At 37.5% G+C, this 57,671-nt stretch carries 57 protein-coding genes (2 of these 57 cut by a window edge); 15 read left to right on the forward strand and 42 right to left on the reverse strand.

Annotation, left to right across the window (positions count from 1 at the left end; translation table 11 throughout):
- The 13 genes from JOC86_RS17960 to JOC86_RS18020 form a co-directional block, all read right to left on the reverse strand.
- Positions 1–260, reverse strand: the 5' portion of a protein-coding gene (locus JOC86_RS17960; RefSeq protein WP_205174327.1) for an asparaginase. 784 nt of this gene lie to the left of the window's left edge; 260 of the gene's 1,044 nt are visible here — the first part of the coding sequence; it begins with the start codon at positions 258–260; its stop codon lies beyond the left edge, outside the window.
- 39 nt (positions 261–299) lie between these two features.
- Positions 300–1,454: an ROK family transcriptional regulator gene (locus tag JOC86_RS17965; RefSeq protein ID WP_205174328.1), complete on the reverse strand. Its 1,155-nt coding sequence runs from the start codon at positions 1,452–1,454 to the stop codon at positions 300–302.
- Positions 1,455–1,550: 96 nt separating this feature from the next.
- On the reverse strand, positions 1,551–2,441 hold the full coding sequence (locus JOC86_RS17970) for a sugar phosphate isomerase/epimerase family protein (protein ID WP_205174329.1): 891 nt from the start codon (positions 2,439–2,441) through the stop codon (positions 1,551–1,553).
- Positions 2,438–3,502, reverse strand: a complete 1,065-nt coding sequence (locus JOC86_RS17975; protein ID WP_205174330.1) for a Gfo/Idh/MocA family protein — start codon at positions 3,500–3,502, stop codon at positions 2,438–2,440. Before JOC86_RS17975 ends, JOC86_RS17970 begins: the two co-directional genes overlap by 4 nt.
- A gap of 44 nt (positions 3,503–3,546) precedes the next feature.
- Complete coding sequence (locus tag JOC86_RS17980) at positions 3,547–4,419, reverse strand: sugar phosphate isomerase/epimerase family protein (protein ID WP_205174331.1); 873 nt, start codon at positions 4,417–4,419, stop codon at positions 3,547–3,549.
- A gap of 26 nt (positions 4,420–4,445) precedes the next feature.
- On the reverse strand, positions 4,446–5,420 hold the full coding sequence (locus JOC86_RS17985; RefSeq protein ID WP_205174332.1) for a dipeptide ABC transporter ATP-binding protein: 975 nt from the start codon (positions 5,418–5,420) through the stop codon (positions 4,446–4,448).
- The gene (locus JOC86_RS17990; RefSeq protein WP_205174333.1) at positions 5,413–6,402 is read right to left on the reverse strand and encodes an ABC transporter ATP-binding protein; all 990 of its coding nucleotides are present in this window, start codon (positions 6,400–6,402) and stop codon (positions 5,413–5,415) included. Before JOC86_RS17990 ends, JOC86_RS17985 begins: the two co-directional genes overlap by 8 nt.
- 14 nt (positions 6,403–6,416) lie before the next feature.
- Complete coding sequence (locus JOC86_RS17995) at positions 6,417–7,313, reverse strand: ABC transporter permease subunit (RefSeq protein WP_205174334.1); 897 nt, start codon at positions 7,311–7,313, stop codon at positions 6,417–6,419.
- 15 nt (positions 7,314–7,328) lie between these two features.
- A complete protein-coding gene (gene nikB / locus JOC86_RS18000; protein WP_205174335.1) occupies positions 7,329–8,252 on the reverse strand; it encodes a nickel ABC transporter permease in 924 nt (307 codons plus the stop codon).
- Positions 8,253–8,315: 63 nt separating this feature from the next.
- Complete coding sequence (locus JOC86_RS18005) at positions 8,316–9,884, reverse strand: glutathione ABC transporter substrate-binding protein (RefSeq protein ID WP_205174336.1); 1,569 nt, start codon at positions 9,882–9,884, stop codon at positions 8,316–8,318.
- A gap of 475 nt (positions 9,885–10,359) precedes the next feature.
- A complete protein-coding gene (locus JOC86_RS18010) occupies positions 10,360–11,583 on the reverse strand; it encodes an MFS transporter (RefSeq protein ID WP_205174337.1) in 1,224 nt (407 codons plus the stop codon).
- Positions 11,576–12,985 carry a bifunctional metallophosphatase/5'-nucleotidase gene (locus JOC86_RS18015; protein WP_205174338.1) on the reverse strand — a complete coding sequence of 470 codons (1,410 nt, stop codon included), beginning with the start codon at positions 12,983–12,985 and terminating at the stop codon, positions 11,576–11,578. The genes JOC86_RS18010 and JOC86_RS18015 overlap by 8 nt, the downstream gene beginning before the upstream one ends.
- 86 nt (positions 12,986–13,071) lie before the next feature.
- A complete protein-coding gene (locus JOC86_RS18020) occupies positions 13,072–13,542 on the reverse strand; it encodes a DinB family protein (protein ID WP_205174339.1) in 471 nt (156 codons plus the stop codon).
- Positions 13,543–13,766: 224 nt separating this feature from the next.
- Between JOC86_RS18020 and JOC86_RS18025 the strand changes: the two genes are divergently transcribed.
- Positions 13,767–14,495, forward strand: a complete 729-nt coding sequence (locus JOC86_RS18025; RefSeq protein ID WP_239587692.1) for an endonuclease/exonuclease/phosphatase family protein — start codon at positions 13,767–13,769, stop codon at positions 14,493–14,495.
- 84 nt (positions 14,496–14,579) lie between these two features.
- Here JOC86_RS18025 and JOC86_RS18030 read toward each other — a convergent pair whose 3' ends face one another.
- A complete protein-coding gene (locus JOC86_RS18030) occupies positions 14,580–16,043 on the reverse strand; it encodes an alkaline phosphatase family protein (RefSeq protein ID WP_205174706.1) in 1,464 nt (487 codons plus the stop codon).
- A 211-nt stretch (positions 16,044–16,254) separates the two neighbouring features.
- Between JOC86_RS18030 and JOC86_RS18035 the strand changes: the two genes are divergently transcribed.
- Positions 16,255–17,187 (forward strand): alpha/beta hydrolase, encoded by a 933-nt coding sequence (locus tag JOC86_RS18035; protein WP_205174340.1) that lies wholly within the window; start codon positions 16,255–16,257, stop codon positions 17,185–17,187.
- 43 nt (positions 17,188–17,230) lie between these two features.
- On the opposite strand, the gene JOC86_RS18040 is transcribed toward JOC86_RS18035, so the two are convergent.
- A complete protein-coding gene (locus tag JOC86_RS18040) occupies positions 17,231–18,358 on the reverse strand; it encodes an MGDG synthase family glycosyltransferase (protein WP_205174341.1) in 1,128 nt (375 codons plus the stop codon).
- Positions 18,359–18,486: 128 nt separating this feature from the next.
- On the opposite strand from JOC86_RS18040, the gene JOC86_RS18045 reads away from it, so the two are divergent.
- Positions 18,487–19,338: a metallophosphoesterase gene (locus tag JOC86_RS18045; RefSeq protein ID WP_205174342.1), complete on the forward strand. Its 852-nt coding sequence runs from the start codon at positions 18,487–18,489 to the stop codon at positions 19,336–19,338.
- A 142-nt stretch (positions 19,339–19,480) separates the two neighbouring features.
- On the opposite strand, the gene JOC86_RS18050 is transcribed toward JOC86_RS18045, so the two are convergent.
- Positions 19,481–20,035 (reverse strand): YkoP family protein, encoded by a 555-nt coding sequence (locus JOC86_RS18050; RefSeq protein ID WP_205174343.1) that lies wholly within the window; start codon positions 20,033–20,035, stop codon positions 19,481–19,483.
- A 191-nt stretch (positions 20,036–20,226) separates the two neighbouring features.
- Between JOC86_RS18050 and JOC86_RS18055 the strand changes: the two genes are divergently transcribed.
- From JOC86_RS18055 to JOC86_RS25350, 6 genes are all read left to right on the forward strand, one after another.
- The gene (locus JOC86_RS18055; RefSeq protein ID WP_205174344.1) at positions 20,227–20,853 is read left to right on the forward strand and encodes a TVP38/TMEM64 family protein; all 627 of its coding nucleotides are present in this window, start codon (positions 20,227–20,229) and stop codon (positions 20,851–20,853) included.
- 147 nt (positions 20,854–21,000) lie between these two features.
- Positions 21,001–21,918, forward strand: coding sequence for a proline dehydrogenase family protein (locus JOC86_RS18060; RefSeq protein ID WP_205174345.1), 918 nt, complete (start codon positions 21,001–21,003; stop codon positions 21,916–21,918).
- Between the two features lie 113 nt (positions 21,919–22,031).
- On the forward strand, positions 22,032–23,495 hold the full coding sequence (gene putP, locus JOC86_RS18065; RefSeq protein ID WP_205174346.1) for a sodium/proline symporter PutP: 1,464 nt from the start codon (positions 22,032–22,034) through the stop codon (positions 23,493–23,495).
- Between the two features lie 225 nt (positions 23,496–23,720).
- On the forward strand, positions 23,721–24,950 hold the full coding sequence (locus JOC86_RS18070; protein ID WP_205174347.1) for a PucR family transcriptional regulator: 1,230 nt from the start codon (positions 23,721–23,723) through the stop codon (positions 24,948–24,950).
- A gap of 472 nt (positions 24,951–25,422) precedes the next feature.
- A complete protein-coding gene (locus tag JOC86_RS18075) occupies positions 25,423–26,586 on the forward strand; it encodes a DUF2515 family protein (protein ID WP_205174348.1) in 1,164 nt (387 codons plus the stop codon).
- On the forward strand, positions 26,510–26,968 hold the full coding sequence (locus JOC86_RS25350) for a CBO0543 family protein (RefSeq protein WP_419096122.1): 459 nt from the start codon (positions 26,510–26,512) through the stop codon (positions 26,966–26,968). The genes JOC86_RS18075 and JOC86_RS25350 overlap by 77 nt, the downstream gene beginning before the upstream one ends.
- Before the next feature lie 123 nt (positions 26,969–27,091).
- Here JOC86_RS25350 and JOC86_RS18080 read toward each other — a convergent pair whose 3' ends face one another.
- Positions 27,092–27,637: a dihydrofolate reductase family protein gene (locus JOC86_RS18080; protein WP_205174349.1), complete on the reverse strand. Its 546-nt coding sequence runs from the start codon at positions 27,635–27,637 to the stop codon at positions 27,092–27,094.
- A 441-nt stretch (positions 27,638–28,078) separates the two neighbouring features.
- Here JOC86_RS18080 and JOC86_RS18085 point away from each other — a divergent pair, with 441 nt between their 5' ends.
- The gene (locus JOC86_RS18085; protein WP_205174350.1) at positions 28,079–28,591 is read left to right on the forward strand and encodes a GNAT family N-acetyltransferase; all 513 of its coding nucleotides are present in this window, start codon (positions 28,079–28,081) and stop codon (positions 28,589–28,591) included.
- An 82-nt stretch (positions 28,592–28,673) separates the two neighbouring features.
- On the opposite strand, the gene JOC86_RS18090 is transcribed toward JOC86_RS18085, so the two are convergent.
- The 7 genes from JOC86_RS18090 to JOC86_RS18120 all read right to left on the reverse strand — a co-directional run bounded on the left by JOC86_RS18090 (position 28,674) and on the right by JOC86_RS18120 (position 34,655).
- Entirely contained in the window at positions 28,674–29,306 is a 633-nt protein-coding gene (locus JOC86_RS18090; RefSeq protein WP_205174351.1) for a lysoplasmalogenase, read from the reverse strand.
- A 60-nt stretch (positions 29,307–29,366) separates the two neighbouring features.
- On the reverse strand, positions 29,367–29,840 hold the full coding sequence (locus JOC86_RS18095) for a GNAT family N-acetyltransferase (RefSeq protein ID WP_205174352.1): 474 nt from the start codon (positions 29,838–29,840) through the stop codon (positions 29,367–29,369).
- Between the two features lie 286 nt (positions 29,841–30,126).
- Positions 30,127–30,681, reverse strand: a complete 555-nt coding sequence (locus JOC86_RS18100; RefSeq protein WP_205174353.1) for a 2'-5' RNA ligase family protein — start codon at positions 30,679–30,681, stop codon at positions 30,127–30,129.
- 447 nt (positions 30,682–31,128) lie between these two features.
- Entirely contained in the window at positions 31,129–31,653 is a 525-nt protein-coding gene (locus JOC86_RS18105; protein ID WP_205174707.1) for an SRPBCC family protein, read from the reverse strand.
- A gap of 99 nt (positions 31,654–31,752) precedes the next feature.
- On the reverse strand, positions 31,753–32,082 hold the full coding sequence (locus JOC86_RS18110; RefSeq protein ID WP_205174354.1) for an ArsR/SmtB family transcription factor: 330 nt from the start codon (positions 32,080–32,082) through the stop codon (positions 31,753–31,755).
- Between the two features lie 238 nt (positions 32,083–32,320).
- Positions 32,321–33,298, reverse strand: coding sequence for a M28 family peptidase (locus JOC86_RS18115; RefSeq protein ID WP_205174355.1), 978 nt, complete (start codon positions 33,296–33,298; stop codon positions 32,321–32,323).
- 238 nt (positions 33,299–33,536) lie between these two features.
- Positions 33,537–34,655, reverse strand: coding sequence for a CdaR family transcriptional regulator (locus tag JOC86_RS18120; protein WP_205174356.1), 1,119 nt, complete (start codon positions 34,653–34,655; stop codon positions 33,537–33,539).
- A 171-nt stretch (positions 34,656–34,826) separates the two neighbouring features.
- On the opposite strand from JOC86_RS18120, the gene glcD reads away from it, so the two are divergent.
- Both glcD and JOC86_RS18130 read left to right on the forward strand, forming a co-directional pair.
- The gene (gene glcD / locus JOC86_RS18125; protein WP_205174357.1) at positions 34,827–36,239 is read left to right on the forward strand and encodes a glycolate oxidase subunit GlcD; all 1,413 of its coding nucleotides are present in this window, start codon (positions 34,827–34,829) and stop codon (positions 36,237–36,239) included.
- Entirely contained in the window at positions 36,236–37,573 is a 1,338-nt protein-coding gene (locus JOC86_RS18130) for a (Fe-S)-binding protein (protein WP_205174358.1), read from the forward strand. The genes glcD and JOC86_RS18130 overlap by 4 nt, the downstream gene beginning before the upstream one ends.
- A 338-nt stretch (positions 37,574–37,911) precedes the next feature.
- Here the strand turns inward: JOC86_RS18130 and JOC86_RS18135 are convergent, their stop codons facing one another.
- The 9 genes from JOC86_RS18135 to JOC86_RS18175 all read right to left on the reverse strand — a co-directional run bounded on the left by JOC86_RS18135 (position 37,912) and on the right by JOC86_RS18175 (position 46,210).
- Positions 37,912–39,258 carry a TRAP transporter large permease gene (locus JOC86_RS18135; RefSeq protein WP_205174359.1) on the reverse strand — a complete coding sequence of 449 codons (1,347 nt, stop codon included), beginning with the start codon at positions 39,256–39,258 and terminating at the stop codon, positions 37,912–37,914.
- The gene (locus JOC86_RS18140) at positions 39,255–39,740 is read right to left on the reverse strand and encodes a TRAP transporter small permease (RefSeq protein WP_205174360.1); all 486 of its coding nucleotides are present in this window, start codon (positions 39,738–39,740) and stop codon (positions 39,255–39,257) included. Before JOC86_RS18140 ends, JOC86_RS18135 begins: the two co-directional genes overlap by 4 nt.
- A gap of 17 nt (positions 39,741–39,757) precedes the next feature.
- Positions 39,758–40,774 (reverse strand): DctP family TRAP transporter solute-binding subunit, encoded by a 1,017-nt coding sequence (locus JOC86_RS18145; RefSeq protein ID WP_205174361.1) that lies wholly within the window; start codon positions 40,772–40,774, stop codon positions 39,758–39,760.
- Positions 40,775–40,900: 126 nt separating this feature from the next.
- Positions 40,901–41,212: an OB-fold domain-containing protein gene (locus JOC86_RS18150; protein WP_205174362.1), complete on the reverse strand. Its 312-nt coding sequence runs from the start codon at positions 41,210–41,212 to the stop codon at positions 40,901–40,903.
- A gap of 2 nt (positions 41,213–41,214) precedes the next feature.
- Positions 41,215–42,351: a thiolase domain-containing protein gene (locus JOC86_RS18155; RefSeq protein WP_205174363.1), complete on the reverse strand. Its 1,137-nt coding sequence runs from the start codon at positions 42,349–42,351 to the stop codon at positions 41,215–41,217.
- Positions 42,348–43,829: a class I adenylate-forming enzyme family protein gene (locus JOC86_RS18160; protein WP_205174364.1), complete on the reverse strand. Its 1,482-nt coding sequence runs from the start codon at positions 43,827–43,829 to the stop codon at positions 42,348–42,350. The genes JOC86_RS18155 and JOC86_RS18160 overlap by 4 nt, the downstream gene beginning before the upstream one ends.
- Positions 43,813–44,340, reverse strand: coding sequence for a PPC domain-containing DNA-binding protein (locus tag JOC86_RS18165; RefSeq protein WP_205174365.1), 528 nt, complete (start codon positions 44,338–44,340; stop codon positions 43,813–43,815). The genes JOC86_RS18160 and JOC86_RS18165 overlap by 17 nt, the downstream gene beginning before the upstream one ends.
- Positions 44,333–45,118 carry an SDR family NAD(P)-dependent oxidoreductase gene (locus tag JOC86_RS18170; RefSeq protein WP_205174366.1) on the reverse strand — a complete coding sequence of 262 codons (786 nt, stop codon included), beginning with the start codon at positions 45,116–45,118 and terminating at the stop codon, positions 44,333–44,335. Before JOC86_RS18170 ends, JOC86_RS18165 begins: the two co-directional genes overlap by 8 nt.
- 333 nt (positions 45,119–45,451) lie before the next feature.
- A complete protein-coding gene (locus tag JOC86_RS18175; RefSeq protein ID WP_205174367.1) occupies positions 45,452–46,210 on the reverse strand; it encodes a 3-oxoacyl-ACP reductase FabG in 759 nt (252 codons plus the stop codon).
- Positions 46,211–46,402: 192 nt separating this feature from the next.
- Between JOC86_RS18175 and JOC86_RS18180 the strand changes: the two genes are divergently transcribed.
- The 3 genes from JOC86_RS18180 (at position 46,403) to JOC86_RS18190 (ending at position 49,084) form a co-directional block, all read left to right on the forward strand.
- Positions 46,403–47,818, forward strand: a complete 1,416-nt coding sequence (locus tag JOC86_RS18180) for a sigma 54-interacting transcriptional regulator (RefSeq protein ID WP_205174368.1) — start codon at positions 46,403–46,405, stop codon at positions 47,816–47,818.
- A gap of 46 nt (positions 47,819–47,864) precedes the next feature.
- Positions 47,865–48,503: a CPBP family intramembrane glutamic endopeptidase gene (locus JOC86_RS18185; protein ID WP_205174369.1), complete on the forward strand. Its 639-nt coding sequence runs from the start codon at positions 47,865–47,867 to the stop codon at positions 48,501–48,503.
- A gap of 77 nt (positions 48,504–48,580) precedes the next feature.
- A complete protein-coding gene (locus tag JOC86_RS18190) occupies positions 48,581–49,084 on the forward strand; it encodes a hypothetical protein (protein WP_205174370.1) in 504 nt (167 codons plus the stop codon).
- Positions 49,085–49,238: 154 nt separating this feature from the next.
- On the opposite strand, the gene JOC86_RS18195 is transcribed toward JOC86_RS18190, so the two are convergent.
- From JOC86_RS18195 to JOC86_RS18235, 9 genes are all read right to left on the reverse strand, one after another.
- The gene (locus JOC86_RS18195; RefSeq protein ID WP_205174371.1) at positions 49,239–50,186 is read right to left on the reverse strand and encodes a metal ABC transporter substrate-binding protein; all 948 of its coding nucleotides are present in this window, start codon (positions 50,184–50,186) and stop codon (positions 49,239–49,241) included.
- A gap of 17 nt (positions 50,187–50,203) precedes the next feature.
- A complete protein-coding gene (locus JOC86_RS18200) occupies positions 50,204–51,061 on the reverse strand; it encodes a metal ABC transporter permease (RefSeq protein WP_205174372.1) in 858 nt (285 codons plus the stop codon).
- Complete coding sequence (locus JOC86_RS18205) at positions 51,058–51,807, reverse strand: metal ABC transporter ATP-binding protein (protein ID WP_205174373.1); 750 nt, start codon at positions 51,805–51,807, stop codon at positions 51,058–51,060. The genes JOC86_RS18200 and JOC86_RS18205 overlap by 4 nt, the downstream gene beginning before the upstream one ends.
- Positions 51,808–52,272: 465 nt before the next feature.
- Positions 52,273–52,860, reverse strand: a complete 588-nt coding sequence (locus JOC86_RS18210; protein ID WP_239587694.1) for an NAD(P)-binding protein — start codon at positions 52,858–52,860, stop codon at positions 52,273–52,275.
- A 198-nt stretch (positions 52,861–53,058) separates the two neighbouring features.
- Positions 53,059–54,168: an o-succinylbenzoate synthase gene (menC, locus tag JOC86_RS18215; RefSeq protein ID WP_205174375.1), complete on the reverse strand. Its 1,110-nt coding sequence runs from the start codon at positions 54,166–54,168 to the stop codon at positions 53,059–53,061.
- A complete protein-coding gene (locus JOC86_RS18220) occupies positions 54,158–54,979 on the reverse strand; it encodes a GNAT family N-acetyltransferase (RefSeq protein WP_205174376.1) in 822 nt (273 codons plus the stop codon). The genes menC and JOC86_RS18220 overlap by 11 nt, the downstream gene beginning before the upstream one ends.
- Before the next feature lie 20 nt (positions 54,980–54,999).
- Positions 55,000–56,127: an amidohydrolase gene (locus tag JOC86_RS18225; protein WP_205174377.1), complete on the reverse strand. Its 1,128-nt coding sequence runs from the start codon at positions 56,125–56,127 to the stop codon at positions 55,000–55,002.
- Positions 56,128–56,145: 18 nt separating this feature from the next.
- The gene (locus tag JOC86_RS18230; RefSeq protein ID WP_205174378.1) at positions 56,146–57,525 is read right to left on the reverse strand and encodes a YjiH family protein; all 1,380 of its coding nucleotides are present in this window, start codon (positions 57,523–57,525) and stop codon (positions 56,146–56,148) included.
- Positions 57,526–57,563: 38 nt separating this feature from the next.
- On the reverse strand, positions 57,564–57,671 hold the final stretch of the coding sequence (locus JOC86_RS18235; RefSeq protein WP_205174379.1) for a MurR/RpiR family transcriptional regulator. It continues 750 nt past the right edge of the window; the window shows 108 of its 858 coding nt (coding positions 751–858); its start codon lies off the right edge, out of view — the gene reads right to left on this strand; its stop codon occupies positions 57,564–57,566.

The raw sequence follows: 57,671 nt of genomic DNA on the forward strand, positions 1-57,671 counted from the left end.
ATATGATAAGTTTCCCCACGGTGGGAAGCCGTAAATAAAGCGGCTTCTTCTTCATTCAGTTGATATTTTTCAATGATATCCGAAAGGAAAACAGGCAATGCTTGAAAAGGTTTAGCTGCAGAACGATAATAGGTTTGATGATGACTGTTCCCTATTTGATAGACTGTATGAAGTTGATCATTTACTCCACAGATGACGCCGGAATGAATGTTTTCTAGTAATCCAGCCCTAGTTTCCTCTATTAACGTTTTGTATGTCACTCTCTTATTTCCCCCTTTTATTCAATTGTCAAATCATGATTAATCTAAATCAAGTAAGGCATTTTGAGCTTGTATAGCTCCTCCAAGCACTACCCCTTGATTATTTAATTGTGAATAGACCATTCTCACCGTTTCCTTTACTGGTTCCCAAGTGTAAATTTCGAATTTCGTTTCGATCACTTCTTTGATTTCTGGTAATTTCTCAAATAAATTTCCACTTAAAATAATAACTTCTGGGTTGTAAAGGCAAAGTATGTTGCTAATAGCGAGAGCAAGATAGGTTGTTGTTCGATCTAAAATGTTGATGGCCCATTGTTCCCTATTACGAAAGGCTTCATATACATCATCTATAGAAGTGAGATCTTTCACTTTTCTACTGTCAGCAAGAATGGCCCCTTCAGAAATGTATGTAGCTAAACAGCCAATTTTACCGCAATTACAAACGTTCCCAGTCGGATCAATGACTGTGTGCCCGATCTCCCCTGCGTTATTCGACTCTCCTCTGTATATTTCACCATTTAAGATAATAGCCGAACCAATCCCAGTACCAACGCCTACTAGTACAGCATTCTTTACACCTTTTGCTCTTCCTATGAAGTATTCTGAGATGATTTTCATTTTAAGCTCATTATCAACAACGACATCAAATGTGGTTAATCTTTTTAAATCTTCAGCTAAAGGTTTTTCTTTCCAAGAGAGTTGATCTGATAGTTTGACAACACCATTTTTATAATCAATGTACCCTGGTAACCCTACAGCCATTCCAATAATTTTTTCATTTGAAATTCTATTATGTTCAATCATATCCCGGATATGATTCGTTATCTTACTTAATGTTTCTTCATAGTTCTCAGAATGATTTCTTTGAATTTCTATTAGATCGATGATATCCCCAACATAATTTACGATTGCCATTTTTATGTTCGATTTATCAATATCAATTCCAATAGTAAATAGAACATCCTTTTCTACATCAACTAAAACGGCCTTCCTTCCCACACCAGAAGTGACCAGCTCAGTTTCTCTTACAAATCCTTGTTCATGTAAATCATGGACAATTCTGCTGATTGATGTAGGGCTCATCCCTGTAATCTTTGCAATCTCTGTTCTCGAAATGGGTCCCCGACCTTTAATCAAGTCGAGGACTAGATTTTTATTTTGTTTTTTCATAAGGAGTTGATCTTGTTTTTCCATCGATAAACCTTCTTTTCTATTTAATTATGTTCATCTGTGATGGTATGATGATTCTCAAGAATGTTTCAGGAAAATCAACCACTACTGTTTAAACACTTACTTATAATATTGAATAAACTTGATGGCATCTGCAATATCTTTTACAGGATTATCTTGCACTTCCCTTTCAATTGTTAAATATCCTTCATATTCGATTTCTTGAAGAGCAGCAAAATATCTAGAAAAATGTACTTTGCCCTTTCCAAGTGGTAATTCTCTAAAAAATTCTCCCGAAGCAACTAAGTTGGCAAGTTCGTCGTGACCTGCCCCCCCTCCATACCCTAAGAAGCCATATACATCACGTGGATCAACAGGCTTGAGCTGTATTCCATCCTTGACATGAGTGTGAACAATATAATCCTTTAGAAGCTTTACTCCTTCTATAGGATCATCACCGGTTACCATAACCATATTCGCTGGATCAAAGTTGACTGAAACCCCATTCGTGCTTAGACTATCCAAAAATAACTTTAATCTTTTAGAGGTTTCCGGTCCTGTTTCAATGGCGAAAAAAGCATTGATACTCTTAGCATAAACTCCAAGTGCCTCACAAGCATCCTGCATGGCAGCATATATTTTGCTTTCTTTTTGCTCGGGAATCATTCCGATATGGGTTGTAACAATATTTGTCCCTAGTTCTAGGGCAAGGTCCAATATCCGTTTGGACTTCTCAATTTTCTTAGGATTTTCTATTGCATCCTGAAACCCAAATCCGCCTAAATCCCCACATAGTGCAGAAATCTCTAAACCCAGCGAGTCAATATAGCCTTTCAATTCTTTACGAGCAATGGATGATAAATTTTCAGGAGCCATTTCTCCTTCAACAGCATAGATTTGAACACCGTCAGCCCCCATTTCTTTAGCCTTCTTCAACCCTTCACGAAGTGGTAATCGCAGGCTATCGACAATCACACCGATTTTATTTGATAATTGATTGGCTGAGCTCATGACAAAAAGGTCACCTCACGTTTCTCCTCTGAGGCTTTATATATACCTGTTAGAATTTTCATCATTTCCACACCGTCTTCCACTGGAGCCATGATTGGTTTCTCGAATAAACAGCTTGAAACAAATGAATCAATTTCATTTTGAAAAGCATTGGCAAAATCAAATGAAACATGATCAATTTGAGGATGGATATTTAATATAGTATCGTTTTCCTCGGAAATCATAATCAGCTCTGGCTCTAATTCGGCCCCGCCTTTTGTTCCATGTAGCTTCACCTGTAATTCGTCTTTTTGGGTATGGAGTGTAAACGATACATCCACGAATAAGGAAGCACCATTTTCAAAAGTAATTAAAGCATTGGCTAAATCTTCTACACTATTTTTCTCTTTGTCATAGTCAGCTGCTTTATAAAAGCTTAAGTTTTCTATATTTGCTCTGTTCCCAAGATGATGATAAGTGTTGGCAGAAATGGATTTTACTCTTGGACGTCCCATTAAATACCAGCATACATCAATGACATGTACTCCCAGATCAATTAACGGTCCCCCACCAGATCTTTCTTTATCCGCAAACCATCCACCAGGGTTCCCTAATCGTCTCAGGCAAGAAGCTTTTGCATAATAAATTTCACCTAGTTTCCCCTTATCAATAAACGATTTCAACACTTTTGTGTTGGTACCAAACCTTCGAACGAATCCAACTTGTAACTTTTTATTTGATTTACCAACTGCTTCCTCAATCCTTAAAGCTTCTTCTACATTTTTGGACAATGGCTTTTCAACTAATACATGCTTTCCACTATTAAGAGCTTTAATCGTGATATCAGCATGAGTGTTATTCCAGGTACAAACGCTTATAGCATCCACTTTATCATCATTAAATACTTCTTCTAACGAATGATAGATTTTTTCAACCCCGTGTTCATTCGCTTTTTCTAATGCTCTTTCTCTAGAATAATCATAGACGCCATATACTATTGAATTGGAATTATTCTGATATGATTGAAAATGCATATCCGAAATAGATCCTGTACCAATGATGCAGACATTCAACTTTTTCATGTTTTCATCCCTTTCACAAAAGAATTCTTATCCCTATTAAAATGTTAAATTTCATTCCATAAACGTCTTACATTATCCATACCAATTTTAGAACCTATTTTACAATCTTCCATTCCTTCAAACTCAACAGTAAGAAATCCATCGTATCCAGCATTTTTAACTAATTTAATGACTTCACGAATGTTTATGTCTCCATGACCAACAATAGCACCGCGCAAGTAATTCTCGTTGACAGTTCGAAACCAAACTCCATCTCCTGGATTTTCATAATACGGACGGATATAGAAGTCTTTAAAATGAACAGTCGCAGCATAACCGATGTTTTTCTTCACACCAACAAGTGGATCTTCATCTGCACAAAGGAAATTGCCAATATCAAGGGTCGTTTTAAAATTTTCGCGGTTAACAGCATGAATCACCCTTTGAACACGATCGCTTGATTGGACATTAAATCCATGATTTTCAATCGTTGTCGTAATTCCGAACTTCGCTGCATAGTCAGCAATCCGTTGACTACCTTCTACTATTTTTGAAAAATGCTTATCAAAATAATGAATCGACATTTCTTCTGGTTTTAACATAAACGCTGTAACATCATGACGCATAATCTTAATCCCTAATCGATTCACAATATCAACATGACGCTTAAGTCGGCTTACTTCTTCGTCAAATAACTCTTGAGTATCTTGAACAAAATTTGCTGGGAGTGAATAAGCGGATAATTCAATTTCAGTTTCATTCGCTTTTTTTCTTATATCGTCAGCTAATTCAATATTATCAACTACCGAATAACCGTAGGGTACTATCTCCATATGTTCTCCACCATTATCGGAAATCCATTGGATTACATCCAAAATCGTCATAGTCCCCGCTTTTAATTCGTTCAATAAACTGTATGAACTTAGTCCTACCTTCATTTTAAACACCTCGTTTTTTTATCATTCTATGAGTCTAGTAAATGGCAAGCAGCAATGTGGCCTTCTACCCTTCCTTTTATAGAGGAAGGTTCTATCGTTTTACAAATATCCATTCTGGCAGGGCATCTGGTATGAAAACGGCATCCAGCAGGAGGGTTAACCGGACTTGGAAGGTCCCCCTGTAAAATAATCCGATCCCTTCTTAACTTTGGATCAGGTATCGGTACGGATGACAGCAATGCTTGTGTATAAGGATGCTGCGGGTTTGAAAAGATTGCCTCCTTAGGCCCCGATTCTACAATCGTCCCTAAATACATTACTCCAATATCATCACTAATATGTTCCACAACACTTAAATCATGGGAAATAAAGAGATAGGTTAAATGAAATTCTTTTTGTAAATCTTTTAACAGGTTTAATATTTGAGACTGTATCGATACATCCAATGCTGAAACGGGCTCATCTGCAATAATTAACTCTGGCTTCATTATGAGTGCTCGAGCAATACCAATTCTCTGTCGTTGCCCCCCACTAAATTCATGGGCATAACGATCTGCCTGATATTCATTTAGACCGACGATTTCTAGCATTTCAGAAACTAGCTTATATCTCTCAGCTTTTGATAGATTCGTATGAATCTCAAGCGGCTCCGAAATGATATCTCTCACTTTCATTCTCGGGTTTAGTGATGCATAGGGATCTTGAAAGATCATTTGAACTTTTTTTCTCATTGCTTTTAATTGGTTTTCTTTCTTTTGCGAGATTTCCATACCGCCAAACCAGATTTCCCCTTCATTTGGTCTAAGAAGACGAGAAATAAGTCGCCCGGTTGTTGATTTTCCGCATCCGCTTTCTCCAACCAGACTAAATGTTTTTCCTTTTCTAATCGCAAACGAGACATTATGAACAGCCTTTAACGATCTTTTTCTTTCAAAAATTCCAGCTGATAAATCAAATGATTTTTTTAATCCGTTCACTTGTAAAAGGTTTTGACTAGACACTCATTTCCCCCCTCTCTTCATGAAAAAGCCAGCAACTGCATGATCTATTATTTTCAAATGAAACCGTATCCGGCTCTTCCTCAAAACAAATCGGCATTGCCTCTTTACATCTAGGCGCAAATTTACACCCCATCGGCATATTTGAGGGATCAGGAACATTTCCACTAATAGAATCAAGCTTCTCCCTTTTTTCACCTATTTTCGGTACAGATCCTATTAACCCCTTTGTATAGGGATGTTTTGGATCCTCAAATAAATCGATAACGGAAGCTTCTTCCACCACTCTCCCGGCGTACATCACCACAACCCGGTCACACATTTCTGCGACAACTCCCAAGTCATGAGTGATTAACAAAACGGACATCTTCTCCTCCTCTTGAAGCTTCTTCATCAAGGATAAAATCTGTGCTTGGATCGTTACATCCAGAGCCGTAGTTGGTTCATCCGCTATTAATAGCTTAGGATTACAAGACATCGCCATTGCAATCATTACCCTTTGTCTCATTCCACCTGAAAGCTGATGCGGAAATTCATTCAGTATTTCTTCCGCACGAGGAATTCCCACTTTTTCTAAAATCGAAATAGCGTGAGATTTTGCCTCTTTTTTCTTTAAGCTTAAATGCAGACGGATCGGCTCCATCATTTGCTCTCCAATTTTCATGACGGGATTTAATGACGTCATTGGTTCCTGAAAAATCATTGCCATTTGTTTACCACGAATTTTTCTCATACTTTCTTCAGAAAGGGTCGTTAAATCCTCACCATTAAAGTAAATCGATCCCCCGCTAATTTTTCCACTTGTTCCCCTGAACAACCTCATAATCGAAAGAGAGGTAATGCTTTTACCACATCCGGATTCACCAACGAGACCTAGTACTTCCCCTTTATTTAATTGAAAGTCGATTCCGTGTAAAATTTTGATTGGTTGATCATCCTTCTTAAATTCCGTTTGAAGTTGATTGACTTGCAATAAGTTTTCCATATCCCTCAAACTCCTTATTCATTCTTCGTTTTAGGATCTAACACATCCCGCAAACCATCCCCTACAAGGTTAAAGGCAAGAACCGTCAAAAAAATGGCAATCCCAGGCATGATGACTACATGTGAGGAGGTGCCTAAATAATCCCGCCCCATACTTAGCATTGCTCCCCAATCAGGGGTTTCAGGGCTGGCTCCTAATCCAAGAAAGCTCAAGCTGGAGGCTGCCAAAATGGCTGTACCAATTCTCATCGTAAAGAAAACGATTAAACTACTAAGTGTGGATGGCAGTATATGCTTAATGATAATTTTATGATGAGGTGCCCCCATTGATTTAGCCGCTTCCACAAACACTACCTCTTTTGCTTCTAAGCTTGAGCTTCTAACGAGTCTGGCAAATGATGGTATACTAAAGACAGAAACGGCGATAATAACATTGTTTAATCCTGGTCCTAAAATAGCGACAATCGCAATGGCTAATAATAAGTCTGGAAAAGCAAACATCACATCACTTGATCTCATAATAATGCGATCTAACCAACCACCAAAGTAACCACTAATTAATCCTAAAAAGGTGCCAATAACAGCGCCTAACAGAACAGATAAGAAACTAACGCTTAGTGAAATTCTAGTTCCTACAAGTAATCGGCTGAAAATGTCCCTTCCATATGCATCCGTCCCTGCCCAATGCTCTTGATTTGGCTTTACTAGTGTAGAATTATAATCTGGTTTATAGGGATCATAAGGTGCAATAGCAGGACCGATGAACGCTATTATGATAAGTAGGACGATGAAGATGCCTGCCCAAAAAGCCGTCTTTTGCTTTTTCCAATTTTTTATGAATTCTCTTATTGGAGAATACTTCTTTTCTTTCATAACGGCACGATACGAATTGACTTCCTTTGTTACTTCCATTTGGTTTTCCCTCCCCTATGTCACATAGCGAATTTTTGGGTTAAGAATGCTGTATAATACATCAACAAGTAAATTAACGATGATAAACTCAAAAGAAAAGAGCAGTAACTCAGCTTGAATTACTGGATAGTCACGGAATGCAATGGAATCAATGAGCAGCCTCCCCATGCCAGGAAAGCTAAATACCGTTTCTACTACTACGGAACCCCCTAATAAAAAGCCGAATTGTAAACCTGCGATTGTAACAACAGGTATTAATGAATTTCGGAGGGCATGTTTTGTAATAACAATTCGTTCCTTTAATCCTTTTGCACGACCCGTTCGAACAAAATCTGCTCTTAATGTTTCGAGTAATGAAGATCTCGTAAACCTCGTTAGCATTGACATGATTCCTGCACCCAATGTAATAGAAGGCAGGATATAACTTTGCCACCCTTCTGAACCGCCTGTAGGGAACCAACCTAGCTGCACGGAAAAGATTTGAATTAAAATAAGTCCTAACCAAAATCCAGGCAAGGAGATTCCTGAGACAGCCGTTACCATCCCAATGTAATCTGGCCACTTATTTTTGAAAACAGCGGAGATCGTTCCAATCAATAGACCGATGATCACTGCCCACCCCATGCTTAATAGCGTTAAATAGATAGATGGTAAAAATCGGTCCACAAACATGTCAGATACAGGTAATCCCGTTTTTAATGAAGTTCCTAAGTCCCCTGTTAATAAATTACCCATATACGTAAAGTACTGCTCCCAAATAGGTAAATCTAATCCAAGTTTTGACCGGATTTTACTCACTTCCTCGAGTGTTGCATCTTTTCCTGCCACCAATCTTGCAGGATCACCTGGAATAAGGTGAGTAAAGAGGAAAACTACTATCGATACAATAATCAGAATCGGAATCATCTCAAGGATTCTCTTCATTATGTATTGAAGCATTAGAACACTCCTTTCTGAAAGAAAAGAAGCTTCGGATAACCTCCACTTCTTTTCTATTTATCTTTATTTAAAGTTTGCATCACGGACCATGATATCCCCACTTGGTGCTATTTCTACACCTTCAACATTTGATCTAAACCCAGCTACAATTTCGTCTACACCTAAGAAGATCCAAGGAGCCTCCTTATAAACGGTCGATTGTATGTCACCATAAATTTCTTTTTGCTTATTTTCATCCGAAGTAGCATTCGCATCAGTAAACAATTGATCAACCACATCATTTTTGTAATAAGCCGTATTTGCTCCATTAGGAGGGAAGGATTCACTACTGAATAATGGCTTGGTCGCATTTGTAATGTCTGAAGGATAGGCCGACCAGCTTACATACCACATTTGCACTTTTGCTTCTTCTGGAGTTTGAGGACCATAAATTTCTTCCGATAATGTTCCTTCTTCCATTGACTTAATTTCTACTTCAACACCGACTTCTTTGAGTTGTTGTTGAATAAATTGCATCCCTTTCATCGTGTCAGAATTTGTATTCCCCCAGATTTCAGCTTTGAACCCATCAGGATATCCGGCTTCTTTTAAGAGTTCTTTTGCCTTATCAATGTTATAATCATAAGATTGCTGTTGTTCATAATGAATGGTTTTACTTGGTATGATGGAATCCAATGGCTTTCCAAAACCTGAATTCACGACTTTAATATATGCATCTTTATTGACTGCATAATTTAATGCTTGTCGAACCTTCACATTGTTAAAGGGTTCTTTTGTTGTATTGATAGACACGTATCTAGCAATAACGGAAGGAATTTTTTTTACTTCAACATTTTTATCACTTTCTAATTCTTTTACGTTTTGTACCGGCAGTGGATAAATCACATCAGCCTCACCAGTCTTAAGCATTGCTACACGTGACCCGTTTTCTGGAACAGGTTTATACGTAATTTTATTAATTCGATTATTTCCACCCCAATAATCCTGAAACTTCTCAACCGTTAAGTGATCGCCTTGAACCCACTCTACAAATTTAAATGGACCCGTTCCGATTGGATTTTTAGAAATATCTTGATTACCATCCTTTATTAGCTTTGGACTTATTAATTTAGCTGAAGCAAACCTCGTTAACATCCCACTGTATGGGGATGATAGCTTCACTTTCACCTCATGTTCACTTACAATTTTAATTTCTTCAATCAAATTGAATCCACGGCTGTTGAGGCGAAGATTATTATCTGGATTCATAATTCTCTCAAAGTTAACCTTCACTGCTTCAGCGTTGAATGGAGTTCCATCGTGGAATTTAACTTCCTTTCTCAACTTAAAGGTGTATTCTAATGCATCCTCACTAACGCTAAACTCTTCCGCTAATAAAGGAATAATTTTTCCTTCAGGATCAATTCCTAATAGACCTTCTAACATGGAAGATTGCACCGAGTTGGAGTTCGTATCCCCTGTATTATGTGGATCCATTGAAATAAAGTTCTCATTAACCGCAATGACCATCTCTTCCTTTTGAGTAGCATTCTCGCTACTTCCCCCTCCAGTTTCATTACTTGAACACCCCGTAATAAGAGCGATCGAAAGTAACGTCAAGAACAAACACTTGATTCCTTTTTTCCTTTTCATCATAATCCCCCTTCGTTTCAAGAATTTTATTTGCATTTTATATCTCATCTGATTAAACAGATTCAAGATAAAAGGAATGCCATTGTAAAAAAATAATAACACGATGGTATTAATAGAACTGAATTCAATCTGTCATTATATAAAATCAACTATTTTACCTAATTAATTTCTCCAGTGGTGAAATTAATTAGGTAAAAAATATATTAGGTGTCATTCACCGAACATTTCATTATAGATTAATTTTTTATATTTTTTGAAATTTAAGATAATTATAAACAAGACTTAAGCATTTTTACAAGGTTATTTTTAAAAATAATAAAATATTTTAGTACCCTCCCTGTTAATTCGCTTTTATTTACAATTAAAAAACTCTTCCTTAAACTTTTCTATAATGTTGATCTGGAAGTAGTACAGGAAAACCTACCCTTTTTCAAACGAGGTCCCCTAGGTTGTAATATGCTAGAGGACTTCTTATTTAAGCACTCTTTTTCTCTGTATCACGAAATTTCCTAACTAAAAGCAGGTCTTTCCCCCAAACAAAAACACCAATACAGACTAGTAACAAGAATATCCCCAATAATAAAGTCCGAACGGAGCTCTCCTCTAGCCAACCACCAAAATAAAGTAGTCCAGCAAATGCAAGAAGGCTTTGCAATGACTTCGCGAATCCACTTATTCTTCCCACAAACTCTTTTGGTGGTGTAATCTGAATTAGTGTGTTAAACATCGTGAATGCAACCTGAAAAGCTGCTCCGAGAAGAAAAACACTAATAGCAGCCGCCGCTACTGAAGAGCTAAGACTAAACATCAAAAAGGGGAGCCCCATCATCATGACCACCATTGGGATGATCTTTTTATTCTTTAACCAATCAGCCTGCTTAGATATGAACAGCCCTAACACTAGAGCTCCGACGGCATAAGCTCCATCAATTATCCCAAGTGCATCTGCCCCTTCATTCAACTCTACTTTTACAAACACGCCAACTCCAAGATTATAGATATGAACAAAGAATGAAGGTAATAAAGTTAAAAAGACATAGAAAAAGAGACCTTTTTGTTTGAATAAAAGTGATGTTCCTTCCTTGAGGTTCACCCAAAACTTACGCTTAGGTCCTTTTTCACTTTGAGGGGAAACATATCCTTTTCTTGCAAAGAAAATCAACATCGCTGCAACCAGAAATGTGATAGCATTCATGAAAACTACGTTAATTGATCCAAACCAAGCGATAAACACCCCTCCTAGTCCAGCACCAGAAAGTTTTCCAAGCTGGATCCAAACTTGAGTTGTCGCATTAGCCCGATACATTTGGTCATCATGAATGATTTCGCGGATAAAAGCGGAATTTGCCGGCATATAGAAGGATGTCCCAATCGAGTTCAGAAACTGCATAAAGTAAATGAAGAATATCGATAAATCGCCAACCCAATAAACAACAGGGACAAGGCTTATCGAAAGGAAACGAAAGAGATTAAACACGACCATGACAATTCTTCGATCATAACGATCGGCAATTATTCCACCGAATGAAGCAAGAAACATCAAAGGGAGAAAACTGATGGCAAGAGTGATCCCAACCTTTGTAGTCGAATCGGTCATTTCGAGAATTAACCATGTAATCGCGATAAAATGCATCCCTGTACCTATGCTTGAAATAACAGAAGCGATTAAATACAACAAGTACGCCTGATTTTTAAGCATTTACTTTATCTGAAGCTCCTGAGCTTTTCTTCAAAAAGTCCATAAACACATCTTTGACCATTACGGTTTTACCGATATCGATCATTTTACAACCAGAAACAGACTTATACCCACATACCTCTGCATACAATAATGGAGTTCCACTCCCGACAGTGTACACTCGGTTCTCATCTAAGCTTTCTCCGTTTACTTTAATATCTGTTATGACTCCAGATTGATCTATCCATGTAATACCAGAGAATTCAAGAGCACCAATCTCGATTCCATGAGGTCGAAAACCATTACCATAAACCTTCTTAGACGTGATCTCTTCTTTGAACCTGTCCTTGATGAGTCCAACAATCTGCTCTCCTTTCATTTCAATCAACACTGGAGAATGCATACTCCTACATAAATTCAAAACCTTCCCTTTCGTAATACTTCCTTTTTCCATACCATCAGTCGCTGCTCCACCATACATGATGCCAATGTCTGCATCCCAAAAGTCACGCATACCTTCAGCCATTCGTTTAATCAAATCTGTGTGAGAAAGGGCTTGCCCGGTATAAGACAGCGCTTCTGATAGAAACTCTTTCGTTTGTTCACGCCCCCGTTCTAGTATTGCAGTCATACTGGGATCACACTCTGAATCTAGTTTTATTTCTGTTAATTTCCCTTTATACTCTTCTATTATTCCTTCATCGAGGTCATATTCAAGATTTAACTCACCTACATAATTACCATAGCAACCTGCTTGAACAATCACGACATCTGACTCGACAACCGGACGTTCAAGGGCATGATGAGTATGCGCTCCAACAATCACATCCACCATTCCACTTAAGCTTTTAGCTAGTGTAAGGTCAGCATCGTAACCCAGATGGGAAAGGAATACGATTAAGTTCGCACCGTGTTCTTTCAAATCGGTTACGGCTTTATTAATAGACTCTAATGTATTCCGATTACGAAAACCATGTTTATTTTCATAAAGATCCCCAAATTGATCTGTTGCTCCAAAGAGACCCACTTTTAAATGATCTCCTACTTCTACTATATGAGTTTCTTTAACCCCGCCAATGCTTGCACCATCGCTTTCAACCAGATTTAATAACAACCATGGAACCTTCGACTTTAGACTTAGCTTTCGAATTAACTCTGGTGTTGACCGTAATAGCTCATTGTTTCCTACTGACATCGCATGGTAGCCAATATCCTCGAGCATTTCTAAGTGCATCCCGCCATTTGTAGCAAGACATTCATTAATACTCATATCTAAATGATCGCCACCATCTAGTAGGATATAATTCTTTCCTTGCTCCTCTAGCTCACTTACACGTTTCTTGATAAAGGCAGCCTGTCTTAACAATTGGTCATAGTTACCGTGAAGATCGTTTGTGTGGATAATCGTAATGGTTTGTTTCATCAGTGTTTTCCCCTCTGTTCGTTTAAAGATGGTTATTGAAGATTAATAAAATGAATTTTCTAATATTATTACATCTAAAAGTTTTCTTAATCCCAAATATCTGCTCTAGAAACCCCCGCTGTCCTCAAGTAATCTAGTATTTGACCTGTATGTATGGACTCGTGATAGGCTATTCGCAAAAGCATATCTCCTAACCTTCGAATATAACCAACATCAGAGCGATCAATGTTAATCGTTGAAAGATCTTCGTCCTTATACTGAGATACTTGCTCTAGGAAAGCTTCTCTATAAGGTGCCGCAAATTCCAATTCCTTTTCAACAGATACAAGTGGCTGCTTTTCAAATGGAGATTCGAAATGATGTAAGCTCCCTTGATTCCTAAGGGCCAAATGGTAGTAGTGTTCGCTTTCTAAAACATGGCGAACCATCTCTAAGCATGTCATTGCTTCATGGTCCGGTTTCCATTCTAGATATTGTTCCGGAATGGAATCCCAAACCTTTATACTCCTTCTTCTAACTTCTTCAAAATTTAAAATTAATAGATCAATTGAGTTCATTAAGCAGCACCCCTTATTGTTTATATCTTCCATTATAACCGAATGTAGGTTCGTATTAAAAGGAATATTCAGTTTATTTCCGCATTATATTTAGGAAGCAGGCAAAGATGTTACCTATCTAGTTCAGATATCTACTTAAGATTGTTTAAAATGATAGTTAATTCTCAATAATGAAGGATGAATGCGAAACCGCTTATAATGAATAACTTTTAGGAGAGAGCATTTTGGAAATCAAAGCTATGACCTTTAATATCCATCATGGCAAGGGAATCGATAAACAGTCTGATCTAGTTAGAATTTCTGAGGTTATTGATAAGTCTAAGGCAGATATTATTGGCCTTAATGAAGTCGATAAACATTTTTCTAGACGGAGTCTTTATGAGGATCAAATTGGTTGGATGGCGAAACAGTTAAAGATGGAACATGCATTTAGTCCCTCTATATCGATGGGATCGAAAGGATTACCCAATCCAAGGCAATATGGAAATGCACTTTTATCGCGATATCCGATTATAACTAAGGAAACTCATTTATTTAATTATTTCCCTGGGATGATTGAAGGAAGATCATTACTCGATGCAACTATTCAAATTCAAGGACAGAGCTTTCAAATAAATGTCACCCATCTAAGTCTTAATCCCTATCTTCAAAGGAAGCAAATAGATTTTATTATCAGTCATCTTCATAAGACAGCCCTTCCAATCATTATTATGGGAGATTGGAATATGAAACCTGGATCGAAGGGCTGGAGAAAAGTAACCAATCATTTTAAAGATGTTTGGGAGATTGCAGGAAAAGGAGAAGGGTATACTTACCCATCACTTCGTCCAAGAACAAGATTAGATTATATATATGTCAGTCAAAATATAAAGGTTGTTGACGCAAAAGTAGTGACTACAATGCCCATTGCTTCTGATCATTTGCCGTTAACAGCAAATCTTCTTTTTAAATGATGTCCCAAATTCAAGAGAACAGAAACCCAACTCTAAAATCTAGAATAGTTTCCCCCATTTTTATACTACTCTTTTTTCGTTTGCCTATTGAATCAAAGATAAGATCCATTCTTTTAAATTGATCATTCTTAAATGAGAAGGGGTTGAATCTGTTCCTGTTACGATCATTGGCACTAATGAATCTTGTTGATGTAACCCCCCGTGGCTAGCCCCTCCTACGTGAGTAGGTGAGCCTTCACCAATAAATTCATAGCCTGGTTTAGCACTAACGATGATAAAGTCTCCCTCATGTGATTTTAAACTGCTGGATAGACGTGCCAATGCATCTGGATAGTCACCGTAATGAATTTGATTTTCATCGATACGAATATCTAATAATCCCAAATCCCCTTCTATAAACCATTTTTGGTTATATTCATCATAAAGATCTCCACCTTCTCGAAAATGGAGTTCACCTTTTTTCTCTCCAGATGTAATCTTAATAAGTGACCCTTCTTGCCAGGCAATGACGTCTATTCGTTTATCATTTTGTAATGTTTCTATCAGTGTATGAATAGGTAATACCTCCTTATCTAATGTGTAAATATAGGACATTCGCTCATTAACAGCGAGTACAATCTGATCTTTTGGCTGAACTCCTTTACTAAGCTTCATAATACGATAAGATCCTAATAGTTCCCTTAGATCAATTAATGCGACTTTACGGTCAGAATCTATCCATGCTTGTCCATTATCACCAAGCACAATCCATATATTGTCCTGCAAAGCTTCTTCCCATGAATCATATACATTCAGAATATCTTGCAAATGTTGATCCACTTTTTCAATTCCTTTTACATCCATACGTCCATTCTTATGGACACTTTGATCAAGTTCAGGAAAGTAAACGATTGAAAAGGAAGGAAGTTGATCTTTTTTTAGTAAATAAGTCAATTCTTGAACGGCAAAAGAATTATTAAATCCGAATTTTTGCCAAAGTCGTTGATACCGTTTGGATGTACTTATTCTTTTTAATGACCCATAGGTAAAAGCCTTTGCCCCCATTGTTGAACGGTCTTTTTGAATGGAAGTAAACCACGTTAAAAGTTTAGGCAATCTATAGATATGGGAAGTATTTCCTCGATAGACAAGAGTGTTAATCGAAGCTGAATTCTTCCCTTTATCCTCTAATTCTTCATGGATGGTTTTTACCCCGTTACTGATATGATTTTCGTTCATGTTGAAAAGGATATCTTCTAGTGATTGACTAAGACCAAGCTTCCACAATTCACGAATATGACTCCCATAATTAATAAGTCGATTTTCTTTTTTATTGAACCAAACCAGACCAGGTAAATGATGGTCATTGCAATAGGTACCGGTTAAGATCGTCGTATCAACATTAACAGACATTGTGGGAAAAGCAGTAACAACATCTGGAAAGTACATGCCCTTCTCCATAAAAAACTTGAGTGCGGGTGCCCGGTTATTGTTGATTGCCTCTTTTAGGGGTGGGTCCATTAATGTATCAATAACAAGCATGATAACTGGTTTTGATTTTTCAACCATTTTCTCTTGTGAAATTTCCACATAAATCATCCTTTTTCTAATTATTAATCCAAATCTTTTAGCCGATACTGAAGTATATAGTAACTATTTTTCCAATGTGAAATTTATTTATGTTATAAACTTATTTTGAATAGCACATATGTCTTAAAACACCTTGCTTCAAAAGCAAAGGAATAGAAATAATATACATATATAAGGAGACTAAAAAGAAATGGAGAAAGTTTTGGAGCGTTTGTCACGCTGGGAAAAACCAGTGAGCTTTCACACACCGGTAAAAAAGACATCTGATATTGAAGCATATCTGGATTATTACGGTTTTAACTTAGAAGGTATTGACTTTCATTTTGGCAAAGTTGATATTGACGGTACGAAAATAATGGTCCAAATTTTTTCCCCTAAAGAAAGGAAAGGAACCGTTTTTTTATTGCATGGTTATTTAGACCATGTCGGAAGTTTAAAGAATATGATTCAATCCTTGATTAAACACCATTATTGTGTCATTAGTTATGATTTGCAGGGGCACGGACTCTCTGGTGGTGAAGCGGCTTCTGTCAATGATTTTTCCAAATATGTTTTAGTACTGGAAAAATTGATGCAAAGAGCAAGAGACGAAATGTCCAGCCCATTTTATATTATTGGTCACAGTACAGGCGGTGCCATTGCAATCAATTATGTGTTAAAGCACCACGATCATCATTTTAATAAAATGGTGTTGGTCGCCCCCCTTATCCGATCAAGTTACTGGCATTTAACCAAAGTAGGTTTATTTCTTACTAAGCCCGTTCCCTTTATTGACGACATAGGTAGAAACTTTCGGCAGAACTCTTCTAGCAAAAACTATCTGTCTTTTACAAAAAATGACCCTTTACAACCCAAGGCGATTCCCCTTCGCTGGGTAGAAGCATTGATCAAATGGAACAAGGAAATTCAATCATACAGTCCAACAAACACAACTACTTGCATGATTCAAGGTGACAAAGATAAGACGGTTGATTGGGAATATAATCTTGCCTTTATTCAAGATAAGTTCCCTTGCCTAAAGGTAGTTCCTATCAAAAACGGCCGGCACGCATTATTTAATGAAGGAAAAAATATTCGAGAAGAAGTCTTTACTAAGATACATCAATTCTTAAAAGAGAATTGATGTATCACTGTTTGGGTGAAAACCGAGACTTTGTAAATGGACTTCAATGTCCTATTAACAATTCCGCTATAATTTCTGATGGTTCTTTTGAATGGATATAAGAATGAAAATTTGCTACTTGAAGTTGATATTGTTGCAGCTTTTGTTGGTCTTGAAGAATCGAAAATAATTGTTCGACAATATCAGGCTTATTGAGAGGAAAAACAACCCCTAATCCTTTTAGCTGCTGCAGGTTTATTTCCTCTTGACCCGGCAATGTATGATAGATAAAAATCGGCTTTCGTTTAAAAAGGCTTTCGCTTATTGTCACTCCTCCAGGCTTAGTGATGATAGCGTCGATTTGATCATAAAGTGCATTCATTTTCTCTCTGCAGTCGATATAAGAGAACGGGATAATGTGGTTAAGATGCATTCCTTTAAGTTTGTTATAGAAATCCTTATTTTTCCCGCATAACACATAGAATTTCATTTGCTTTTGAGTCGTATTCCCTGCAATTCTTTGGATTAAATCCTCCATTCCTCCAACTCCCAAGTTCCCCCCGGATATTAAGATAGATGGTACAGGCTTAACTGAAGGTAATGGCGTTTGTTCCTGTTTTTTAATTTTTGAATGGATTGGAATTCCAGTAATAAAAATTCGCTCGTCGCTGATTCCTTTTTGATTTAAGAAAGTTTTCATCTGATAAGAGGGAACAAAGTGAAAATCGATATGTTCAATTCCCCAAAACCGATGGATGAAATAGTCGGTATATACATTGACAACGGGAACCTTCAATTCTTTATTTCCTTTCAAAAAATTTAACATGTAAGCAGGTAAAGCATGGGTGCATACTATAAGATCTGGTTGTTTTTCCTGTATAAGCCGTTTCATAAAATAAAGAAAAAGAACCTCATAAAGACGATATCGTTTTTCTTTTTCTATATTTTTGTAGACGGAATTTTGATAAATGGAATTATAAACCCCTGGAAAGGCATGTATCCATTTAAGATATACTTTCGAAACGAGTGATTCTATTTTCCCGTAACTGTATGAAAGGATATCTACCTTATCACATCTGATCTGAGGATAAATGCTTAAAATATCATCTATGATGGCTTGTGCCGCTTGATGATGACCAGAAGGAATTTGTAAAAAAGGTAAAAATAAAATTGATTTTGTATTTGTTTTCATAAAGCACCTCTTGTTATTCTCTAGGTTTGATGTGATGGAAATAGCTACCATGGGACAAATACCATCTATTACTTGTTAAAATTCCAGTATTTTTCCTGTATACTCTGATATAGGAGGTGTGATTAAATTTGAAAATATTATTTTTCGCAGGATTAACTGTATTTCTTTTTTGGTTAATTAAAATCGCTTATAAAAACACGAAAGATATCGTTTTAAATAAAATTAAAATGGATCATGAATTAACTGATGGATCAAATCCTAAATTAAATATTCTTCAACTTTCTGATTTACATCTTGAGAATATATCTATATCCCCTATCGAGCTCTATGAAAAGCTAAAAAATGAATCGATTGATTTGATTGCACTTACTGGAGATTTCCTCGACCGCAAACGGACCATTCCAAAGCTTGTCCCCTATTTACAAATACTGAATCGATTAAACGCAAAATATGGTATCTATGCCGTTCTCGGTAATCATGATTATGTCTTACGGAACCATCACTTAGGAACCTTAATAGAAACGCTTGAACAATATAATTGCAAAGTATTGCAAAATAAAAGTGAAATGATTAATGTACAAGGTAAACCTGTTAATATTATCGGAATCGATGACTTTAGTACTAAAAGAAGTAACCTTGAAGCCTCTTATAAAGGAATTCATTCAGGGACAAACCTAGTATTAACCCATGACCCAAATATTGTTTTACACATGAAAAAATATCATTTCGATTATTTACTTGCGGGACACTTCCACGGAGGACAAATTTGCTATCCTAAAGCGTATCACCTTGCAAAAATGGGGAAGCTTGCCAGAATGAATATAGTAAAAGGTTTGCATAGGCAGGATGGAAAACCTTTCTATATTAGCGAAGGTCTTGGCCAAACAGGTGTTAATATCCGTGTTGGAAGCAGGCCTGAAATAACTCTTCATGAATTCTCATTGCCAGTAGTTGAAAATGAAGAAGTTACAGCAGTATAAAAAGAAATTGGCTGTCCCTTAAGGGATTCGGAATCACATTGTTTATCTATATAGATTATGGTTTTGTAAATTAAATCTATATGTTGACTTGGATTTGGGACAGCCCTTTATCTTTAGGGCCATCATTACTAAGGGGCGAGTATTATCGTTTATACATATTTGATAACTTTTTTGTAGACATGAATAAATAATTTGGCTGCTGATGCTTAATAAAGTACCCGATAGAACCATTTTGATTGGAGAGAATTCCAATTGGCAAAAATGCTGCCCATTTAAACCACTTGTATATGGGATTCGTAATGTCAACGATTTCAAAACCAAGCCGTTCACAGCCTTTGTTTAGTAAGGTAATGCCGATAATTCCTTTTATCTCGTCAGAGCGACTACGAATATAAACTTCCACTCCCGGCAATGAATGTTGAACATAACGATAAATGATTTTTGCTTTTTTTAGTTCGCTTTTTATCCCTTTCAGTTCTTTTAATATCCTTGCATTGTGCAGATGAATTTTTACTAAAGTATCATTTTTATTAATTTGCGTTCCATCTGAAAGAACCACATTCCTGCCTTTATATTGTGTTAATCTAATCCTTAAAATATTTCCTTCTCCTGCCTCACCAGGAGGATGTATTAAGCGTGTACAAAAATAGTAAATAGGGTCAATAAAACTCCAAATCGAAATCAGATAACCTCTCATGCTTCAATGCCTCTCCTTATTTTTTTTTTCACTTCTTTTTATTTTATTTTGAACACAGTTATCATTTATATTTGTGGAAAAATAAGACTTAATCGGAAGATACGCCCCTGTGTTGAATGTCCTATGTTGGCATAAAAACACTTAATTTGAAAAGAATAATGGGAGATTATTTTGTGTTCAGGAGGAATAAATTGAAGAAATCGTTTCTGATCTTTTTTTATATTTTACTAATGATCATAGGATTTTATAACAAAGACCTATTGATTCATTGGATCAATGATAATAATGCCTCCTACCTTCCACTAATGCTTGCTCTTTCAATATTATTTGCTACTATCCCTATCATTCCATTTACTTTGTTTGCAGGAATAATGGGAACGAAATATGGGATTATCCTTGGATTTGTTATTAATTGGTTTGGTGGGGTTTCAGCTGCAATATTCTATTATTTACTCGCTCGATATCTATTTGCAGACTACTTCAAGAAGCATACACCACGATTTAAAAAGATCAATAAATTTAATGAATCAATGAAGGATCATGCATTCTTAGCGGTGCTAATCGGTCGATTGATTTCGATCATTCCTCCAACAGCCATTCATATCTATTCAGCAATGAATCATATTCCTTTCCTAAAATATCTATTAGCCACTTCAGTTGGCCAAATTCCAATCATGTTTATGCTGGCTTTTGGTGGAAATCAGATCTTTGCCCATCCACTAATCTTTATTGCTGGGATTGGTTTATATAGTCTGTTTTTATTAGGTGTGTTCTTTATCTATCGTTATTATTTTAAAAACAAGGTCAAGTTCATATAAGAAGATAATCCTTAGGATCTCCTTCCATTGTCTCTCACTAACAAAATTAAGGGCTAATTATTGTTTTACCGGAACATTGTTGAAACCTGTGTCAAAATTGTAAGATTATTATAAATTACAAACCCTTTTATGGAGGTGCTTACAGAAATGGAAGCGATTGCAAGAGACTTTTTTCTATATCTGTCTAAAAACAGCTTACTAAATAAAATAGCTCAAAAAAGAGGCGGAAAATTTGCTGCAGGTAAAATTATTGGTGGGATAGATTTTCAAAGTTCTATGAGATTTATTAGGGATTTAAACAACAGTGGATTGTCTGTTACCGTTGACCATCTAGGAGAATTCGTTGATTCAGAAGAGGTTGCGAATGAAAGGACAGAAGAATGTATCCAAACGATTGAGATGATTGCAAGAGAGAAGCTTGATTCTCAAGTTTCCCTTAAAATGACATCATTAGGACTTGATATTGATCATAATCTTGTCTTTAGAAACATGACCAAAATTTTAGATACGGCTGAGAAGAATAATATCATGGTCACAATTGATATGGAAGATGTGCCTCGCTGCCAAGCAACAATTGATATTTTCAGAGAGTTCAAGGAAAAATACAGCTGTATCAGTACTGTTTTACAAGCTTATTTATATAGGACAGAACAGGACTTAAAAGATCTTGGACGTTACCATCCATTCTTACGTTTAGTTAAGGGAGCTTATAAAGAATCTCCAGAAGTAGCTTTCCCTGAAAAGAAGGATGTCGATGAAAATTATAAAAAGCTTATCGAGCAAAGCTTGCTGAACGGCAATTATACAGCGATTGCTTCTCATGATGACCAGATCATTGAATATACTAAAAAGCTAGTTAAAAAACATAATATACCAACGACTCAATTTGAATTTCAAATGCTGTATGGAATGAGAAGCAAGACACAATCAAGATTGGTTAAAGATGGTTATAAAGTTCGCGTTTACGTACCATATGGCTTGGATTGGTATGGTTATTTCATGCGACGCATGGCGGAAAGACCACAGAATATCAGTTTTGCCTTTAAAGGGATTTTTAAAGGCTAAGATGATACAATTAAGCGCTTTTACGAAGAAAACATAAAAACGTGTTTTCTTCTACCTTTATTTTTCTGAATATTAAAAATTATCACATATTTTTTCATAAAAGGAGTTTTTTCATGGATTACGCATTAATGATATCTATTACGATATACATGCTTGGGATGCTCTGGATTGGCTACTATGCCTATAAAAGAACATCTAATTTAACTGACTACATGCTTGGTGGCCGTACTCTTGGTCCTGCTGTAACAGCCTTGAGTGCTGGTGCTTCTGATATGAGTGGCTGGCTGCTAATGGGACTTCCAGGTGCGATGTTCGCCACTGGTCTTAACGCCTCATGGATTGCTATCGGCTTAACCCTTGGTGCTTGGGCAAATTGGCTTTATGTAGCACCTAGATTACGGACCTTTACTGAGGTTGCCAATGATTCTATCACCATTCCTGGATATCTCGAAAACCGCTTTGGTGACAAATCAAAGATCCTACGTCTCATTTCTGGACTTGTTATATTAATATTTTTTACCTTCTATGTATCTTCAGGCATGGTTTCTGGAGGTATTTTATTCCAAAGCACATTCGGAATTGATTACCACACAGGATTATGGATCGTTACTGGCGTTGTTGTAGCCTATACACTTTTCGGCGGATTCCTTGCCGTAAGCTGGACCGATTTCATTCAAGGTTTGATCATGTTTATTGCACTTATTCTCGTTCCTGTCATTACATTGTTTCATGTTGGTGGTTTCAATTCGTCGATTGAAACCGTACGTTCGATTGACCCTGCTATGCTCGATATTTTTAAGGGGACAAGCCTTTTAGGAATTATCTCTTTATTTGCCTGGGGATTAGGATATTTCGGCCAACCACATATTATTGTGCGATTTATGGCCATCAGCTCCGTAAAGGAAATCAAGAAAGCCACTCGTATTGGGATGGGCTGGATGATATTCTCGATTATTGGTGCGATGCTTACAGGCTTTGTGGGAATCGCTTATTTCTCTGGAAATGGCCATATCCTCGAAGATCCTGAAACGGTTTTTATTGTATTAGGTGAGGTATTATTCCATCCCATTATTACAGGCTTTTTAATTTCGGCGATCTTGGCAGCCATCATGAGTACAATCTCATCTCAACTGCTTGTGACCTCCAGTTCTTTAACGGAGGATATTTATAAAACATTCTTCCGCCGTTCTGCTTCTGACAAAGAGCTTGTGACTATCGGCAGATTATCTGTTCTTATCATTTCGATAATCGCTTTAATTCTATCATGGGAAAAAAATTCAACGATTCTAGATCTCGTAGGGTATGCATGGGCAGGATTTGGATCTTCCTTTGGGCCACTTATTCTACTCAGCCTTTATTGGAAACGAATGACTAGATGGGGAGCTCTAGCTGGAATGATTGTTGGAGCCACTACCGTCATACTCTGGTCAAGGAGCGGTTTATCCGATACCCTCTATGAAATGATCCCAGGCTTTGCTGCCAGCTTAATTGCTATCGTGATTGTCAGTCTGATTACAGAAAAACCTTCTAATCAAGTAGATAAACAATTTGAAGATTTTAAACAAGCATTGAAATAATCGACTAAAGGGCTGTCCTCAAAGGCGTCCAAGAACTACTTTATCTGTCCATAGATAGAAGAGTTGTAAGGTATCCTCTATCTATGGGAATTGTAGTTCCTGACATCTTGGTTTAGGGACAGACCTTTTTTTATATTTTCCATGTACAGATGTCAATAATGGCAGTATGATAATGGTTAATACTATTCCATATACTAATCATTATTAAATATAGGAGGGAGCCCTTTGAAACAGTCATTGGAAAAGGTCTTTATGCTGATTGATATTAACGAAATTACCGAAATGGTCAGTAGTTATTTAAAAAAGCCCGTTATCATTGAGGATGATCAGTTTTCGTTGCTAGCATACAGCTCTTATTATATTGAGCACTTTGATCTGGTCAACCAGCAAACGATTTTTTCAAAGCGGTGGCCTATTCCCATTTTAGAAAAATTTATGGAAGAAGGAATCGTCGATCAATTGAAAAGCATTCCTGAACCATTTCGTATTGGTCAAATAAAAGAGATTGGCTTAAACCAGCGTGTCGTTGTCAGCGCAAAAAATAAAGATCAAATATACGGCTATATTTGGGTTCAAGAAACGGATTCAATATTAACGGAAAAGGAATTTAAATTTTTGCATGATGTCTCCTTTCATATCGGAAATCTGCTTTATCAGCAAAATCTTCTAAATGCGAGAAAAGATGAAGGAAAAAATCAATTTTACCGAAAAATCATTGAGGAAGTCTATCAAACGGAAAATCAAATTAAGATGGAAGCCGCTAACCTTAAAATTATTCTTACAGAAGCCTTTATTGTTAATGTTTTTACTCTAGAGCAAGCGGATGAAGAGATTTTTGCAGAGCTCATCGATACCGTCCGTCTGTTTGCAAACGCTCTTAGTCAACCAACTCATATATTTACAAATCAATTAGATATCATCGTTCTTATCGGAAGCAGCTCACCTGCACCAGGAAGCCTTCTAGAGAATGCGAATGAATTAACAAACACTGTCTTAAGCCAATTTAAAAGAGCGGTTGTCTACGCAGGAATCGGAAACGAATATTTATCCCTGCTTAAACTTCGTAATAGCTACTCAGAAGCACTGGAGGTTATTAAAGCAGCGAAGTTCATCGGGACACCAAGTGAATTTCCTTTCGAGTATAATAAACTTTCAATATTCCGTTACCTTGAACCGATATCCTTATATAACAAACAGTCAAATTATACGAATGAAGATCTGCTGAAACTACAAGTGAAAGATAATCAAAGTAATACAAACCTATTGAAAACACTTGAGGTCTATCTATTAAATAACTGTCGCAATAAACCGACAGCCGAACAGCTCTTTATCCACCCAAATACATTAAAATACCGATTAAAACAAATCACAGACTTGGCATCGATCGATTTTGAGGATTTCACATCCCGATGCCAGATGTATATTGATTTACAGCTATTGAAGTGTAAGGGATAGGTTACTTTGAAAGTTATGAGGATTTAAAGTGAATTTTGGTATCAGGACACAATCTAGTTAAAGGAATTACCAAAAACCCTGAAATGTGCCGATTACGGCTCTATTTTAGGTTTTTTTTTGGATCAGATGTTAATTTTTTTGTTCTTAAGTATAATACGCTAAATTAAATTTTCTGATTCTTTTCCAATCGAAAAAAAAGGTATTCCTTTCTGATTAATCATAACACGCAAACAAATGATTACAATTTATTGCTTTCATCCCTCCGCCTTCCCCTATTTACACTCCTATCATCAATGGTCTGATCTCCATTAAATCTTCATCATTTATTTCTAATCTACTTAATAAGATAGTCATATAACAACTTACAGAAAACGAATGATATGGCTGGTGTTTTAGAAAACTGATTACCCTCTCTTAGCAAAAACAGTTTTTTTCCTATTGTAAGAGCATCTGTAAGACGGGAGGGAAATGGATGGCTATCAGGAGTTTCCCAACAAAGAGCAAAATGAAGACATCTCTTCTTGAAATAAAAGAAGAATTAAAGAAAAAAAGCAAACATAAAACGGATTCACTTGTAAAATTGAAACTGACAAAGGATGAAAGAAAACTAATTGATGAAATTAAAGAAAAGACGAGACAGTTGAATGTAAATAATGTTACCAGGACACAGGCTTATTTTGATTTTTATCGACAGCATCCTGAAATCCACTGGGCTTTATTAGGTCATATGGTCTCACGAAATGGCGGCTGGCATATGACAGATTTAAAAGGAGACCTTCTTACAAGATTGATGTCTGAAAAAGAACAGAAAAACTTCTTTTCATTTTTAGAACGTGGGAACTGGTTAATCTTTCAAGACGTTTTCCCACAATTTTTACTATATAAGCAGAGCTTAAAACTTAAGAAAAATCTTTTTTATCTTCTTCCCCACTTAAACGTTTCACGGTTCATGGAAACGATATGGAATAACTTTTGGAAAAATGGAGACTGCTCAATATTAGCTGTCGCAACCATTATTAATGAACAGAGTTATTTAGAAAAAAGAGTGATTCAAAACCATTATTTCAAAAAAACGGTCTTAAATACAATTGGTTTTAAACTGTATGATTTCCTGCGCTTTAATCAAATTATTTTTCCATTTTATAAGAACCAAAACACTGAAAAACCTCATTTAATCGGAGAAACCTTGCAACACTTTGAGTCCCTTCATGAACGAATCATGTTAGGAAAGAGATTATATTCATTACTTTTTCAGCAAAAATCCATTTTCCAAGGTGTGTTGAATTGGGCTACTAACCATTCCCATACAGGTTCTAGAAATGATTATTGGGATCACTTGTTTCACACTATTAACGAATCATTACCAGGCACCATATACCGCAAAAGAACAAAAAAGTGCCAGCTAAAAAAAGGAGCAAAGCGTATATATAGTCCTCCATTGCAATTCTCTTGGAAAAATGTTGATCATCAAGAAGCTGAAAACGGGGACTGGTTTGAAGATTGGAGAATTGCTGATTATTTAATCGAAGAGGAAAAAGAAGTAGGTGGAAAAATTTATGATGATTACTGTAAAACGATTGAGAAAATCGAACTTGCCATCGTCACAAAAAAAGCAATCTTTCACAGACGGGAGTAAAGATCTTTATGCTTATGGAATCATCGCTCTTTTTTCATCATTAGTGGGGACTTATTTAGATTTGATTTTTGTAGGAAAGGGCATGTATCACTTTCCCGTGAGGCTTTTCCCTGAAATTTTTCCGATTAATATTTTGTTTACGTTACTCATCCTCCCTCTCTTCACCGTCTTCTTTTTATTTGTTGCGAAAAGAATTCAGCCAGTTTCACGTTTTATCATGATCCTTATGATTAGTTTTATCATAGTTTTGATCGAACAAATTACCGAGCAATTTGGGTGGTTTATCCATCATAAGGAATGGAAGCATTCTTATTCTTTTTGGGGGTATATGTTTTTTTTATTTGGTGTTTGGAAGATTTATTTTTTCCTTTCGAGAAAGTAAAACGAGAATTTTTTGATTCTTAATCTCCTATAACGAGGCTGTCCTAAAAGTGAACAGGAACCATATGTTGACCATAGATGAAGATACTCCTCTAGTCATTGAATTAAGGACAGCCCTACATTTTTATTCATAATATAAAATTTTATAGGTTGGCACTATAACCCCATTCTCGTATTTTTTTAAACTTCTTAATTCCAAATGGATTTGCTTTTTACTGGATCCAAAAAGTGGAATTCCATCACCTATCAAAACAGGATTGACTTTTAAAATTAAGGTATCAATCAATTGATGATCCAAAAGCGAACCAGCCAGTTGTCCACCGCCACAAAGCCAGATTTTTTGGTCTGTATTCTGTTTAAGCTTCTTGATAAACTCGGCAGCATCCGTCTTTACTAATTCCACTTCATCATTAGACTCAAAATCCATTGTTTTGGAGAAAATATAGTGTTTTAGCCCTTTATATCCCGGTTCGCCTGGCTTTAAACCGTATTGAAATCCCCACTCATACGTCTTACCTCCCATTAAAACGGCATCATATTGCTGAATCGCCGAAATAAAGTCTGAAGCATGATCACCTTCATAAAAGAAAATCGATTGGTCTGCAACGCCACTTGGATCAGCAATAAAATGATCAACAGTTGTAGCTACATGGTATATTAACTCAGTCATTTAAGGTTCGCTCCTTTACATTATAATAGGTTAAGGAATTAATTTGATTTTTTAAAAGATTACTATTCTAATAACCCCAAAACAAAAACCTCCTTATCCACTTTTCAGATAGGAGGCTGGGCAGAAATCATTACAAAAGGGCACAATATAACCCTTTTGGCGTTAAATTAGTATTCATTCAAAAAGCCCATACTAATCCTATCAAGAAAAATGTTAGTGTATAAACTACAAACAAATTTTCTATAAAGAATGGATTAGTTGATCATCGGCTTTTGTCACCCTTTTCATTTTATTGGTTAATACTACGATATATTGTAATATTATTCAATGAATTATATTCTATTCTCCATTAATATATAACAATGAATTCCGATAAAGCTCTACTAAATCAAGTAACTAGTTAATTAGAAAAGTATAAACTTTTAAATGAGGTGATTAAAAATGAAGGTAATGGAAACTGATCGATTGATCATTCGTTGGTTATCAATTGATGATGCTTCGTTTATTCTCCGGCTTTTAAATGATCCTTCATGGTTACGTTTCATAGGTGACAAAGGTGTAGGAACCTTAGAAGACGCTAGAAACTATATTTTAACAGGACCAATGGATATGTATTCCCGACTAGGCTTTGGTCTTTATTTGACCGAGCTCAAGGAGGAAAAAATGCCGATTGGAATTTGCGGATTAATTAAAAGAGATTCTTTGGAAGATGTCGATATCGGCTTTGCTTTTCTATCAAAATTTCAATCTAAAGGCTATGCCTATGAGGCCGCTGTTGCTACTTTGGGATATGGAATCAATCAGCTTGGCCTTAAACGAATTGTGGCGATCACATCTAAGGACAATCATGATTCATCCAGGCTTCTAGAAAAGATCGGGATGGCATATGACCGAAACATAATACTGCCGGGTGAAACAGAAGAGCTTAAATTGTTTACATCTAAATCTAAATAGAGCTAAGGACAGGAAATAAGAATATTTAAATTGATAAAGCTTCTAATAGAGAATTGGGCTTTCATAAGTAAATAAATCCTAACTATATCACAAGTATACTGTATGCAAATAAGTATTGTGCACTGAAATAAGTCACCATTACGATGGGATGACCTAAGCGAAAAGGCCGAACAAAACGATCCCAAGCGAGGACAGCATCAGAGATGTAAAATAACAGTGCAGCTGAGAAGACTATGCCCTGACCGATGCCTACTGCTTCCCATAACATCAATGAAATGACGGCAATGTAAAGGACTACAGGTAGTAGCATGGTTTTTCCACTTTGTTTAATAATGCCTGGCTTTAAAATAAAAAAATACAAGACTGCTAGAATAAGCAATATGGTTGTCGAGACAATAGAAGGACTACCACCTGTTTCTGTAAGAATGGCCGCGATATAACAGATGTGAGCTATAAAAAAAGAGATCAGTCCTTGTAAAAAGCGGTCGCTCGGCAACATCAGAAATACATCACCACAAACAGAGAAACATAAACCAATTACAATCCAAACACCATAGCTTGATGTAAAGCCATCAGTTAAAAGAGCAAACCAAATAATCAGCGCCATAGTTAAAGGCTTAAGAATATACATCGAATACGTGGATCTCATTTTTAGAGCGTATAAGTACCCTAAACCAGAGCATAAAATTAGAATGGAAAGCCATATAAAACCCATAGAAATTCCCTCTTTCTAAAAAATAGCACTTGTACCTATTGAAACGAGCGATTTCATCCATTATTTATGTTTACATTCATACTCCATTTTCAAAAATTCAAAACGGCTTCCATTTGTATCTTGCATGAAAATCTCAACCGGTTTAAACCCTGCTTTCTCATACACTTTTATTGCTCTTTGATTAAAAGTTGCAACAGAAAGTGTCATTTTTTGTGGGTTAAATTTTGACACAGCATATTTCAACCCTGCTTTTAGAAAGTTAAAACCATAGCCTCTCCCTGTCCATTCAGGTTTAATTCCTAAACCAATATCAACGGAATGATCCTTGTCTTCATTAAAGCTAAAGAATCCAATGATTTGATTTTCTTTCTTTACAACATAATAAGCATGCCCGCGTCCCTTTGGGTCTAAAAATTCTGCTAAATCTTCTGGGTCAGCTTCGAAATCATAAAAAGAATATTCTCCATCGTAGTGCCAATGATAAGCAATATCTTCGGCTTGCGTTTGTGACATTTTAATAAATTCGTAACTCATATAGATCTCCCTTTTAATTTTTATCTTTATTGTGATTTCTCCTAATAACTTCTTTTATAAATAGGATTATAAATACAAAATATGAACAAACAAAAATCATACTTAGCCAGGATAAATGTAATAAAAAGTTATTGATCTGGTCCGAAACTAGTATAAAAAAGAATGCATTTACTAAAATCTTTTGATATTTGCTTTGATTGCTAGCATCTTCAAATAATAAGCCCAATGTTTCACCTCGTTTAAAAGTCTATTTCTATTTCAATTCTTAGAAATTCAGAAGAGAATACTATTCTATTAATAATCGCTTAGAAAATATGATCGGAGCATTGATACATTTGTTATTTTCATCAACTAATTCTATCAAAGCAACCTCTATTATTTTTCCGTAGATTACGTCGCTTCTTTTTAAACAAAAATGGAATGCCTCTGATAGCTTTTCAGGAGATAATCTATTGGCTAAAGTACAATGCGGAATCCATTTCCCGGGTAAATATAACGAATTAGCCTTGCCATTAAACTCGTTAAAATGTTCATGGTGATATGTATGAAATTCAATCAATTCTGATGTTACAGTTGGAGAATAGAATAGAGTACCATAATTTAAAAACGAACCAATTGTATTGAAGGTGATATCAATACTCATTTTATGATCATAAAACGAATCCATTCTTTTGGTATATTCACTTATGTCTAAATTGGAGTAATTCCCTAATGTAATATGTGGTCTTCCATCTTTCACTTCTTCTGTATAGGAGGAAATTGAATTTTCGCATAATTCTCCCCATATCCCTTTAATGATTTTTTCAGTGTTCTCATCGAACAGAGCTATAACCCAATACACGCTTTAACCACCTTTCATTTTACTCAAATACAATTATTTCAAATTAAGGTGAAATACTCAATCTTTTTCCAATTATATGATTATTATCATGGCAACATTGAGCTCTTTTCTTACCACCATTTCGGCTTATACGTGTTTCATGTCATCAAAGTACTCTATTAAATACATCATTTCAGCTTCCGCGTATTTTCATGGCAACAAAATCCTCTTATAAAGACGTCATTCGAACTTTCACACTATTTCACAGCTTCAACCGACATCACTGAGCACTCCTCTATCCTTAACTCACAAAAATTTATCATGAATCATTCATACAGCCATCTGTATTTCCCAGTACACCTGTTTAGGAAACCTAAAAATGCACAGGACCTTGTAGTTTCCTGTGCATTTTTACAATGAAAAGCCATAAATTAAGTTTATTTTTCTATTCTATTAACAGCAACCACTTTACTGAATTTCTTTCAAATAGTCGTCTAGGCAGCTGTATTGTGAGGCAGTACCTTCGACTACACCCATTTCCATGATTTGCTGAAGGGTCTCAACGGATGCAAATTGAGTACGCGTAATAAGCTTTGTCTTACCTTCGTGTTTTTCGAATTCCATCGTAATCAACATCTTCGGCATGTCACCGACAGCATTCCCTTCCTCATCGGCAAATGAATCCGTGTAGACAATTTTCTCTGGTACCACGATTTCATGATAAACGGCTTTCCCCCAAGATTCTTGACCATAAAAATCTCCTTGGTTCTTATCTGTGCACCGCATACAATAATGCCATACACCGTTAGGCTTAAACTCAAACTGGCGATTTTCGGTTTGCCACCCGCTAGGTCCCCACCAGTTCGCCAAATGTTCCGGTTCTGAATAAGCCTTGAATACCAGATCCCGCGGTGCGTCGAAAATCCTTTCGATGATCAGAACTCGCCCATCAACTTTCGTTTTCAGATTGTTGCTTACTTTGTTTTCGGACATTTCATTTCCCCCTAAATAAAATTTGAATTGCATGATTAAAATGAAACCATCCTCCTGAATAATTTGGAATTGCCGTGTTTACTTACTGCAGCCAATTCCTCAATCGCCTTGTTTCTTTTCCTTTCCTTGTAGTTCCAGTAGGTAATCGTCCAATCGATTGAATCTTTCATCCCATATATTGCGGAAGGTTTCCAGCCAGGCGTCTAGCTTTTTAAGTGGCTGGGGCCGCAGCTTGTAGATTCTTCGGTTGGCAATTGGGTGTACTTCGACAAGTTCAGCATCACTAAGTACGCGGAGATGCTTGGAAACTTGAGGCTGGCGAAGCCGAAGTTGATCGGCGATTTCTCCCACTGTAAGGGGTCCATCACGCAAGAGTTCAATAATGTGTAAGCGGTTAGGTTCGGCAAGAGCACTCAAAATTTTCTCCATACACTGAATATACTCTAAAAGGAATATTCTTGTCAACGAATATATTAATATTTTTTTGAAAATTCAACTAAAAATATCAGTTTTACGTTTCTACAGTCAAAAACAAATTCTACTTACAAACCTAAAAATCTATTCTTATATAACCTTCTTTTCACTTAATCGCTCTTATTAAATAATGTCAATAATCGTAAAAAACAGGGCCGACGTAAAAGTCAGCCCTGTTTTTACGATTATTGTATTAAAGCTCAGGCTCTTCATAATAGTAATCGACAGGTACAGGCGCGACTGCTGATCTTTCAAGGGCTGGAGTATCCTTTCTTGCCACCTGAAAAACACCTGCACCAACAATATCTGCAACATCCTTTAGTTTTTCTTTACTAATATGCTCGATTGTATCTTCATCTGTATGGTACCAAGGCTCAAGTGGAGTATGAATGAACAAGGCCGCTGGAATGCCTAAGTTATGAAATGGCACGTGGTCACTACGGCCAAGCTCACTGTAAGGTACAAGCTCACTCACTCTAGAACCGGCTGCCGCTCCAAGATCCGTTACCGTGTTCTTCTCTCCGTTTGCCGTAAACATCACGAGATCCCCTGCATCCGCACTTCCTACCATGTCCATTTGGAACATCGCGACAGTGCTGGCTGCTTCTTCCTGACTCATAGCTTCTGCATATTTCCTGGAGCCCCAAAGTCCATATTCTTCTGCACCGAATGCAACGAACTTAATCGTTGTATCTGTAGGGGTGTTTGCAAAGACTCTTGCTAATTCTAAAAGAGCACCAGTACCTGATGCATCATCATTGGCACCTTTCCCCCATGGCACAGAGTCATGATGTGAGCCGATAATGATTTGTTGACCTGTATCATGGTTTGTCATCGGTTCCTTGACAGCTTCAACATTATAAGCAGTGATTTCCTCTCCCCTTCTCGTGAAGGTAAATTCTTGTATATTCACTTCCTCATAACCAAAGCTCTCAAACTGGTCTACAAGGTAGTCAACCGTTTTCTGTTCCCCTTCAGTACCTGCACCACGGGGACCAATTACCTCTGATAACTGGTAGACATGATTATAAATATTATCTACCTTTATCCGCTTAACGATTTTGTTGTCGAATGCTTGTTCCGACTGATTATTTGCCGGAGCTGCATAGACAGAAGATGACATCATCATTAAGATCACCGCAAAAAAACCAAACAATTTTAAACGCTTCATGGCCTCCACATCCTTTCTGTTTGGTTATTATTCAATTTATAAATTATGAAAACCTTCAAATTATAGAAAAATAGGAAAATAGTTGAATTTTATGGATGAGTTTTATAAGAAAATATAACTTTAGTAATAATTGACTCTACTAACTTCTTCATACGAAATACTTTTTTAATGAGGTAGGTTCACACTATTAAAGTTATCGTTCCTGGTAACTAAATTTTTGGCCAACCAAATTTATTTTCTATAAACGATCCATTAATTTCAGCGCTAAATAAAATAGTGCAATCCCTTCCGTTTTCTTTGGATCGATTTCCGTTAACTCCTTCATTTGCTTTAATCGGTAATGTAGAGTGTTGATGTGGATGTGCATTTCTGCGGCTGTCCCTTTCACTGATTGATTATTTGCCAAGTATATTTTCAATGTATCCATTAATTCTTGATTATTTTTCACTTTTCCAATTGTTTTCTCCAAGTACTCTTTTCTTAATTCTATTGGTACTTCTTCTATCATAATGTCCAGTAGTAATTCCTCGTAAAATACGATCGATTCACTTTTTCCAGCCACTTTCATTGCCTTTTGTGCTTCCTTGTAAGATTGAGCAATTAAATAAGTTCCGACAGTCTTCCCTACGCCAATCGATAGGGAAGTATGATACTTCATTTCTACATACTTTTTTACTTCGCCTAACTGTGAACGAAAATACCCATCAGAATAGTGACGATCTACACTTTTAAGGAGTAAAAAACGCCCTGGCCCAAAGCGAACCACATCATCCATTTGAAAATAATTTTGAAACCATTCGAAGATTTCCCTCTCGATAAACTGTCCATCTTCATTTTTTTGTTTCATGTTCTTTAATTGGATAAAGCAGCATAAATGAGGTTCTTGCATTTGTATTCCTAGCATTAGCCCACGATCGATAAATTGTTGATCTACTGATTTTACATTTACCCATTCATAAAAATAGGACTCTAATCCTCGTGTTTTTGATTCAACCTGCTCGGCATGAACAGTTTCTTGAATAATCAATTCTGTCAGCCTGCGGATTAAGTCAGCGTAATGCTCCACTTCAACTGGATTACCAGTAATCCCTATAACCCCTATAATTCGTCCATCAATTAGGATTGGTAGATTGATCCCCATCCTTACACCTTCAAGTTGTTTTTCCAAAAATTCATCAATATATAGTTTTTTCTTTGTATGTAAAACCAATTGAGCACCCTTATGCAAGGTTCCTACCCTGTTTTGTTGGGTAGAGGCAATGATCAACCCTTTCGTATCAACAACGATGATATCTTCTTTTATTACCATTTGAACCTCATTAACAATTTTTCCAGCAAGCTTAGGAAACAATAACATTTCTCTCATCCTTTGGTCTTTTGTATATAAACCTAAAAAATTTCAGGATTTACCGAATCATATTTGTATTTTCATCTATATTATTACCCTTATTTATCCTTTATCATAAAATTAACAATAAAACAATAGCTTTCGTTAATGAGTCGAATTTTTTTATAAGGGTGATAAAAGATGATTCCAGCAAACCTAAAAAATGCGTTCCTTCAAATTGTCGGTAGTGAAAATTATGATGATTCTACTACTGGACGGCTTGTTTATTCCTATGATGCAACACCACAATTTCAATCGATGCCAGATGCCGTGATTGCTCCTCGGAACAAAAGTGAAGTAGTCGATATTGTGAAAATTTGTAATGAATATAAAATACCGATTGTTCCCAGAGGTTCAGGTACAAACCTCTGTGCAGGCACATGCCCGACGGAGGGTGGCATTGTTTTACTCTTTAAACATATGAATCAAATTTTACAAGTGGATGAAGAAAACCTAACCGTTACGGTTCAGCCAGGTGTGATCACCCTCGATATGATTCAAACTGTAGAAGCAAAAGGACTGTTTTATCCTCCTGATCCAAGCTCTATGAAAATATCAACGATTGGCGGCAACATTAATGAGAACTCAGGGGGTCTTCGCGGGTTAAAATATGGCGTCACACGTGACTATGTAATCGCACTTGAAGCCGTTCTCCCAAACGGTGATATCATTCGCACAGGAGGAAAACTTGCAAAAGATGTTGCAGGCTATGATTTAACTCGTTTGCTTGTTGGATCTGAAGGTACTCTAGGGATTATAACGGAAGCAACACTGAAATTAATTCCTATGCCAGAGACAAAGAAAACGATATTAGCCCTTTATCAAGATATTGAAGCGGCCGCACGATCCGTTTCTAAAATTATTGCCAACAAAATAATCCCGACTACTTTAGAATTTTTAGATCAACCAACACTTCAGGTAGTGGAAGACTTTGCTAAAATAGGTCTCCCGACAAATGTTCAGGCCGTCCTTTTAATCGAGCAAGATGGACCCGAAGAAGTCGTCGATAGAGACATAAAAAAAATTGCTGAGGTTTGTACAAATGAAAAGGCTATTTCTGTACAAGTAGCACAGTCGGAAGAACATGCTATTGCTCTAATGACAGCTAGGCGGTCAGCGTTGTCGGCACTTGCACGTCTTAAACCGACAACGATTTTGGAAGATGCCACTGTTCCTCGTTCAGAAATTGCCAACATGGTCAATGCTATTAACCAAATTGCTGAAAAGTATGAGGTGAAAATTTGTACGTTTGGTCATGCAGGGGACGGTAACCTCCATCCAACCTGCTTAACGGATTCACGTAACCATGACGAAATCGAGCGTGTTGAAAAAGCATTGGAGGAAATCTTCCAAAAGGCAATAGAGCTTGGTGGAACGATAACAGGGGAACATGGCGTCGGTGTCATGAAAGCCCCTTACCTAGAATGGAAGCTTGGTGAGACAGGAATTGCGGCAATGAAAGCCATCAAAGATTCCTTTGATCCCAATAACATCATGAACCCTGGGAAAGTGTTTGCAAAAGACTCAAAAAAACGGGTGGTGGTAGCAAAATGACAACCGTAAAAGAACGGGAACAAATTCAACAGCAATTTAAAGAAAGAATGGACGAAGATGAACTATTAAACTGTATGCGCTGTGGTTTTTGCTTACCCACTTGCCCGACATATATTGAATCAGGTTTTCAAGAATCACACTCACCAAGGGGACGGATTGCCGTCATGAAAGCTGTTGTAGATGGGGTCATTGAGCCAGATGAAGACGTCGAACGCTCCCTAAACATGTGCCTAGGCTGCAGAGCTTGTGAGCCTGTATGTCCATCCGGAGTAAACTATGGCCATTTACTTGAAGAAGCACGTGATATTATTAATCAAAATAAAAAACACTCTTTACCTGTAAAAGCGCTTCGCAAAACAGTATTTGAAGGACTATTCCCCCATCAAAACCGTATGCGTACATTAACAGGATTAATGGGTTTCTACCAACGTTCGGGATTACAAAGTGTCGTACGTTCTACTGGAATGATGAAGTTATTCCCAGACAGCTTGTCTTCAATGGAGAAAATACTTCCTGATATACCGACGATGAAAGAGATGAAAAACCGTCCAACTTATCTCCCTGCTCAAGAAACGGTCAAGAAACGAGTTGCCTTTTTCTCCGGTTGTTTAATGGACACAATGTTTATGAAAACCAATGATTCCACAATGAAACTATTACAGCTTGCAGGCTGTGAAATCGTGATTCCACCAGATCAAGCATGCTGTGGAGCCTTGCATGGTCACAGTGGGGAAAAAAGCAAGGCAAAAGAGCTGGCGAAGCGTAATATTTCAGCATTTGAAGAGCTTCAGGTTGACTACATTATTACCAATGCCGGCGGTTGTGGCGCATTCTTAATTGACTATGATCATCTGCTAAAGGATGAGACTGAATGGGCAGAGAGAGCTAAACAGTTTTCAGCAAAGCTAAAAGATATTACTAGTATTCTAGTCGATCTCCAATTTCATATAAAAAAATTAAGTTTGCCTGCGCAGATCATCACTTATCAGGATTCATGCCATTTACGAAACGTAATGAAGACGTCAACTGAACCACGTACGCTGCTAAAGTCTATAAATAATATTGAATATCGCGAAATGAAAAATGCAGATCAGTGTTGCGGGTCAGCAGGAATATATAATATCGTCGAATCTGAAATGTCGATGCAAATCTTAGACACCAAAATGAAATCAACAAAAGCCACGGAAGCGAAGACAATTGTTACCGCAAATCCTGGCTGCTTGCTTCAAATGAAGCTCGGTATCGAACGAGAAGGATTAACAGGCAAAGTCCGCGCGGTTCATATTGCCGATCTGCTTATTGAAGCCGTACAATATTCTGATACCTCTAGTTAGGTTTGCAAGATTGGTTGCAGCGCTAGAACAAAAAAGTTGTAGCTCTTTGTCATATATTGTCGACAAATCGATGAACACTCTAGAGTTGAGAACAAAACTAGTGAAGTTGAGTGCAAACTCCCTGAAGATGAGAATAAATAAGCAAAAGTTGAGAATACTCGATACAGAGAACTAAATTCCATTCAAATCTAATATTAATCTCCAAAAATTAGAATGGGACTGTCCCGAAACAAAGGTGTCAGGAACCAGAACTCTAATATATAGAAAAAGCCTTCTATATATAGACGAACATGGTGGTTCAGACCCCTTCTGTTGGGACAGCCCTATTCTCTATAAAACTATTTCACACCTAACAAATCAGGTAAAAACGTTGATATCGCCGGTATATAAGTAATGAGAAGTAATACAATAATAGCCGAAATCAGAAATGGCATAATCGCTTTTGATAGTCTATGAAGTTTCACCTCTCCTATCCCACAAGCCACGTAAAGGTTGATTCCTACTGGAGGGGTAAACAATCCGATGGCCAAATTCACCGTCATAAAAATTCCGAATACGGTTGGGTCAATATTGAAATGAATGATAATAGGAATTAAAATTGGAACAAAAATATAAAAAGCAGAAATCGCATCAATAAATGCACCAGCAATTAATAGAATGATATTTAAGAGCAGTAAAATGATAATCGGGTTGGAACTGATCGACAATAATGAATTGGCCATCGATTCCGCAATTTGCTCTGTTGTAATAATATAAGCGAACAAAGATGCTGATCCAACAATGAACATAATCACTGCTGTTTGAGTTCCAGATTCATAAAGAATTTTATAGATATTCGATACCTTTAAGTCCCTATAGATAAAGATCCCTACAAAAAACCCATAAAATACTGCGACTACGGCTGCCTCTGTCGGAGTAAAAATACCTCCATAGATTCCACCTAGGATAATAACTGGCATCAATAGACCCCAAACGGCCTCTCGAAATGCTTGGAGAACCTCTTTAGCTGTTGCCTTTTTTTCAGTCACTAATGTAGTTGCTGCAATTTCTCCATAAGCACTGGAAGAAGATTGCTTCAACATATCTTTTTTCTTAGCGTAAATAGCGGCAACGATCAATCCAATACCAATAAGAAGCCCCGGTACAACTCCAGCAAGAAACAGCCTACCAATTGACACATTTAATTGATCGCCGGCGACAATGGCAAAGACGATCATCGCAATACTTGGTGGTATTACGATGCCAATTGCTCCTGAACTGGCTAACAATGCGCTAGCTGATTCTTTTCTCATGCCATTTTTAACAAGCGCTGGGATTAGAATACCCCCGATCGCCGCGACCGTGGCTGGGCCAGATCCTGAAATGGCAGCGAAAAATATCGCTGTTATAACGGTGACTAGAATAATACCACTTTTAAAATGACCGACACAGACATGGGCAAAATGAATGAGCCTTTTGGATATTCCTGCATACTCCATAATGACACCTGCAAGAATAAAGAAGGGAATTGCCAATAAGGTAAATTTCGAAATACTTGCGTATAAGATATCGGGTAATAAAGTGAAACTCGAGGTTCCCCAATTAACAAAGAGAACGGTAATAGAAGATGCAGCTAGTGCAATCGCAATCGGAATTCTTAGTAATACGAATAGAGCAAAAAGGCCGAATAATAGTATGCCGATCATAGTTTAATCCCCTCTCCTTTATTTAATTCTTTCCACTCTATTACACCTGCTTCAATGGTGCGGTATAAGCAAAAGAGACTACCCATCGGAATAAACATTGAAAATACCCATTGCTGCCAGCCAAGAGAAGGTGTGATCAGATTTCGTTCCATTTGAAACTGCATCATCTCATACCCATAGTAAGTCAGTAAGAAAAACACTGTAGAGATGAGTAATGTGGAGAATACAATAAGGATTCTTTTTGAGATCACATTTGCTTTTTCAAATAGTAATGAGAAGCCGAGATGTGCATTCATTCTCACACCCACTGCCGCACCAAGAAAAGTCAGCAAGACAAATAGATTAATAGTGATCTCTTCAGTAAATGATAGAGAGTAATGAAAGAAGTATCTCGATATCACATTTGTAAAAGCAATGACGGCCATTGTTAGCATCGTAATGGCAAGGACAAAATTTTCGATATAGCTAATCACTTTCGACATAATCATCATCTCCACTATTATCGATTTTCTTTTCGAAAAGTTTCCAGTAATTCCGATCCCCATACCGATTCATATTTATCATAAATTTTTTCTGATGCTTTTCTAAAGGCTTCGATTTCGGCATCAGTCGGATAGTAAATTTCCATGCCAGCTGCTTCTAATTCTTCAATTTGCTTTTTTTCTTTCTCTCTAGCTAATTTAATTTGATATTTGTTCGCATTTTTTGCCGCCGTTTTAATGATTTTTTGATCATCCGGATGCATGCTGTCGAATTTTTCTTTATTCATACCAAATATCAAAGGGTCATAGGAGTAGTTCCACATACTGATATATTTTTGAACCTCCTCTAATTTGGCGGATTTAATGACATCCACTGGGTTTTCCTGTCCATCAATCGTTCCTTGTTGAAGGGCTGTAAACACTTCAGAGAAATCCATTGTCGTTGGATCAGCACCCAGCTCTCTCCATAAATCCACATACATTTCGATTCCTGGAATCCGAATTTTCATATTCTCAATATCTTCAGGACTCTTAATCGGCCTAACATTATTTGTGACCTGTCTAAAGCCACTTTCTCCAAAACCTAAAGGTTCAACTCCATTTTCTAAGAGAATTTCTTTAAGGGCTTTCCCCCCTTCCCCCTTCATCATTTCATCTGCCTCTTCCAGGTTTTTAAACAAAAATGGTGCCGTGACTACCCCAAGACGTTTTTCAAAAACGGAGTAAATAATGGGGGAATGATAACTTAAATCAATCGATCCCTTTAATAGCATCTCAACCCCTTTAGCTGGTGCACCAGCAGACAACTGCTCATTTGCATATACTTTCACTTTTATCCGGCCATCCGTTTTTTCTTTTACCTCTTTAGCAAAATGCGCTGCTGCCTTATACCATGTTGACGATTCACTCACGGTAATCGACATTTTTAAGTTATATTCCTTTTTTTCCTTCGCTGCCCCGCTGCTTACATTTCCGCAGCCAGACAGTACAATGATTAAGATAACGCTTACAAAAGTAATGAATAAATTCCTCATACGATTTCCCTCCTTACTAAGGTAACAGTGTATCTTTTACAGGATTTTTGGATCAGGAGTCACAATACAGACTCCTGATGATACTAAGACAAGAATTAATCCAATAGGATCATATGGATAACTTCCTTACCTTTTAAAAAACCAGTAGACAGAATCCTCTATACTTTCTAATTCAACCTTTTGATCAATAGAAGGTTCACCATCGACCATTCGAGCTGTAATTCTAGGGCCATGCTCTAGATCAACTAAAATAATATGATAGGGTACCTGTGAAGCAAATTTTTCAGGTGCACTATAGATCGTCGTATAGGAGTAAATCGTTCCTTTTCCGCTCATGGTCTTTTGGACAAGTTCTTCATTAAAACAATGAGGGCACGCATACTTTGGTGGCACAAAAGCGGTTTGACACTTCTCACAGGATAATAATGTAATATCCACGGTTATACTCCACTCCCTTCAAAAATATGTACAGTCGAAAATGCTCCTGTCCCCCCTAAGTTTTGCGCAAGTCCAATTTTTGCCCCCTCGACTTGATTGACAGCATGTCCACGAAGCTGACTGATAATCTGAACAATTTGCGAGATGCCAGTTGCCCCGATTGGGTGCCCTCGTGACAGCAATCCACCGCTAGTATTAATCGGAACTTTTCCACCATGCTTGGTAAGACCTTGATCTAATGCGTGCCACCCCATTCCCTTTTCAAATAGACCTAAGTCTTCAATGGCAATAATCTCTGTCATCGCAAAACAATCATGAAGTTCTACAACATCTATATCATCCGGCCCAAGACCTGATTGTTCATACGCTTGTCGGCCTGATTCTTGTATAGCTTCTATCCTTAATAAATCAGGAATATCCTGCATAAGTGGAGGTCCTGATGCTTGACCAGAAGCAAGAACTTTAATCCCTTTCTCTCCTGCTGTGATAATGACTGCCGCTGCTCCATCTGTTATCGGAGAGCAGTGGAATAATCCTAGAGGAGCGGTAATAGAGCGTGCATTCAAAATTTCTTCTATACTGGTTTCTTTTCTAAACTGTGCTTTTGGATTATTCATCGCATATTCCCGATTTTTAAGTGCGACCATTGCCAAATGCTCTTCACTTGCACCGTATTCATACATATATCGATTAGCAACAACTCCGAAAAATCCCGGGAAAGTAAGTCCTGAAATTCCTTCGTTTGAATCATTATCCATCGCTGAGTTGATCGCTTGAGTGACAAGATTGGTAGGGGCATGGGTCATTTTTTCTACACCGACGACTAATACCGTGTCGTGAATTCCAGCAGCAACCATATGATAGGCCTGACGAAAGGCTATACCTCCAGAAGCGCATGCTCCTTCGGTTTTGGTTGCTGGAATAGCGCCGAGACCCAATTCTCTTGCCAGGATCGAACCTATAATTTCTTGACCAGCGAGCTGTCCGCCTAGAAAGTTTCCTACATAAATCGCGTCTACCTTTGGATTGCTTGCATCATTTAAAGCTGCTCGACATGCTGAAACTGCAAGAGATTTCAGCGAAGCTTCATGTTTACCAAATTTGGTCATCCCAATTCCTGTGACAGAGACCTTCCTCATACTGTACTCCCCCAATATGACTCACGAATTTCTTTTCGCAAGATTTTTCCATAGGTGCTCTTAGGCAGACTATCGACAATATAAATGTTCTTAGGCTTTTTAAAACTGGCTAAATGTTCTTTACACAATTCAATCAGTTCCAAGTCGGTTGCTTGTTGATTCTCTCGAAGAACAACATGGGCACAGATGGCTTCTCCCCATTTTTCATCAGGTATACCAAATACACATGTTTCTTTCACCGCAGGATGGAGATTTAGTATCTCTTCTACTTCACGTGGATACGTATTGGCTCCACCACTAATAATGACATCTTTCTTCCGATCCACGATATGAAGATAGCCGTCTTCATCCACCCAACCGAGATCACCAGTATATAACCACCCATTCTTTAATGTCTCAGCTGTTGCCACTTCATTATTCCAATAGCCCTTCATAACTAGAGAACCGCGGCAAATAATTTCGCCAATTTCTCCAACTGATACTTCAACTCCCGCATCATCTACAATTCTCATCTCCACAAAGGGTCCTGGAGCTCCTGCCGAAGTTAGTCTTTTTCCAAGCTCAAGTCTCGGCATAGCGGTAATCGTCATCGGTGCCTCGATTTGCCCATAGGTCTCTACAATTTTAGGTCCAAGAATGTCCATTGCCATTTTTATTTTTTCAGCAGCCATTGGTGCTCCTGCCATATTGATCGTTCTTAAAGAGCTAAGGTCACGAGTTGCTAAACTTTCTTCATGGATCATTAGATTTACCATAGTCGGAACGAGAAAAAACGTTGAGATTCGTTCTTTTTCAATCGATTCAAGAAAATATTCAGGCTCGAATTTATTAAAAATAACTTGTTTAAGACCTAAAAACAATGCACAATGAGCAAGAAAATTTGAACCATGTGTAAGCGGAGCAGCGTGTCCAATCACATCATCTTGTGTCATATCACAGGTGGTAATTAGAGCAAATGAACTAGACATAAAATTTCGATGTGTCAACATGGCTCCTTTCGGTCTTCCTGTTGTTCCTGAAGTATACATAATGGCATATACATCATCTTCATGAACGCCTTCATTTGGTCGAATATTCTGAAATTCAAAGATCCACCTTTCATACTCACTTCCAACAACTACAATGGGAATCTGATAATCAATCGGTTCTATTAAATACTTTTCTCCAATCAGTAGACTTGCTCCTGAATCTTGCAGTGCATACTTATGTTCTTTAGGATGAAGTCGATAATTCAATGGAACCTTTATAAGTCCTGTCAACGCTATCGCAACATCTAATTCAATATGCTCCATTCGGTTCGACATCAGAATGGCAACACGATCCCCCTTTTTTAAACCACGTGAAATCAATGCATTGGCCAACCGTAATGAACGTTCTTTTAGCTGTGAAAATGTATAACCCTTTGTCCCATCCCATAAAGCTTGTTCATTCAACTTTCGATTAAATGTTTTCAGATAAACGTTACCTAATGTCTCCAAGCTCTGACTCTCCTTTTTGAAAAGTAATGGTTTGAAAACCTAGTTGCGGTTTAAATGTACGAACGGCTTCGATGCCTTTCCCCACTTGAATAGAGAATTCTACTGTAATGAGTGTAGGATTTTTGCCAGGAAAAATATGTCCTCCAAAAAGCTTGCCGTGCTGATTACCAAACAAAGCATGTAAATGGAAATCAGTCTGTCCGTGCTTATTTTCACATAAGAAACCCGATCCTTTTATTAACTCAATCGGTCCCTCTTCAAAAAGCAATTCACTATATGATAGCTTTCCACTTTCGTCATTTTGAAGGTACACAAAGGCAGCCTGAGACAAAGATCCGATGCAAGTGACGACACCAGAATGAACGTCATATTTCTCATACTCCTGGATAATACCCTCCATAAGGTCAGATCCCTTCGTTAGTGACCCGAAGATCAATCCATTCTCTTCATCATAAACAGAGTGGTTATGGATGTTTTCTACCATCGCTGTTTGCCCTCCTTGTTTATCCAATTGCCAGTCCCCCACAAACTTTAATGACTTGACCCGTCACATAATTTGAAGCGGGAGAAGCAAGATAAACAACCGCTTCTGCAATATCTTCAGCCGTTCCCATTCGTTTAATCGGTTGATTGTCTAAAGGATAGTTTAAACTTTTCGTCATCTCCGACTCTACTGCTCCAGGAGCCACACTATTACAGGTAATTCCGTGTTTTCCTACTTCTTTCGCGACCCATTTACTAAATGCAATGACGGCACCTTTTGAAGCAGCATAGGCTGGGCCAGAACGACCTGAGTCAAGTCCGGCATGATTGGAGGTTGGCCCACCCATAATGCCTGAAATAGAACTAACGTTTACTACTTTTCCGTAGCCTTGATTGATCATATGAGGATGAATGGCAAGTTGCGTGAATAGAAATGTCCCGCCTAAATTAGTATCCAAATCTCTGGACCAAGCTTCATCTGTCATGCTATCTAACCCTATGCGACCACAAGTACCAGCATTGTTGACAACTATATCAATTCTCCCCCACCTGTTAACGCTTCCATTAATAACCTGTTGAACCTCTTCTCTCTTTCGAATATCGATCTGGTAAGAGTCTGTTTCACAATTTGGAAAGTCTTTTTTAATTTGATTTATTATTTCATTCGCAGGTAATAAATCAACAATCACCACATTTGCTCCATTACGAGCAAGAGCATATGCACACTCTGCCCCAATTCCACGAGCTGCCCCAGTAACAATGGCAACCTGTCCTGTCAAATTATGATTTTCATTCAATCCTACCATAAAAGTTCACCTACCCTTTTAAAATTAACGAAATTTTTAGATTTTTTTATCCTCTCAAAATATTCCTAACATTAAACTCCAATACCTTCATTCCTAGAGTCGAAGAAACTCTAGGTTTTCTTGGAATGACTCCTCCTTTTATCCAATACAATGCAATTTCTGTGCCAATGAAAAAATGAATTTTAGAAGCTAAAGAATTTCACTATTATTGAAAAATCATTTGGATTTCGGTTCAATCGGATACTCTCGATTGATTAGATATACTGCATAAATGTACTATTTCATCAATTTTGTTACAGTAAAATTGATATTGTGAATAGATGACTTTCTAGTTTAATCCATTAGCAACCCGCCATTAACATCAATTTCTTCACCAGTTATATAGCCCGCTTCATTCGATGCTAGAAAGGCAACCGTTGCTGCAACTTCTTGTGGTTGACCAGCTCTTTTTAATGGGATAAGCTTCGTTTTTTCTTGTCGTAGTATCGGATCCATTTCGACAGTTATATCGGTATCAATAAGACCAGGCGCTACAGAATTTACCGTTATCCCATACTCCGCTACTTCTCTTGCCACTGCTTTTGAAAAGCCTAATATTCCGGCTTTAGTCGCGGCATAATGAGAGGTTCCAAATACTCCTCCACCTTGTTTTCCAGCTAGAGAAGAAATGTTTATAATTCTTCCAAAACTCTGTTCAATCATGGATGGCAGAACAGCTTGAGTACAATGAAAAACTCCTCTCATATTAATAGCAAATAACAAATCCCATTCCTCTTCAGTTATCTCTAATATTTTTGTCGGTCTTGCAATCCCTGCATTATTAATGAGAATATCTATTTTCCCAAAGTCTTGTCTCACTGATTCCATCAGATGATCAATACTTAATCGAGATGTTACATCGACTTCTTTCCCAACTGCTTTGTAACCATTCTTCTTTAATTTATCCGCTACTTTATTTGCTCCTTTTACGTTTAGATCAGCTATTATAACCGTTGCTCCTTTTTTCGCCAATTCGGAGGCTATAGCCTTTCCAATTCCTCTTTCGGATCCGGCACCAGTTACAATCGCCACACTATTCTTCAAATGGATCACTCCCTTTACACAAGCGTTTCTAAATAGATTGCAAGTTTCATGCCAAAGATAAATAGGTACTGTGTGTTCTTGTTTTACAAAATGAATAATTAAAAAATTCAGAATAAGGCACTTATATTAGCACTACCGCTATGGTAAAATCGCCATATATATAGCATTTTCGCCCTATCAGAAAGGAGTCGACAAGTCATAGTGAGAACAGATCAGATTAAACTGTTTCAAGGAACCAACGATTCAGAGTTGCTAATTCGTAAGCTCATAGGTAGTTCGTATGACGGAATCACCATTACCGACCCAGACGGCAGAACCATTTGGTACAATGATTCTTTTTTAAGAATGTCAGGATTATTGCCTGAACAGCTAGATAATTTTACGGTACATGAACTTATCGAGAATGGCGGACTTGAAAATTCCGCATCAGCCGAATCGATCGCAAGAAGAGAGACTGTTACAATGGCCGTTACATACCCAACAGGGATAGAAGCCTTAATATCCGCAACCCCCGTATTTGATAATGATGGCCAGCTGATTTATACGATCGGAAATGTCAGAGATTTGACAGAACTTAATAAACTGAAACAACAGTTGGATGAAACATTTGCACTCACCAAGAGCTACAGAAAAACTTTACAAGAGGTACAGCTAAAAAGTGTTGATGGCAACCAAATCATCTATCGAAGTTCCTCGATGGAAAAAATCGTATCTTTAGCCCATAAGTTTTCTGTAGTCGATACTCCCATTCTAATTACAGGAGAGTCTGGAGTAGGGAAAGATGTATTGGCAAATTACATTCACTTCATTAGCGATCGAAAAGGTCAAGGCCCGGTTGTCAAAATCAATTGTGGTGCGATTCCTGAACATTTACTAGAGTCGGAGTTATTTGGCTATGAAGCCGGATCTTTTACTGGTGCGGGACGGCAAGGAAAAGTCGGGCTATTTGAAGTCGCCCATAACGGAACGATATTTTTAGATGAAGTGGGGGAAATGCCTCTTTCCCTTCAGGTAAAACTGTTAGGGGTATTACAAGATATGAAGATTCAGAGAGTGGGAGGCACGAAACAAATCCCGATAGACGTTCGAATTATAGCTGCCACGAATGCAAATTTAGAAAAAATGATCAAAGAAAAGAATTTTCGGGAAGACCTTTATTTTAGGTTAAATGTTCTATCGATCAACATCCCTCCACTTCGGGAAAGGCCAGAAGATGTATTTGTCCTGTTAGTCCATTTTCTTGATCTATTCAATGAAAAACACCATATGAAAAGGTCCTTCTCTCCTTCTGCCATAGACCAATTACTGTCCTATCATTGGCCGGGAAATATTCGCGAATTAAAAAATTTAGTAGAACGGCTAATGATTATGTCTGATGAAGATGTCATTGACGACTCCTTGGTTCCAACAAAAATACGAAATACGGAAACGGAAGTCTATGACAAAGAAGATTCTACTCCAATTTATGACAAGACATTAAAAGATCTTATTAGCGATTATGAAAAAAAGATTCTTGACGATTATTTAAAAAAATACAGACCTATGAAACGGTGTGCAGAAATCTTAGGGATTGATTTAACTACTTTAGCTAGAAAGAAAAAGCGTCATAAACTTTGATCATCTTTCATTGTGAAAATAACTAAAAAATGATCGGAGGGCAGTTATGAAATATTTCCTCTACTTAATGGGACCAACAATTATGATCTTAATAGGTTTACAAGGCATAAAGAACATCCCGATTACTTTTTTATTATTTTATAGTTGGTTACTTGCTGTACCGTTGTTTAAAAAAGAAATATACTTAATCGGATTTACACGGAACAACCTATGGAAATCTATTGGATTGGGGTTATCTAGTGGTCTCCTATTTTACTTGTTTATTTTTGGTGGTTTATTTTGGTTACACCAGTATTTCATTGACCTTGAGCATCTTCAAGTCTTACTAGAGAATTGGGGATTCTTTGGAAAAGGGATTATTGGATTAACCTTTATTCTGATTGTCATCAACCCAATCCTTGAAGAAGTCTATTGGAGAGGATTTATGCATCAAAGATTAAAAAAAGAAATGAAAACCATTCATGCGATTTGGATCACTTCCTTTTTTTATACGCTTTATCATTTCCTTTCTGTCATACCAATGTTTCAGTGGCCATTGAATGTTATAGCTGTACTTCCTGTATTTGCCGCCGGAATATTTTGGGGTTACCTTCGAGAAAAAACGGGTTCTATTTATGGAACGATTGTCAGTCATATGTTAGGTGATTTTGGGATTTTGTGTGTTTATTGGTTTATTGTAAAATAATATTTAAGTAGTTAAAAAGAGTTAAACACTTTAATTGAATGAAGTATTCATAGAGAACAATTCTGGAGGTGTTTATTTTGAAATCGAGTAATGAAAAAATGAATGATGAGTTTAGTCAAATCTTACAAGAACCTGATATAGAACATTTTCTTCTCGAGTTTCAAAATTACCTTACAAACAGGAATAATGATAACGAAAGACCAAAGAATAAGAAATACAGCTTGCCATTTTATAGAGATTTACGTTATCTAGATGTGGAAATAGGAAAATTATATTCAGAAGAGAAAAGGCTTTTAAAGGTGAAAGTTGATTCCATCATTACTTATCATGAAGAAATAATCCGGAATCACTTCCCATCCCCCTTAACGATAAGTGTTTTTACCGCTGTGATTTCGTTTATCCTTGGAGTAATGATAAAGGACTTCACATCTTATCCCGACTGGGCGATCATTCCGGTCGTCATTTGCTTGGTATTGATTATTCCGGCGATTTCATGGTTTAATATAGATCAATCAGGAAAAGATGCAGAATTGAAAGAGATTTTATCAAATATTAAGGGAGTACTAGAGATTCAAGAGTAGTGGGTTAAAGAAATATCATTTCGTTAAAATGAAAACTGCCTCCAAAATCTCGGAAGCAGTTTTATTTATATATAACGTTCGACACTACTACTTCAATGAATTTCCCACCGCAAAGTACTCAAAGCTACATCTAAGACTCCTGTGCAATGGGGAATCATTTACTATGCTTATTAATTTGTTCCGCGATTGTTTTGATATTCCACTTCATCATACCGATATAAGTATCACCATCTTCACCTGGTTTACCCAGTGAATCGGTGAAAACTTTACCACCAATCGGTACACCGGTCTCGCGGGATACCGTTTCCATACTACGAGGGTCGATACTTGTTTCCACGAAGAGTACGTTAATATCTTTTTTATTAATTAAATCGATAACCTGCCTAATTTGATCGGGTGATCCTTGGTTTTCTGCATTGATCTCCCAGATGTATCCTGCTTTAATATTATAGGCATCGCTAAAATATTTGAAGGCTCCTTCACTTGTAATTAAATAACGCTCATTCTCAGGGATTTTCGCAAACCCTTTTTTCGCTTTTTCGTGCAAGGCACTCAATTCTTTAATATAGTCTTCTGCATTTTTTTCGTAAACTTTTTTGTTATCTGGGTCGACCTTAATTAAAGCGTCTCGGGCATTTTTGGCATATTGAATGCCGTTCTCAATATTTAGCCATGCATGCGGATCCTCTTGACCTTCTTTCCCTTTAGTCGTTAAATATTTCGGTTCCACTCCTTCACTTAACCGAAAGACAGGAGCATCTTCATCGGATTTCCCGGTTGTGCCTAGAAGTTTTTCAAACCAACTGTTTCCTGCTTCCAAGTTCAAACCATTATAAAATACAACGTCTGCATCAGCGGTCTTTTTTACATCCTCTGGTAATGGATCGAATTCATGAGGGTTTGCCCCAAATGGGACCATACTGTGTACTTCGACCTGATCTCCCCCAATATTCTTTACGATGTCATAGAGAATAGAGTAGGTTGTAACGACTTGAACCTTATCCGAACGGTCACCGTCGCCTGAACTTTTCTCTCCATTACAAGCAACAAGCAATAAAGCCACCGACAACCCAACTAGTAATAAATAAATTTTTTTTAACATGTTTCTCTCCCTCTTTTCTAACCTGTAATGGTCGCATTTCTTTTTGATTTGATAAGCTTCCTAACAAAACCGTGCTTAGGTGAAAATAAGAACACAGCGATGAACATCAATGTTGAAACAAGTACGATTGTTGCACCGGAAGACAAATTATACGTAAAGCTGAAGTACAAGCCGATGATCGCAGCAACAGCACCGAAGCTCGCGGCTAGATAAATCATCACAGAAAGCCGGTCTGTCAGTAAGTAAGCTGTTGCAGCTGGGGTAATTAGCATCGCGACAACGAGAACGATTCCAACGGTTTGCAGCGAGGCAACCGTCACCATCGTAAGCATCGTCATCAACAAATAATGAATCACCTTAGTGGATAACCCATATGCATCAGCCATTGTCGGATCGAATGATGTCACCAATAATTCCTTATAAAACAAGTAAACGGATGAGATCACGAGAACGCCGATTCCAAGTGTTACCCACATATCAGAAGGTCTTACTGCAAGAACATTACCGAATAAGATATGGTATAGGTCGGTGCTGCTTTTCATAAATGTAATCAAGATAATCCCTACAGCAAAGGCAGAGGTGAACATGATTCCGATAGAGGTGTCATTTTTCAACCTGCTATTTTGGCTGACGAATCCTATGGCAATTGCCGTTAGGACCCCTGAAGCGACGGCACCAATAAAGAAGTTAATCCCAAACATGTAGGAAATCGCAACACCTGGCAGGACTGCGTGTGAGATCGCATCCCCCATTAACGCCATTCCCCTTAAAATAATAAAGCACCCGATGACACCACAAATAATTCCAACCATAACAGACGTGATCAACGCTTTTTGAAGAAAATCATATTGAATAATGGCTTCGATAAAGTTCATCGTGAACTCACCTCTCGTTCATTCATAAACGCAAGTGGGTTTCCATACGCTTTTTGAATTAGGTTGGAGCTTAATACTTCAGAGACTCTTCCTTTTGCAATCAGTTCTTTGTTTAATAAGACCAATTCATCGAAGTAAACGTTCGCCTTGCTTAAATCATGATGAACGACGAGTGTGGTTTTCCCTTCTAATTGCAGTTCTTTTAAAATTTGAATGATCGTTTCTTCACTTCGAATATCCACACCTACAAATGGTTCATCCAAAAAGAACACGTCTGCTCTCTGTGCAAGAGCACGTGCAAGGAACACCCGTTGCTGCTGACCACCAGATAGTTCTCCAATTTGACGCTTACTGAAATCTTCCATGCCTACCCGCTTTAAACATTCAAAAGCCCAATCACGCTCTTTCTTCTTCGGTTTTTGAAATAAACGCAGATTAGGGTATGTTCCAATTAGTACCGCATCAAGGACGTGAATGGGAAAATTCCAATCAATATCATTGCGTTGTGGGACATATGCAACCCGCTTTCGAATTTTTTTTACCGCTTCTCCTAAGATTCTCACGTTTCCTTGATCAGATGGAATAAGCCCAATCATCGCTTTAATTAGGGTCGATTTCCCCGCCCCATTTGGACCGATAATCCCTGCCAAACTACCTTGATCAAGATCAAATGAAATTTTCTTTAACGCTTGATTTCCAAGGTATGATACGTGTAATTCATTCACGGATAGTACTGTATTTGTCATAAAGACACTCCTCTCTTATGGATTGGACAAAAAACATTAACTGAATAAACAAAAGTTTCCCTTGCGCAACTTTTAGGTAAAAAAGAAAATGACTGATTTAGTAATAGTCATAATTTATGCCTCTTTATAAAAAAGTTTCCTATGCACAAAATTTAAATCAAATTTTCATCTTTGTCAATAAGAACTTTCTAAATATTAAACTTTATTCTGAAACCTTGATATCTCTTCTACATACCGAATACCTTCCATCCCATTCCCGATAGACACGAATGACCTCCATTCAAAATTAATATAGTTCTAAATTTAAGAAGGATGAAAGGAGGAACATAACTTCCATGTTAGGAAACTTAACATCCATTTTTTGAATATCAGGTTGTTAATGGGAAACATTTAGACAGTGAATAAAATAAATGGGCTGACCACATTTAAGGTGGACAGCCCATTGTCTATCAATTTTAATACTTTTTAATAGTCTTCTAGTTTTCGTAAAAACGTTTCTCTCTCTTCAAATGATTCTAAATAGATTGGTTGCACGACCTCCTGTAATAACCTTTTCCGTGTGTCAGCATGTAAACTTTTACTTTTCACTAAACTTCTAACCTCATACAAAAAATCTAGATAAGATTCATAAGAGTCATCAAATTGATCAGCGAGTTGATTCCTTAATTGCTTTGCTAATGTTGGGCTTGCCCCTCCCGTCGAAATACTAATCATCAGCTTCCCTCTCATTAGAGTTGCTGGTACGATACTATTTCCAAGTTCAGGATTTTCAGCATTCACCACTAGATGGTTCGCGGTTTTGGCCACTTTCTCATTTACTGACCTTGAATCTGTTACTGTGATGACTAAAAATGCATCTTGATAATCTTCGTACTCTACTTCTTTTTGATAAAGAGTCACTTTTTTTTGATTAGCTAATTCCAGGATTCCATTGTGAAACTCCGGACTAACGACATGGACATGGACGTTAAAGCGAAGGAGATTTTTTATTTTATGATAGGCCACTCGCCCACCGCCTACGACAACTACTTTTTTATTTTGCAATTCAACCATAATGGGAAACAAGGGAATAAGGCACCTCCATGTTTTTTTGTGTTTAAGGGGGTCAGATTACATCTTATAGTTAACTATTTCAAATCATTTTATATGATTACTTTAAAGATTGAAATAGAATACTATTTTTTAATAAATTATCAAAAAAGAAGCCTATACCCAGGCTCCTTTTCGATGTAAAATTATATTCCTCTTTGTTTAACTATGAAACACCCTACTAAACAATGTAACATCCTCTATTCTTTCTCGATTTGGCTCATACCCTATCCCTGAACTCTCCGGCACATAAATATACCCATTCTCCATCACGACTTCTGGATCTATAATATCTTGCGCCCAATAATGGGAAGAAGGTGCTGTATCTCCTGGTAAAGTGAAATTGCTGAGGGTTGTGATTGCAATGTTATGCGCTCTCCCAATCCCAGCCTCAAGCATGCCGCCACACCACATCGGAATATCGTGCTCTACACATAAATTATGGATTTTCTTAGATTCCGTCAATCCTCCAACACGACCTATTTTAAGATTGATAATTCGGCAGCTTCCTAGTTCAATAGCTTTCCTTGCATCTTCATAAGTATGAATGCTTTCGTCTAAACAAATAGGGGTATTAAGCTGTGCCTGCAGCTTAGCATGGTCGACGATATCATCATGATCTAAAGGCTGCTCAATCATCGTAAGACCAAAATCATCTAATTGCTTTAGGTATTCGATATCTTTAAGAGTGTAAGCGCAATTCGCATCTGCCATCAGCTGAATATCTGGAAATTCCTTTCGAACCGCTCTTAAAATCTCCACATCCCAGCCCGGTTTGATCTTCACTTTGATCCGCTTATACCCTTCCTCCAAATATCCTTCAATCTGCTTTAGAATCGCTGCTTGGGAATACTGAATTCCCACACTCACTCCAACCTCAATTTTATCCTTCACCCCGCCAAGAGCTTCAGCTAAAGGAATGTTTTGCTCCTTAGCATATAGATCCCATACAGCACCTTCAATTGCTGCTTTTGCATTGAAATTTCCACGAATACTTCTGAACCGTTCTGAAACTTCGTCAGGATGCTTCACGGATTCCTGGAATAAAAGCGGAATCAAATGATCGCTCATCATATGCCAGTTCGTTTTGACCGTTTCTTCATTATAGATGGGCTGCGTAATCGCAACGGACTCTGCCCATCCGGACAAGCCACTTTTTGATTTTGCTTCAACAAGAATGATGTCTTTATCAACTTCTGTACCAACACTTGTTGTAAAAGGCGTTAACAGATCCATTTTGATATGTCTTAATATGATACTTTTAATTTCCATGTCTATGGGCTCCTTTTTCTAAGAGATATAGGTATTGATTTGATTGTTCATCATCCTTTACTAAATCAGTGACTGTCCATCCTTGACTTAAGTAGTAGCTGAAAACCTTCCGTGTCCTTTCCCTCCATGATAAGGCAAGGGGGAAGTTATGTTTCTTTATCTCTTGAAAATTACCTGGGACAGGGACAAATAAGGAATCGTTCACCTGCATCAAATCCATCTCATGTGGAGTTAAAAAGCTTCCATTGGTGCTGGTTTTGATAACTAAGGAATGCCCTTTATCAGGTTCCGTTTTTTCAATAGGCTCTTTAATCCACCATTCCACTAAAAATCGATCGGTCGGTATGCCAGCATTCATATTATCTGGCATCTCCCCATAAGCATTTTCCATATACGTGTTACAGACAGCCTTTAATTTATGCAAATTAAGGTTCCCGTTAACCGTTTCTAATGGATCGTATGTCCATGTAATCAGATCATAGCCTATTCCAATGGCTGTCTCTCTTTGGGCGATTTTCAGCTTTTCGCCGATCCCAAATTTACGATAGTCAGGGTGGATCCCGAGGCTATGGGAACAAAGGTAGATTTTCTTTCCGTTAAACCCTGGAAAATTGTATTGAAAACCTATCAGTTCTTCTTTTAAAAAAGCTCCCAAAATAAATCCGCCATTTTTAACAGCAGCAACGGATTGATTCACTGGTACTGAATCCTCAAGTCCCCAAATCATGACCTCTAATTGGCGAACTTTCTCTAGCTCCTCTACTGTTTGAAGGTTTCGAATCACCATTGCTGATAAAATCTCTTGTTTCAAACTATTCTCCTCCTTCGTGTTTACCATTGTTGACCGTCGGCTTCTACTAACATCTTCGATAAAATTTTCGTTCCATACATCAATGCATCTTGATTAAACTTCATGTTAGGATGGTGCAGTCCTGGTGTAAGATCACAGCCCAATCCAATCATCGTCGCAGTTAGACCAGGATTTTTTAGTGTGTAAAAATGAAAATCCTCTGCCCCTGGTGACACACATGCAGGTTCAAGGTTTTCTTTCCCTAGAACAGCTTCAACCGCATATTCGGCAAGTTCTATCGCTCGTAGATTCCTAATGGCAGCAGGAGAGTATTCATCCGTATTGAATTCAATCATAGTCTCCGTTAATTCAGCTACTTTTCGAATCGTATGCTCTGCATTCTTAAGTAGTTTTTCCATTGTTTCATTCGATTTGGCTCTAAGGTCTAACGTAAATCGAGCGGTTCCTGGAATCGAATTAGACGCTTCACCGCCATTCAGCTCAGTTATTTTTATAGAAAAATGGTCTGAAGCATTCAAGCGAATTTGCCGAATCGCCTGTATTAAAAAGGCGGCTGCCTCAAGAGGATTATTCCCTTCTTCGGGTCTTGCTGCATGGGCGGGTACCCCTTTAATCACTCCTTTTATACTGGCTGTTGAGCCATGAAGAATGGCAGGTGCAGCCTTTCCAAACGAGACTTCCATCGCTGGACGCAAATGGATGCCCGCAAGAAACTTAACATCTTGGAGGGCCCCCTCTTCCATCATCTTCAATGCACCTGCTGCTTTTTCTTCAGCGGGTTGAAAAATAAAGCGAATCGTATGCGTAAATTTCTTTTTTGATAATGCAAGTGCTGTAAATAAAACCATCGTACTATGAGCATCATGGCCACAGGAATGATTCGGCTTCACTACCCCATCTACTTCCTGTACTAACGCATCCATATCTGCACGAATGGCGATGACGTCCTTTTTTATTCCCTTCATTTCTGCTATAAAACCAAAATGCCCCTCATAGGTTTGAATGTTAAACCCAGCATGTAACAGCTTCTCTTTTAAATAGTTAGCGGTTTTTTCTTCTTCCCAGCTAGGCTCAGCAAGCTTATGCAAATCCTGATAGGTGTCTAGAATCAGTTGTTTTTGGCCGTCGATAAATTTTGTTAGATCCATTGATTCATTAACCTCCTATTAAAAAATCATATGTGCAATGACAACAACGATTGGTAAAGTAATAAGTGTACGTAGGATAAATATAAAGATTAAATCTAAAACACTGATAGGTAATTTTGAACCGAGTAGCAGCCCACCCATTTCAGACATATAAATCAGCTGTGTAACAGACACACAAGCAATGACAAATCTCGTTAACTCACTTTCAATCCCGCTCCCGATGACCGCAGGCAGAAACATATCGGCGAAACCAACCACCATGGTTTGTGCAGCTTCCGTCGCTTCTGGAACTTGAAAAAGAGTTAGGATTGGTTCAAACGGTTTTCCAAGATAAGTAAAAAACGGCGTGAACTCTGCGATTACTAGCGCAACCGTACCGATAGCCATAACTATCGGTAAAACCCCCATCCACATGTCTAAAACATTTTGAATTCCTTCTTTTACTACTTGGAAAACGCTAGTATTTTTCTTAGCTTTGGATACCGCTTGATTCACTCCCCATTTAGCCGCCCCTATCCCAGAAGGAATTGATTGTTCTTCCTTTAATTCGGTCTTTTCATAGCCTGTGTTTGTTTTTCTAGACAATGGCGGGATACGCGGCATGATCAAGGCAGCTACAAGTCCCGCAAAAATGATCGTTGCGTAATAATGAAGGAAATAATGCTCCAATTTCAAGTAGGTAATCACTACGATGGTAAACGTGATGGAAACCACCGAGAAAGTCGTCGCAATAACGGCGGCTTCCCGTTTATTGTAATACCCCTCTTCGTATTGCTTCGTTGTTAATAGTACACCAATCGTTCCATCCCCTACCCATGAAGCTAAACAGTCTAATGAAGAACGACCAGGCAAGGTGAAAACCGGGCGCATTATTTTGGTTAATAGAGCTCCAAAAAACTCAAGCAATCCAAAGTTCAAGAGCAATGGCAATAACAGTCCAGCTAATAGAAAGGTAGTAAAAAGTATGGGGATTAAATCATAGATTAAAAGCCCACCCGTATTCTCTGAATAAATCATTTCGGAACCTAGTTGATAAAAAGTGATAATAGCAAAAACCATACCAAGAAAACGGGCTGTTACCCAAAACTTACTAACATTTAGTAAAGTATTTAAATAGGGACTTTCTGTAATAAAACGGGGCTTAAACGTAACAGCTAGGATCGAACCTATTACGGAAAGACTTATGATCAATACCGTAATGGCCGGAATAGCCTCCCCTAATAGAGTGTTTATTTCTCCAGCTAAGAAGGCTACAGGTATCGTAATCCCATCCTCCGTTGTAATCGGTACAATAAATAACAAAATACCGACTAGCGAAGGGATCAAAAATTTCAATAAATCAGCTGTAGAAAACGCCTTTACCTTTACTTCTTCATTTGTCTTAGGTACACCATCCATTTCAATCACACCCCTTGATTTCCAATTTAATAAACACCCTATTCTAAGAATAATTCTTGATCTGTATAGAATAGTTCTAATTTCTGTTGACGAAGACTAATTCTTTCACAGTCTCGGCTATGAATCCCCTCAATAATTACTTCCAA

The organism is Rossellomorea pakistanensis, assembly GCF_016908495.1.
Lineage (GTDB): Bacteria > Bacillota > Bacilli > Bacillales > Bacillaceae_B > Rossellomorea > Rossellomorea pakistanensis.

Coding starts and splice junctions, on each gene's coding strand:
- JOC86_RS17965 (WP_205174328.1), bottom strand. CDS start 1,454: ATGGAAAAACAAGATCAACTCCTTATGAAAAAACAAAATAAAAATCTA.
- JOC86_RS17970 (WP_205174329.1), bottom strand. CDS start 2,441: ATGAGCTCAGCCAATCAATTATCAAATAAAATCGGTGTGATTGTCGAT.
- JOC86_RS17975 (WP_205174330.1), bottom strand. CDS start 3,502: ATGAAAAAGTTGAATGTCTGCATCATTGGTACAGGATCTATTTCGGAT.
- JOC86_RS17980 (WP_205174331.1), bottom strand. CDS start 4,419: ATGAAGGTAGGACTAAGTTCATACAGTTTATTGAACGAATTAAAAGCG.
- JOC86_RS17990 (WP_205174333.1), bottom strand. CDS start 6,402: ATGGAAAACTTATTGCAAGTCAATCAACTTCAAACGGAATTTAAGAAG.
- JOC86_RS17995 (WP_205174334.1), bottom strand. CDS start 7,313: ATGGAAGTAACAAAGGAAGTCAATTCGTATCGTGCCGTTATGAAAGAA.
- nikB (WP_205174335.1), bottom strand. CDS start 8,252: ATGCTTCAATACATAATGAAGAGAATCCTTGAGATGATTCCGATTCTG.
- JOC86_RS18005 (WP_205174336.1), bottom strand. CDS start 9,884: ATGAAAAGGAAAAAAGGAATCAAGTGTTTGTTCTTGACGTTACTTTCG.
- JOC86_RS18010 (WP_205174337.1), bottom strand. CDS start 11,583: ATGCTTAAAAATCAGGCGTACTTGTTGTATTTAATCGCTTCTGTTATT.
- JOC86_RS18015 (WP_205174338.1), bottom strand. CDS start 12,985: ATGAAACAAACCATTACGATTATCCACACAAACGATCTTCACGGTAAC.
- JOC86_RS18020 (WP_205174339.1), bottom strand. CDS start 13,542: ATGAACTCAATTGATCTATTAATTTTAAATTTTGAAGAAGTTAGAAGA.
- JOC86_RS18030 (WP_205174706.1), bottom strand. CDS start 16,043: ATGGTTGAAAAATCAAAACCAGTTATCATGCTTGTTATTGATACATTA.
- JOC86_RS18035 (WP_205174340.1), top strand. CDS start 16,255: ATGGAGAAAGTTTTGGAGCGTTTGTCACGCTGGGAAAAACCAGTGAGC.
- JOC86_RS18040 (WP_205174341.1), bottom strand. CDS start 18,358: ATGAAAACAAATACAAAATCAATTTTATTTTTACCTTTTTTACAAATT.
- JOC86_RS18050 (WP_205174343.1), bottom strand. CDS start 20,035: ATGAGAGGTTATCTGATTTCGATTTGGAGTTTTATTGACCCTATTTAC.
- JOC86_RS18060 (WP_205174345.1), top strand. CDS start 21,001: ATGGAAGCGATTGCAAGAGACTTTTTTCTATATCTGTCTAAAAACAGC.
- putP (WP_205174346.1), top strand. CDS start 22,032: ATGGATTACGCATTAATGATATCTATTACGATATACATGCTTGGGATG.
- JOC86_RS18075 (WP_205174348.1), top strand. CDS start 25,423: ATGGCTATCAGGAGTTTCCCAACAAAGAGCAAAATGAAGACATCTCTT.
- JOC86_RS25350 (WP_419096122.1), top strand. CDS start 26,510: ATGATTACTGTAAAACGATTGAGAAAATCGAACTTGCCATCGTCACAA.
- JOC86_RS18080 (WP_205174349.1), bottom strand. CDS start 27,637: ATGACTGAGTTAATATACCATGTAGCTACAACTGTTGATCATTTTATT.
- JOC86_RS18085 (WP_205174350.1), top strand. CDS start 28,079: ATGAAGGTAATGGAAACTGATCGATTGATCATTCGTTGGTTATCAATT.
- JOC86_RS18090 (WP_205174351.1), bottom strand. CDS start 29,306: ATGGGTTTTATATGGCTTTCCATTCTAATTTTATGCTCTGGTTTAGGG.
- JOC86_RS18095 (WP_205174352.1), bottom strand. CDS start 29,840: ATGAGTTACGAATTTATTAAAATGTCACAAACGCAAGCCGAAGATATT.
- JOC86_RS18105 (WP_205174707.1), bottom strand. CDS start 31,653: ATGTCCGAAAACAAAGTAAGCAACAATCTGAAAACGAAAGTTGATGGG.
- JOC86_RS18110 (WP_205174354.1), bottom strand. CDS start 32,082: ATGGAGAAAATTTTGAGTGCTCTTGCCGAACCTAACCGCTTACACATT.
- JOC86_RS18115 (WP_205174355.1), bottom strand. CDS start 33,298: ATGAAGCGTTTAAAATTGTTTGGTTTTTTTGCGGTGATCTTAATGATG.
- JOC86_RS18120 (WP_205174356.1), bottom strand. CDS start 34,655: ATGTTATTGTTTCCTAAGCTTGCTGGAAAAATTGTTAATGAGGTTCAA.
- glcD (WP_205174357.1), top strand. CDS start 34,827: ATGATTCCAGCAAACCTAAAAAATGCGTTCCTTCAAATTGTCGGTAGT.
- JOC86_RS18130 (WP_205174358.1), top strand. CDS start 36,236: ATGACAACCGTAAAAGAACGGGAACAAATTCAACAGCAATTTAAAGAA.
- JOC86_RS18135 (WP_205174359.1), bottom strand. CDS start 39,258: ATGATCGGCATACTATTATTCGGCCTTTTTGCTCTATTCGTATTACTA.
- JOC86_RS18140 (WP_205174360.1), bottom strand. CDS start 39,740: ATGTCGAAAGTGATTAGCTATATCGAAAATTTTGTCCTTGCCATTACG.
- JOC86_RS18145 (WP_205174361.1), bottom strand. CDS start 40,774: ATGAGGAATTTATTCATTACTTTTGTAAGCGTTATCTTAATCATTGTA.
- JOC86_RS18155 (WP_205174363.1), bottom strand. CDS start 42,351: ATGAGGAAGGTCTCTGTCACAGGAATTGGGATGACCAAATTTGGTAAA.
- JOC86_RS18170 (WP_205174366.1), bottom strand. CDS start 45,118: ATGGTAGGATTGAATGAAAATCATAATTTGACAGGACAGGTTGCCATT.
- JOC86_RS18185 (WP_205174369.1), top strand. CDS start 47,865: ATGAAATATTTCCTCTACTTAATGGGACCAACAATTATGATCTTAATA.
- JOC86_RS18195 (WP_205174371.1), bottom strand. CDS start 50,186: ATGTTAAAAAAAATTTATTTATTACTAGTTGGGTTGTCGGTGGCTTTA.
- JOC86_RS18200 (WP_205174372.1), bottom strand. CDS start 51,061: ATGAACTTTATCGAAGCCATTATTCAATATGATTTTCTTCAAAAAGCG.
- JOC86_RS18205 (WP_205174373.1), bottom strand. CDS start 51,807: ATGACAAATACAGTACTATCCGTGAATGAATTACACGTATCATACCTT.
- JOC86_RS18210 (WP_239587694.1), bottom strand. CDS start 52,860: ATGGTTGAATTGCAAAATAAAAAAGTAGTTGTCGTAGGCGGTGGGCGA.
- menC (WP_205174375.1), bottom strand. CDS start 54,168: ATGGAAATTAAAAGTATCATATTAAGACATATCAAAATGGATCTGTTA.
- JOC86_RS18225 (WP_205174377.1), bottom strand. CDS start 56,127: ATGGATCTAACAAAATTTATCGACGGCCAAAAACAACTGATTCTAGAC.
- JOC86_RS18230 (WP_205174378.1), bottom strand. CDS start 57,525: ATGGATGGTGTACCTAAGACAAATGAAGAAGTAAAGGTAAAGGCGTTT.